This window comes from Sphingomonas mali NBRC 15500, assembly GCF_001598415.1.
Taxonomy (GTDB): Bacteria; Pseudomonadota; Alphaproteobacteria; order Sphingomonadales; family Sphingomonadaceae; genus Sphingomonas; species Sphingomonas mali.
Window position 1 is genome coordinate 15,001 of sequence record NZ_BCYX01000023.1, and the last position, 52,480, is coordinate 67,480.

Genomic DNA, 52,480 nt, shown 5'->3' on the forward strand with positions numbered 1-52,480 from the left:
TGTCGGCCGCTCCTCCCCCCTCCTATGGGGCGGTCGGCGCTTGGCGCGGGATGGAGCAGCCCGGTAGCTCGTCAGGCTCATAACCTGAAGGTCGCTGGTTCAAATCCAGCTCCCGCAACCAAATTCAAAAAGCCCGCTTGTCGCAAGACCGGCGGGCTTTTTGCTGTTTCCGGGATTTGTGAACTGCCGCGATAGCGAGATTGCGGCAAACCCCTGTCGCCCAATGCGGGCCTAGAGACTTACCCAACTTCGCGCCGTCCGCGCGCGCTCCTTGCGGCCGACGCGAATTTCCCGTTTGCGTTCCTGGAGATCGATCGCTTCGCCTAAAGGGCGGTCCGGACCTTTTACCCAACCCCCCGCTCTGTAGACGTCATGTCGCGCAGAACTCTCGACGAGATCGAGGGCAAGATCGCCGCCTTCCAAGGCCACGACCAATGCTTGGTCGTTCTTGTGGCGGTTGCGCCGGTTTTCCAACGCCTTCCTCAGGGGGATAGATTTGCGCGCACCCTTTTGTCCGCTGGCGAAATAGGATTGCCGGCAATCCCTCTTCAGGCTCAGCGCCTTCTTCTCCTGTGGAGTACGGTTTCGCTTCAGGGTCATGCGCTGAGAATGCCGGATAATCGGGATATCCGCAATTGGACCTCTAACGGCTTGCCGTGCGACGAGTATACTGTCCGGAACTTGCGCCAGCCCGGCGGACGTTCCACCGTCGGCGCCGATCTCTTACACCGGATGCGCCGCAATCTCTTCGCCGATCGACGGCTTCATCGCCGCCCGCTTTCGGATCCATTCCCGGACCGGCTCCTCGTAGAACAGGAACAGCGCGATCGATCCAGCGATCAGGATCGGATATTGCAACGCGACCATCGCCTTGGACGATTTGAGCAGCGCCAGCACCGCGAAATGCACCGGTTGATGCATCAGGTACAAGGCATAGCTCGCGGCACCGAGCAGGACCAACCAACGTACGCTCAGGGCGCGGGCGAAGCGGGAATGCTGGTCGCCGGCGATCGCCATGATCAACAGCGCTGACATGGCGGTCGCGAACGCGGCGATGCGTGGCGAGGTGGCGACAGCCAGGCCTACAACCAACAGCAAGGCGATCGGCCAGGAGGGTATCCGCGCCCTGTGCCCCCGAAGATGCAATTCGGCGACGACTATGCCGATCAGGAATTCGGGCAAGCGGAGCAACGGCACCGGCGTCCACTTCATCCAGGCGAACAGTGCGAACTGATTGTCGATCAGCGCCGAACTGCCGGTGATCGCGGCGAACGCGAGCAAGGCGGCGATCAACGCCAATAAAGATCCGCTTCCCAATTTCTCGGCCAGACGCGAGATGATCGGAAAGCAGAGATAGAAGAAGAATTCGACCGAGAGCGTCCAGGTCGGCATGTTCCAGTCGTTCCAGCCGAGCGCGCCATTGGGGATCCACCAATGCAGCAGCAGGAATTGCGGCACATCCGCCCAGCCCTTGAGCGTCGCGAACGGGAGCATCGCCAGCACGGCGAGCAGATACACCGGATAGAGCCGGGCGAAGCGTGCGATCCCGAACCTCTTGAGCTGGTTCGATGTCGCGATCCTGCCGCGATAGGTCAGATGCAGGATGAATCCCGACAGCACGAAGAAGAAGGTCACGCCGAGATAGCCGTTCAACAACAATGTCTTGAGCGGCGTGGCGATGTGCGGGCTGGCGGCGGCGAACGCCGCGCCCGAATGATAAAGGACTACGGCGAAGGCGGCGAAGAAGCGGATGCTGGTAAGCGGTTTGATCAGGTCGACGTGGCCGGTAGCGTTCGACACTTTGCCCCCTCTGGAAATCCGACGAGGCATCGCGCGCGGCGCGGTCGATGGCAAGCGATATGCTGCCGTTCGCCCAGGCGGCGCCTTACGCGGCGCGGCCTTTCCGGACGGCCGTTCGCGCGCCGCCGATCAGCCGCGAGCCGACCAGTTCCTCCATGCTCGAATAGCCCATGCCGAGATGGTCGGGCCGCACCGCCATCGCCGCCATCAGCCCGATCGTGCCGGCCTTGAGCGCGGTGCGCACCACGCGGCCCCAGCGCAGCGCCGATTCCCAGCGGATCATTCTCAGGCTGTCCGCATCAACCTCCCGCGTGGCAATGAAATGCGCCTGCAGCGCGCCGATCGTGTGGCCCAGTCGCTCGAGCACACTCCGGTCGGGCACAGGCACGGCGCGCATCAAATGCTCGATGACCAACTTGGCTCCTGCCTCGGCGTCGTCGAACCCCTCGGCGGCATAGCTTTCCGCGAGCACCCGCATCGCATTGCTGCTCATCGTCTTGGCATAAAGCTGCGACGCGCCGCCGCCATGTTTGCGGTAGAGCAGCAGCGGATCGTCGATCCGCGCGATCCCTCCCTGACGCGCCAAGCGGTGATAGAGGTCGAAATCCTCGGCGTAGAGATAATCGGGCCGGGTGAACTCGCCATCGGGCGAAACGCGGTCGCGGCGCAGCATGACGGTCGACCAGACCAACGGATTTTCGATCCAAAGCAGCCATTCGACCAGCCGCGGCGTCGTCACCGGCGACTTGATGCTCGACGTGACCGCGCCGTTCTCGAGGATCGCCGCGCTCGCCGCGACCAGGGCGATGTCGGGATGTGCGTCGAGAAAGGCGACCTGTCGTTCGAATCGGCCGGGCAGGCAGATATCGTCCTGGTCGAGCCCGGCAACATAGCGCCCGCGCGCCTCGGCGAAGGCGCGGTTGCGGCTGCGCACCGGGCCGGCATTCTGCTCGGCCGCGATCACGCGAAGCCGTGGATCGGAGCAGCCGCGCAACAGGTCGAGCGTCCCGTCGGTCGAGCAGTCGTCAACCACGATCACCTCGAAATCGGTGAAGCTCTGTGCCCATAGGCTGTCGAGCGTCTCCCCGATCAGCGTCGCTCCGTTATAGGCGGCCATCACCACGCTGACCGTCGGATTGGCGCGCGGGCCGCTCATGCCACGGCCCTTTGCCGCTCACCCAGCACCTGATCGACGATCATCTGGCCGACATCGTTCTGCCATTGCCACAGGCCATTGGCCTGACCGCGGAAGCTCGCCTCGCCACCCATCCGGCCCCAGGGCACGAACCCTGCCGCGAGCCCGATGCCGAACGCGCCGGGGATCGGCTGGTCATGGGCGTCGAGGATGCGGCAATAGCGGTCGACCATCGGCCGTCCGGCATGCGCGGCGAGCGCGACCGGCGTCCCGTCGGCTTCGAGCAAGGACAAGGCGCGCGGGCGATAGCCCAATGCGGCGATTACCAAATCGGCATTCTCGACGATCGTCCGCGCCTCAACATCGTCGTCCGCGATCCGATGGACCGCGACGCGGGGATCCGGCGCGCGGCCGTCGACCTGCAGCATGCGCAGCACGAGCTCGCGGGCCTCCAGGCGAAAACCGCCGAGGCGATAGACGAAGCCAGATACCGGACAGATGTCATCAGGCCCGAAATCGGTGAAATTGTCCGCCCGCGCGGCGGCTTCGCTATGGTAGAACGGCCGCAGCGGCCGGCGATGGAGCAGAGTGATGCCGCCCGCGCCGAACGCGATCCCGGGACGGCTGCGCAACAGCAATGCGACGCTGGCGAGCGCGCTGGTCGAGCCGCCGATAACCGCCACTTTCGGATTGCGTTTGCTGCCCAGCAAATCGGCCGCGCGATCAAGCCCGCCCAGAGCGAGCAATTCATCGGACTGGATCAGCCGACCATCGGCAAGGCGGTGCAAAGGGGCGCCCGCTACCTCGCACGCCACCAGTGCGTCGAGGGGTTGGTGCCCGCCGGTCGCGATCACGATATTGTGCGATCGCCGCTCGCTCTCGCTGCCGTCGGCCAGCCGCCGCAGCCGCGTCGTCCAGCCGCCCTGCGGCGAGCGCCGCGCTTCGATCACGTCATGCCCGGTCGCGACGGTCCCGCCATTGGCCGCGACGATCGCGCCGAGCCGGTCGCCGGTCACCCGCAGCAACGGACCGGCATCGCTCAACGGTACCCCAAGCGCATCCGCGAACCTGGCGACCTGCTGCGCCGCGGGATGGTCGATCAGCGCGGCGATCTCCGGGTGCGGATTGTTCCTGACCGCCGACAGAAAGGTCTCCGCGGTCGAATCCGACGAAATCGCATAGTGCCCGAGCCGCCCGCCGCCGAGCGCATCGTCGCGTTCGACGACGGTCAGGCCCGCCCGAGCGAGTGCAACGAGGCGATCCTGTTTGGATGCCGCGGTGAGCAGTGCGGTCCCGGCAGGGCCGCCGCCCACGATCAGCATCGCGTCGGCGTCACGCGCGCTCGCGGGTGTGCCCTGCGCGCGGATCGCTGCATTGGCGCGCGCCGCGATGTGGCGCGCATCGGCCACGGTCATGCGATCGGAGATGGGGAGCGAGACGATGCGATCGGCGACGCGATCGGCGACCGGCGTCGAACCGACGACGGCATGATCGCGAATCCACGATTGCTGCCCGAGATGCGGGCTGAAATAGGAGCCGCAGCCGATACCGTCCGCCGCCAGCGCGGCGACGAAGCGGTCGCGATCGATCCGGTCGGGGAGCAGCGCGGGCATGAATTGGAGAGCGCGGCGCGCGCCCTCGACCGCCTGCAAGGCCATGCCGTCGAGCGTTTCGCGATAGCCCGCTTCGACGTCTGCGCGGCGTGCGGCCACCTCGTCCAATTGGGCAAGTTTCAGCCGTGCCATTGCCGCGACCAATTCGGACATCTTGGCATTCATTCCCGGCATGGCCGCCGAGCGGCTGCCGGCGAAACCGAAATTGGCCATCGCCCGCAGTTCGTCGATCAGGGTGGGGTCGCCGCAATGGATCAACCCGCCCTCGGCGACCGCGAACGTCTTGGTCGCATGAAGCGAATAGACCACCGGGAACGGTGCGCCCGCGCCGAATCCCTGGCCGTCGGCATCGATCGTGCCGAGCGAGGCGGCCGCATCCACGACCACGCCGACCTGATGCCGCCGCATCAACCAGGCGTAGCGGTCGAGATCGATCGCATTGCCGAATGTCGCATAGGGCACCACGACCGCGATCTGTCCGGCATGTTTCTGGAGCAGGCGCTCCTCCGCTGCAGGACACATTGACCAGTCGTCGGGGTCGATATCGGCGAGCAACGGAGTCAGTCCGCACCATTCGGCAGCCTGGGCGGTCGCAGCGAAGGTGAAGGCGGGCATCAAAGCGAGCTTGCCCGCGCCGCGCTCGCGCCCCGCCGCCTGGCGGATTGCGAGCATCAGCCCCAGGGTCGCGTTGGCCACGCCGAGACACGCGCCCTGGCCGCCGAATAGGCGATCGGTCGCTTCCGCCTCGAATGCGCGAAGTTCCGGCCCGTTGTTCGAATAAATGCCCGATTGCTCGACGCGCATCAGCACGTCGAGATGCTCGCTGAGGCGCGGCGGACAGGGGTCGACCAACGGATAGCGGAGTTGAACCATCGCCGCCGGCTTAGCGGTGGGGACCTAAAAACAGGTTACGCTTGGCGGTGGAGCGTTGCGTGGCTAACCTTCTCAAGCGAACACTAAGGAGACGCTGGCATGGCGGTCGAATTCCTCCTCAACGGCAAGCAGATGTCGTTCGACGGCGATCCCGACACGCCGTTGCTCTGGGTGATCCGCGACCATGCCGGGCTGACCGGCACCAAATATGGCTGCGGCATTGCGCAATGCGGCGCCTGCACCGTCCATCTCGACGGCAAGAACCGGCGGTCCTGCGTCACGCCGATCGATACCGTGGCGGGCAAAACCGTGACGACGATCGAAGGCGTTTCGGGTCCCATCGCCGAGGCAGTGCAAAAGGCCTGGGTCGCGATCGACGTGCCGCAATGCGGATTCTGCCAATCGGGCCAGGTGATGAGCGCTATCGGCCTGCTCGCGCAAAAGCCCAGGCCGACCGACGCCGATATTGACGCCGGCATGGCGGGCAATATCTGCCGCTGCGCGACCTATGTCCGTATCCGCCAAGCGATCAAGGACGCGGCCGCCGGCGCGAAGGTTTCGGCATGACCGCGATCGAAACCGACCGCCGCAAATTCCTTGCCGGGTCCGGTCTGGTGCTCGGGCTGATGCTACCGATGCGCGGGGCCAGAGCGATGGCGCCCGCCGGGCCTAGCTTCGCTCCCAACGCCTTCGTGCGAGTGCTGCCCGACAACACGGTGAGCGTGGTGATCAAGCATGTCGAGTTCGGCCAGGGGCCGGCGACCGGGCTGACGACGATCGTCGCCGACGAGATGGACGCCGACTGGGCGCAGATGCGGATCGAGTTCGCGCCGGCCAACGACCCGCTCTACAAGAATCTCGCCTTCGGCACGATGGGCACCGGCGGCTCGACCGCGATGGCCAACAGCTGGATGCAGATGCGCAATGCCGGCGCCGCCGCGCGGGCGATGCTGGTCGCGGCCGCCGCCAAGACCTGGAACGTGCCGGCCGGTGAGATCAAGGTCGCCAAGGGCGTTGTCAGCCACGGCGCGAAGAAAGCGAGCTTCGGCGATCTCGCCGCTGCCGCCGCGACGATGCCGGTGCCCGACAAGCCCGTGCTCAAGACGCCCGAGCAATGGACGCTGATCGGCACTGACGTTCCCAAGATCGACAGCCTGATCAAGTCGACCGGCGCGGCGCAATTCACGATGGACATCAAGCGCCCGAACATGGTCGTTTCGGTGATCCAGCACCCGCCTGCGTTCGGCGGCAAGGTTAAGGCGGTCGACGACAAGACCGCGCTGGCGGTGCCCGGTGTGGTCGCGGTCAAGACGATCCCGCAAGGCGTGGTCGTCTATGCCAAGGACACTTATGCAGCGATGAAGGGCCGTAATGCGCTCAACGTCGACTGGGATCTGAGCCAGGCCGAGACGCGTTCGACCGAGGCGATACTGCGCGACTATATGGCGCAGGCCGCCAATCCCGGGACGCAATGCGAAGCCAATGGCGACACCGCCAAGGCGCTTGCGGGCGCCGCGAAGACGATCGAGGCGACGTACATCTTCCCGTACCTGGCACACGCGCCGATGGAGCCGATGGACGCGGTGATCGAGCCCAAAGCGGGCGGCGCCGATTTCTGGTGCGGCAGCCAGTTTCAGGTCGGCGACACGCGCGCGGTGGCCGGCGTGCTCGGCGTGCCGTTCGAGGGCATGACGCTCCACGAACAATATGCCGGCGGCAGCTTCGGACGGCGTGCGACTCCCGACATGGGCCATGCGGTCGAATCCGCTCAGGCGGTCAAGGCGCTTGGGGGCACGCAGGCGGTCAAGCATATGTGGACGCGCGAGAACGACATCACCGGCGGTCGCTATCGCCCGCTGATGGTCCACGAGGTGCGCGGCGGGATCGATGCCAAGGGCGCGATCGTCGCGCTCGACACGATCACCACTGGCCAGTCGTTCATGATCGGCACGCCGTTCTTCGACGCCAAGGAAGCGTTCGACGATTCCATGGTCGAAGGGCTGACCAAGTCGGCATACGGTTTCCCCAATCTCCGCGTTGGCGTGAACGTGATGAAGAACGGGGTGCCGACCCTGTGGTGGCGTTCGGTCGGCAACACGCACACGGCTTATGTGATGGAAACCTTCCTCGACCGGCTGATCGAGCTGGGGAGGCAGGACCCGATCCAGGCGCGCCTCGCGCTGATGAAGGAAGAGCGCGCCAAGACCGTGCTCAAGCGCGTCGCCGAACTCGCCGGCGGGCTGACCGCCAAATCAGGTCGGGCGCGCGGCGTCGCCTTCCACAAAAGCTTCGGATCGTACGTCGCCCAGATCGCCGAAGTCTCGGCCGGCGCGGACGGCCTGCCCAAGGTCCACAAGATCTGGGCGGCGATCGATTGCGGCGTGCCGATCAATCCCAACGTCATGCGGGCGCAGGTCGAAGGCGGAATCGGCTACGGCCTGGGCCACGCGCTCTATGCCGAAATCACGCTGGGCGAGGGCGGAATGGTGCAGCAGTCGAACTTCGATACCTATCGATCCCTGCGGATTGGCGAGATGCCCGATGTCGAAGTGGCGATCATTAAGTCGACCGCGGACCCGACCGGGATCGGCGAGCCTGGTCTTCCGCCCGCCGCGCCCGCGGTCGCCAATGCCTGGCGCCGGCTGACTGGCAAGGTGGTCGAACGCCTGCCTTTCGCGCATCCTTCCAATCTCGCCACCTTGGGAGGCAAGGCATGATCCGGCATATGATCTCGCTCCCTCGGTTCGGCGTTATCGCGCTGATCGCCTCGGTGATCATCCTGCCGCTGTCGATCGCGCGTGGCGGCGAAGCATCGGGGCTGAAGCCCGCCAGCGCGTTCGCCGGCATTGCCGATCGCAACGCGCGCTCGGCCGCGATCTTTACCGAGATGGGCAAGGTGCTGATGTCGCCGCGCTGCCTCAATTGCCATCCGCGCACCGACAGCCCTACCCAGGGCGACGCGATGCTGCTCCATTCGCCGCCGGTGACGCGCGGGCCCGATGGGTTCGGCGCCGCGGGGATGGAATGCGCGACCTGCCACGGCCCGCGCAACGCCGCGTTCGGCAATGGCGGCGGGTCGGTGCCGGGCAACCCCAAATGGCATTTGGCGCCGCGCAGCATGGCCTGGCAGGGGCTGACGCTCGGCCAGATCTGCACCGTGATCAAGGATCGGACCAAGAATGGCGGGCTCAGCCTGGAACAGTTGATCGACCATAATGGCAAGGATGAGCTGGTCGGCTGGGGCTGGAATCCAGGGGCAGGGCGTGTCCCCGCGCCAGGGACGCAGGCGGAGTTCGGGGAATTGACCAAAGCTTGGGTCGAAACGGGCGCCGCTTGCCCCAAATAACAACGTCATGCCGGCCTTGTGCCGGCATCCACCGGGCAACAACACCTCAGCTCGGTTGTGGAAGAGTGGACCCCGGCACAAGGCCGGGGTGACGGCGGCTCATGCTGCACCTCAACCCGCAGCAAAATGGCCGCTTGACCTGACCGGCAACCAGACTCAGGATGCCGCCATGACAAGCACGGACCCGGCCGCGTTCTTTCGCGAGATGCTGGGCGAATGGGAGAAGATGGCCAACAAGGTCGGGGGCGACTTCGCCCGATCCGACGAATTCACCCGTGCGATGCACGGTGCCACCGCCGCGACGATGAGCACGCAGGAAGCGATCAGCGCGATGATGACCCGCGCGCTCGCCGCCGCCAACATGCCGAGCCGTACCGAGATCGAGGATCTGTCGGGGCGGCTGGGGCGGATCGAGGACCAGCTTGCTCGGATCGAGGCCGCGCTGGGTGGCAAGCCCGAACGTCCTGCTCGGCCCAAGCCCAGTCGGACACGGAAGCCGCCGGAGAAGAAGGGCTGAGCACGCTGCCCGCCCGTATTCCTGCGAACGCAGGTATCCAGGGTTACGGGCGAACCGCTTGCGGCTCTCGGCGTCCGATGGCGCACGAGCGCGACTGAGTGGCTACCGCCGCCTTCGACGTCCTGGACGGCGCCGCGCGCGAGTTCGAACGCGCGATGCAGCGCAATCTCAAAGGCCTCGAATATTTCCAGACGGGTGGCCCGACGCTCGGCGCGACGCCCAAGGACGTGCTGATCGAGCGCGGCACGATGCGGCTCTATCATTATCACCCGCGCGCCGACGACGTGTACCGGGTGCCGCTGCTGCTCGTCATGGCGACGACCAATCGCGGCTATATCTTCGACATGGTGCCGGGGCAGAGCCTGGTCGAATATCTGCTCGACGCCGGGTTCGACGTCTTCATGCTCGACTGGGACGCGCCGCGCGCCGATGAGCGCAACCTCAGCCTCGAAAGCTATGTGCTCGATTTCCTCCCCGCCGCGGTCGCGCGGGTGAAGGAGGAGAGCGGCGAGGACGATGTCACCGTCGTCGCTTATTGTTTCGGCGGCGTGCTGTCGCTGCTGTGGGCAGCACTCCATCCCGACGATGGTCTGGCCAACCTCGTCACCTTCACCACGCCGGTCGATTTCTCCAGGATGGAAATGTTCCAGAGCTGGGCCGATCGCCGCTTCTTCGACGTCGATCGACTGGTCGACACGTTCGGCAATTGCCCCGGCGATTATCTCTACACCGCGTTCGACATGCTGCGCCCGGGCCAGCGCGCCGCGGGCAATATCCGGCTCTACGACAATCTGTGGAACGACGATTTCGTGAAGGCCTATCGCATGTTCGATCGCTGGTCGGCCGACATCCTGCCGCTGGCGGGCGAGTATTTCCGCCAGACCACCAAGAAGCTGATGTGGGGTAACGAGTTGATCGAGGGCACGCTCGAGGTCGGCGGGCGCCGCGTCGATCTCGGCAACATCAATGTGCCGTTCCTCCATGTCGCCGCCGAGCACGACCATATCGTCCCGACCGCCGCGTCGGCGCCGTTGGTCGGAATGGTCGGATCGAAGGACAAGAACGAGATCGTGCTCAAGGGCGGGCATGTCAGCCTGGTCGCCGGCGGCAATGCGATCAAGCGGCTATGGCCCAATCTGGTGGAGTGGCTGGGAGTACGATCGATATGAGCCATGCCATCCGCCGCTTCCGGCCCCAGGATGCCGAGGCGATGATCGCCTTTGCGCGGGGCCTGCCCGAACACGATCTGCTGTTCCTCAGTCGCGACGTGCGCGAACCGCGCGTCGTCGCCGCCTGGCTCAAGGCGATCGAGGAAGGCGAGATCGACAGCCTGATCGCCGAGGACGGCGGGCAGATCGTGGCGACCGCCGCTCTGGTCCGCGATCCGCTGAGCTGGAGCGCGCATGTCGGCGAAGTGCGCCTGCTGGTCGCGCCCGGGCGGCGCGGCGCGGGGCTGGGCAGCGACCTGCTCCAGGGCGTGTTCATGATCGCCAAGGAGCGTGGGCTCAGCAAGCTGGTCGCCCGGATGACGGTCGATCAGACAGGGTCGATCGCGCTGTTCGAAGGCGTGGGATTCCGCGCCGAAGCGATGCTCAAGGATCAGGTCCGCGGGACCGATGGCCGCAGCCACGATGTCGCGATCCTGAGTTACGACGCTGCAAGGGTGGCGGCGCTCCATGCCGCGACGGGGATCGAATGAGGGGGCGGCGCGTAGGTGCCGGATGAAAAACAACATGTCACACACCGAAACCCAGACCAAGGCGCCCTCGGCGCTGCTTGCGCTAACCGAATTGCCCCGCGCGCTCGTCGAGCTCGGCGCGCTGCCCTGGGCCGCCCCGCTGCTCGCGACCGCCCCGCGTGGCGATGGCCATCCGGTGCTGGTGCTGCCGGGATTCGTCACCAGCGATCGCTCGACCACCATCCTTCGCGGCTTCCTCAATGGGCAGGGCTATGACGCGCATGCCTGGGAACTCGGCCGCAACCTCGGACCCAAGGCGATCGGGCATCAGGGCGAGAAGCTGATCGCGCGCATCCTCGAAGTGCATCAGGCGACTGGCAAGAAGGTCAGCCTGGTCGGCTGGAGCCTGGGCGGCGTGATGGCGCGCCTCGTCGCCAAGCGCATTCCGCACGCGGTGCGCCAGGTCATCACCCTGGGCTCGCCCTTTTCGGGCAGCCCCAAGGCATCGAATGTCTGGCGCGCTTATGAAGTGCTGACCGGTCAGAAGGTCGACGACGATCATACCCGGGGGCAATTGAGCGAGGTTTCCGCCCCGCCGCCGGTCCCGTCGACCGCGATCTATTCGCGCGCCGATGGCGTGGTGGCGTGGCAGAATTGCTGCGAGGAAGTCGGGCCCACCAGCGACAATATCGAAGTCTATGGCAGCCATTGCGGCCTGGGGATCAACGCCAGCGTGCTCTACGCGGTGGCGGATCGCCTGGCCCAGGCGGAGGATGACTGGCATCCGTTCGAGCGCACGGGGTTACGGGCGCTGGTCTATCCGTCGGCCGGGCACGCGTAACAGCAAGGCGAGGAGAAAAGCCCCTCCCCTTCAGGGGAGGGGTTGGGGTGGGGGAGTAACTCGTCCCGGCCAGCGCCCAGGCAATGAATTCGCCGTATCGAGAAGCTGCCAAGCGACGCCGTCGATGTTCGAAACAACATCGGCATTTCCGAACCGAATGATTGTAAATCCCAGAGCCTTCAGCCGTGAATCGCGAGAAGCATCGCTCCGATCGTCATGGGTGTCACCGTCGACTTCGATGCACAGGCCAATCGACGGGCAGAAGAAATCGACAATCGCTTGAGCTTCGAACACGACGTGCTGTCGGCGAAACTTGAAGCCGCTGAGTTGCCCGTTGGACAGGGATCGCCACAGCCGCTTTTCGGGCTCGGTCGGGTTGCAGCGCATTTCGTGAGCGCGCTTTAGAAGTTCAGCTTCGGTGGCCATCGGGTCCCCCACCCCAACCCCTCCCCTGAAGGGGAGGGGCTTCTTACATCGCCGCCCTATTTCTTCTCTTGCCCCACTGCGTCCCTTCCGAACCGCATGATCAGTTCCCCGATCTCGCGCGCATGCGCCAAGGCCCGGGCGCCCTGTTGCTTGAGATACTCGCCCTGAATCTTCGCCACTTCCGCCGGGTTCTTCGCGCTCGCCGCCGCGCGCATCGCGGCGAAGGCCTGGTGCGTGTTCTCCTCGGCGTGCTCGATCATCTTCATGCTGATCGCCGAGCCCTGCTTGGCGATCTTTTCGCCTGACGCCTTCAGTTTCTCGCCCGATTTCTTGAGGTTGTCGCGCGCGCCCTCGACCCGGTCGGCGGCGGCCTTGGCGCTTCCCGCGACCTTGTCGGTGGCGTCCTTGGCGGCGTTCGCCGCGCGGTCGGTTGCCTTCTTGGTCGCCGCGGCGGCCTTGTCCGTCGCTTCCTTGGCGCGTTTTGCGCTTTTGTCGATCGCGTCCTTGACCTTCTTCGCCATCATTTCACTCCCTTGGCACGAGGTGTCCGCCTGGCGGCGGGTTTGGCAGTCGTCTTGGGCTTGGCCGCGCGCGGTTTCGCCGCGGCGTGGGGTTTGGGTGCGGGCTGTTCTCATTGGCGGGCTTGGCGGTCGGTTGCGTGGCCGCCGCTTTCAGCGCCTCGAACGAGTCCCGCAGCGCCTGGGCGTAATTATCCGGATCTGGCAGCATGTCGCGATCGGCGGTGAACGATATCGCGATCGTGTCGCCGTACGAATAGACCGGGTTGATCAGCCCCATAGAGTCGAACACCGGCGCGGTGCCGTACATCGCCAGCATCTTGGCGCCGCAGAAATAGAGCGGCACGCGCGGACCGGGAATGTTGGTGACGACGCAATTGAACGCCGGCGCGTGCATGTTCGCCGCGCCGACCCGCGTGTAGAGCCGCGCCCCGAGCCCGGCGAGGCCCGAGGGGATCAGCTTGGAATAATCGGCCAAGGCCCGCGCGCCGACCGCATTGGTCATCGCCTTTGAATTGACCGCCTCGCCATGGACGAAGCGCAGCCGTTCGAGCGGATCGGCGATCTGGGTGCCCAAGCCCACCACCATAGCCGAGACGAGATTACCCAGCGCCGCCTTCTCGCCTTCCTGCCGCACCGAGATCGGCGCCATCGCGGTCAGCGTCTCCTTGGGCAATTCTCCCTTGTCGAGCAGGTAGCTGCGCAGCGCCCCGCCGACCACGGTCAGGATGACGTCGTTGACCGTGGCGCCGGGCACGACGTCCTTGACCGCGCGCACCTCGGCCAGCTTGAACGGCACCGCGTCCCACACGCGATGTGCGCTTACCTTGCCGTTGAACCGCGTCTTCGGCGCGCTCCGCGTATTCTTGAGGCTGACGTCGCCTTTGCCCGCCTGGACCGCCAGCTTGGCCATGCCCGGAAGCGAGCGGCCGATCGTCTCGGCGATGCGCATCGGCTGGAGCAGGTTGTTGAAATAGCTGCGGGTCAGCAGGTCGGCGACCCGCGGCATGTTCTCGGGTTGCCAGGTATCGGGCTTGTCGGATTCCGCCATTGACGGATCAAGATCATGCACGGCGGCCGACATTTCGACGCCCGACATGCCGTCGATTGCGGCGTGATGAACCTTGGAGACCAGCGCGAAGCAGCCGGGCGGCAGACCCGGGATGTTGTCGAGCCCCTCGACCACGGTGAATTCCCACAAGGGTTTCGATAGATCGAGCGGCCTCGCATGGAGCCGTGCGACCTGGATGCAGAGCTGGCGCCAGTCGCCGGGCTTGGGCAGCGCGATGTGGCGGACATGGAATTCGAGGTCGAACTCGGGATCCTCGATCCAATAGGGATGGTCGACGTCGAACGGCACGCGGACCAGCCGCTGGCGGAAACTGCGCGCGCCCTGCAGCCGGCTGGCAATGAAGCGGAGGATGTCCTTGAACCGTACGAACCCGCCGGGCGCGGTCGACGGATCGTAGATGCCGACGGATCCGATATGCATCGGCGTGTGCGGAGTCTCGAGATAGACGAACGACGCATCCTGCGCGCTCAATTGCTGCATCAGGCTCTCTCCTCCTGCGCCGGCGCGGGCCGGTCGGGGAGGGAGCGTATCATGAGGAGGAGCGGGGGGCGAATCGGCAAATTCCCTCTCCCTCTGGGAGAGGGAGGGAGGCGCGAAGCGCCGGAAGGGTGAGGGCAGAAGTGAGGTTGCTGCCCTCACCCTTCCCACTCGGCTACGCCGAGCGGGCCCCTTCCCTCTCCCAAGGGGAGAGGGAGTTTACGCCGCGACCTGCTCCAATTTCTCGCTCGCCTCCAGCCAGACCGCCTCAGCCGCCTCGATCTTCGCCTCGACCTCGGCACGCCGCTTCATCAGATCGGTCATCGTCAGCTTGGCGAGATCCGGCGCGGCGCTGGAAGGATCGAACATCGCGCGATCGATCACGCTGCGTTGCTCGGTCAGCCTCGCCAGCTCGGCCTCGGCCGCCTTGGCCGCCTTGCGCAGCTCCTGGCTCTGCTCGCGCGCCTCCGCGGCGGCACGTCGGGCGTCCTTGCGGCTGATCTTGGCCTCGGACGATCCTTCGCTCCCGGCGTCCTTGGCCAGCACGAAGGCGATATAATCGTCCAGGCTGCCGTCGAAATCCGACGCGGTGCCGTTGTCGACCAGCACCAGCCGGTCGGCGCTCATCTCGAGCATGTGGCGGTCGTGGCTGACGATCACCACCGCACCCGAATAGGCGTTGAGCGCCTGAACCAAAGCCTCGCGCGCATCGACGTCCAAGTGGTTGGTCGGTTCGTCGAGGATCAGCAGATGCGGCGCCTCGCGCGTGATCAGCGCCAGCGCCAGTCGCGCGCGCTCGCCGCCGGACAATTTGCCGACCATCGTCGTCGCCTTATCGCCCGAAAAGCCGAACCGGCCGAGCTGCCCGCGCACGGCGCCCGGCGTCGCACCCTTCATGACTCGCGTCATGTGCTGGAGCGGGGTGTCGCCGCTATCGAGTTCCTCGACCTGATACTGGGTGAAATACCCGACCTTCATCTTGCCGGTCGCGGTCATCGCGCCTTCCATCGGCGCGAGTTGCGCGGCGAGCAGGCGCGCGAGCGTGGTCTTGCCGTTGCCGTTGCGGCCGAGCAAGGCGATGCGGTCGTCGGGATCGAGCCGCAGGTTGAGCTTCTTGAGCACCGGCGTCTCGCCATAACCGACCGCCGCCATGTCGAGCGTGATCAGCGGCGGGCGCAATTCGCCGGGATTGGGGAAGTCGAAGCTGAGCGAGGGATCATCGACGATCTCGGCGATCGGCTGCATCCGCGCGAGCGCCTTGGCGCGGCTCTGCGCCTGCTTGGCGGTCGACGCGCGGGCGGAATTGCGCGCGATATAGTCCTGCAGCTTCTCGCGCTCGGCCTGCTGCTTGGCGCGCGCCGAGGCGGCCTGCGCCTGCCGCTCGGCCCGCTGGCGCTCGAACGCGTCATAGCCGCCCGGATAGAGCCAGGTCTTGCCGCGCTCGAGATGGAGGATGTGATCGACGACGTTGTTGAGGAAATCGCGCTCGTGGCTGACCAGCACGATCGTCGCCGGATAGGATTTGAGGAAATCCTCGAGCCACAGCACCGCTTCGAGATCGAGGTGGTTCGACGGCTCGTCGAGCAGCAGCAGATCGGGCTGCGAGAACAGCAGACTGGCGAGCGCGACGCGCATCCGCCAGCCGCCCGAGAAGCTGTCGAGCGGGCGATGCTGCGCTTCTTCGTCGAACCCGAGGCCGACCAGGATGCGCGCGGCCCGCGACGGCGCGGTATGCGCGTCGATCGCGTTCAGCCGCTCATGGATCTCGCCCAACCGGTCGGGGTCGTGGCTCGTTTCCGCCTCGTGCATCAGCGCGGCGCGCTCGATGTCGGCGGCGAGCACGGTTTCGAACGGGGTCGACTGCCCCGAAGGGGCGTCCTGCGCGATATAACCGAGCCGGCTGCCGCGCGGCATGTCGACCGACCCGGTATCGGGCTCGAGCATCCCGGCGATCACGCGCACGAGCGTCGTCTTGCCCGCGCCATTGCGGCCGATCAGGCCGACGCGGCTGCGCGGCGGCAGCTTGGCAGTCGCGCCGTCGATGATGGTCCGCCCGCCGAGGCGGACCGTGATGTCGGTCAGATTGAGCATGATCTGGGGGCCTGTAGTGGAGTATCGATGGAGAGGAAAGCGTGTGTCTCCTCATCCCGTCACCCCCGCGAAAGCGGGGGCCCATCTCCGGCGCCACCGCCAAGCGTGACGGGCGGGAGTTGGGTCCCCGCTTTCGCGGGGATGACGATTGGGGAGAGCGCAATCTTTAGCCACTGGTGGTGCGCCTGATACGGGGGCTAAGGGCACGGAATGACCGATCTCGCGATTCTCTACGAGCATCCCCTATGGTTCGCCCCACTGTTCGCGGCACTCGACCGTCGCGGTGTTTCCTACACGTCGTTCGGCCCCGACGGCCATTGGAACCCGGCCGACGCAGCGATTCCCGCGCCGGTGGTGCTCAACCGCATCGCAATGTCGAGCTTCCTGCGCGCCGACGAACACCCGATCTTCCACACCATGGCGCTGCTCGATCATTGGCGGCGCTCGGGCGCGCGCGTGGTCAATGGTGCCGACGTGATGGCGATCGACGCGTCCAAGGCGCGCCAGCTCGCGCTGATCGCCAGCCTGGGCTTGGGGATTCCCGAAACGCGTGTCGTCCACCGCGCTGCCGATATCGAGGCGGCCGCGGCCACCTTGGCGTTCCCGCTGGTGGTGAAGGCCAATATCGGTGGGTCGGGCGCCGGCATCATGCGCTTCGACAATATGGCCGAACTGCGCTGGGCAGTGGCCGAGAAGGAATTGCCGGGAAGCGTCGACGGCGTGCTGCTGGTCCAGGATTACGTCCCGGCGCGCGGCGGCACGATCACGCGGATCGAGACGCTGAACCGCAACTACCTATACGCGATCGAGATCGCCGGCGGCGGCGCGTTCGACCTCTGCCCGGCGGATGCCTGCGTCGCGGATTCGAACATCAGCATGAAGGCGGTCGAGCCGGAGCCCAAGCTGATCGCCGCGGTCGAAAAGATCGCCGACGCGATGAACCTCGACGTCGGTGGGATCGAGGTGATGATCGACGACCGCGACGGCACGCCGCGCTTCTACGACATCAACGCTTTGTCCAATTTCGTCGCCCAGCCGCTGAACGTGCTCGGCTGGGACCCACACGAAAAGCTGATCGACTGGCTCGACACCCTCATCGCGGAGGCCAAATCCTGATGCGCTACGGTTACTGGATGCCCGTGTTCGGCGGCTGGCTCAGGAATGTGCCCGACGAAGGGATGCAAGCGAGCTGGGACTATGTGAAGCGGCTGACGCAACGCTCCGAGCAATGGGGCTATGACCTGTCGCTGATTGCCGAGCTCAACCTCAACGACATCAAGGGCGTCGAACAGCCCGCGCTCGATGCCTGGTCGACCGCGGCGGCGCTGGCGGCGGTGACCGACAGGATCGAGCTGATGGTCGCGGTTCGCCCAAACTTTCACCACCCGGCGCTGTTCGCGAAAGCGGCGGCGAATATCGACCGTATCTCGAACGGCCGCCTCGCGCTCAACGTCGTCTCGTCCTGGTGGGCGGACGAGGCGCGGCAATATGGCCTGCAATTCGACCAGCATGACGACCGCTACGCGCGGACCGAGGAATGGCTGAAAGTGGTCGATGGCCTCTGGACCGAGGAGCGCTTCAGCTTCGACGGCCAATTCTACAAGACCGAGGACGCGATCTGTTCGCCCAAGCCGGCCAAGCGGCCGACCGTCTATGCCGGCGGCGAGAGCGAAAAGGCCAAGACGATGATCGCGGCGCAATGCGACGCGTACGTCATGCATGGCGATCCGGCCGAGGCGATCGCGCCCAAGATCGCCGACATGGCGGCGCGGCGCGAGGCGGCGGGTGGCGCGCCGATGCACTACGGCATGGCCGCCTATGCCATCGTCCGCGACAGCGAGGCCGAGGCCAAGCGCGAGCTCGACCGCATCACCACGGTCAGCGACCTGCCTGCGGGCTATGCCAATTTCGACCAATGGCTGTCGGGCACCCAGCTCGAACGCGAGCTCAAGATCCAGGAATATTCGGTGTCCAACCGCGGCCTGCGCCCCAATCTGGTCGGTACGCCCGAACAGCTCAAGGAACGGATCGCGGAGTATGAGGCCGCGGGTCTCGACCTGCTATTGCTTCAGATGAGCCCGCAGGCAGAGGAAATGGAGCGCTTCGCGGTGCAGGTGATGGGCACCGCCTGACGTGCATCGCCGAACCGCCGCTGTGTTTGGAGTTCGATCCATTTGATCTGAATCCCTCCCCGGCGAAGGCCGGGGCCCAGGTTCGACGAGGTGGAGATGGTGCCCGACTGCCGTGGGTGTATCGCGACTGGGCCCCGGCCTTCGCCGGGGAGGTGCAGGTTCAACTCCGCTCGCTCAGACCCTATTGCGCCGCGCGCCGTCTGATCGCGGTCGGCGGGCGGCGATAGACCTGTTGGAACGCGGCGTTGAACGATCGCACGCTGCCGAACCCAGAGGCGAGTGCGATCTCGGTCATGCCGAGGTCGGTGCCGTCGATCAGCCGTTTGGCGCGCTGAATCCTCGCCGTGCGCGCCGCCGCGAGCGGCGTCGTGTCGAGATAGCGCCGGAACAGCCGCGACAAATGGCGTCCGCCGATGCCCAGCCGCTCGGCCAGTGCCTCGACGCCGGCCTGATCGAGCGCCCCCTGTTCGATCAGCCGGAGCGCGCGATCGACCGTGGCGCGCGCGCCGCGCCAGGCCGGCGAATGCTGCGCGGTTTCCGGTCGGCAGCGCAGGCATGGCCGGAAACCGGAGGCCTCCGCCGCGGCGGCGCTGGGGAAATATCGGACGTTGCCTGACTTGGGTTGGCGCACCGGACAGACCGGCCGGCAATAGATCCGGGTCGAGGTGACGGCGATGAAGATCGTGCCGTCGAATGCGGGATCGCGCGCATATCGCACGCGCTCGCAGAAATCGAAATCGAGTTCGGCTGGCAGATCGGCGGCCTGTGTCATCACCATTCAACTATAAATGGTCGCGCGGCCCCTGTCGCCCAATCCCGTTGACCGCGTCCGAATCCTGCCAGCCGGATTGCGGCGATGGGGATATCCGACGGCGATCTAACGATCGGAGAGAATGTCATGGCCTCGATTCACCACCAGACCTTCATCGCGGCGGATCCCGATGCGGTGTGGAGCGCCGCCCGCGACGTCGGCCGGCTGCACGACCGCCTAGTCCCGGGTTTCGTCACCGCCACCGAGATGCTGGCGGGCGAGGGCGCTCCCGTCCGCCGGGTCACCTTCGTCAACGGGCAGGTCTTCGACGAGACGATCGTCTCGATCGACGATGCCAGGCGTCGCCTCGTCTGGACGATCAAGGCGTTCGAGCATCACAACGGTGTCCTGACCGTCGCTGCTGCGACCGATGGAACGCATGTCACCTGGACCGCCGACCTCCTGCCCGACGCGCTGGCTGAACAAGTGTCGCCGGCGATGGCGCACGGATTGGCGATGATGAAGGCGCATTTCGAGGGAAGTCGCTGAGCGGTGAGATGCCAACCGACGCTCGATTCGCGGCCGGGTCGGCCCTGTGATATGATCGCTGTTACTCCACGCAAGATGGAGCGTCGGGCGCATCACGCATGGGGAGACATGCCATGGCCGCGGCTATCGACGACGCGAAGTTTCACGCCTTTGTCGGGAAGATGCTGGGCGATCTGGGCGGCGCGATGAGCGTGCCCACGGTCCGCCTGGGCCTTCGCCTGGGGTTGTTCGACGCTCTTGCCGACGCTCCGGCGACCGCAGCCGACCTGGCGCGCCGCGCGGGCGGGCTGCACGAGCGTTACGTCCGCGAATGGGCATTGGCGCAGGCCGCCAACGGCTATGTCGATTACGATCCGGCCAGCGAGCAATTCAGCCTGTCACCCGAACAGGCGATGGTGTTCCACCACCGCGACAGCCCGGTCTATCTCGCCGGCGCGTTCGAGCTGGTCGCCGCGATGATCGAGGCGGAACCCAAGGTCGAGGAATGCTTTCGCCACGGCAAGGGCGTGCGCTGGGGCGACCATGCCGGGTGCCTGTTCTGCGCGACGGGCGCCTTTTTCCGTCCGGGCTATGTCAACAACATCGTGCAGGCATGGCTTCCGGCGCTCGACGGAGTGGAAGCGAAGCTGCACGCCGGCGCACGGGTCGCCGATGTCGGGTGCGGTGTCGGGTTTTCGACGCTGTTGATGGCTGAGGCCTATCCCGAGAGCAGCTTCGTCGGATACGATTTCCACGAGCCGTCGATCGACGAGGCGCGGCGCCACGCCAGCGAACACGGGCTGGGTGATCGCGTGCGGTTCGAAGTGGCGACCGCGAAGCACATCGCCGAGCAGGGCTTCGACCTGATCACGATGTACGATTGCCTGCACGACATGGGCGACCCGCGGGGCTGTGCCCAGCATATGCGCGAAATTCTCACGCCGGGCGGCAGCTGGATGATCGTCGAGCCGATCGCCGGTGACGCGCCCGCGCAGAATATGAACCCCGTCGGCCGGCTCTATTACAATGCCTCGACGATGATCTGCGTGCCGACCTCGCTCGATCAGGAAGTCGGTGAGGGGCTGGGCGCGCAGGCCGGCGAGGCGAAGCTGACCGAGGTGATCAGGCAAGGCGGGTTCGAGTCGGTGCGACGCGCCGCCGAGGGGCCGTTCAACATGGTGCTCGAGGCGCGGTAAGGTTGGAGGCTCGGTCGGACTGCCGGTCCGCGATCAGCCGCCCGCCATCGCCTCGGCGGCGCTTTCCGGATTTCGCGTGCCGCGAGGCGCGATGGCGATCAGGAAGGCGATGGCTGTCCCGATGCAGAGCTGGAAGGGAAAGGCGAGGTGGCACAATGCCGCCGGCAGCCCGATCGTGGCCGCGATTCCCGGCTGGAGCAGCAGGACGGTGACGAAACCGGCAATCAGCGACGCGATCACCGATGCGCTGTTCCCGCGCGGTGTCAGCACCGCGGCGAAATAGACGCCGAGCAGCCCGGCATAAGCGAACACCATCACCTGCAGCGCGAATTCGAGCAGGCCGAGCTTGGCATAATGCTGCCAATAGAAAGACAGCACCGCCACGCCGAGCATCGCCACGCCGATCACGCCCATCCCGGCGCGACCCGCCTGTACGTAATGATATTCCTCGGCTGCGCTTCGCCGCTCGCGCCAGGGGCGGTAGAAATCCTGGATCAGCACCGACGACATGGCGTTGAGCGCGGAATTGGTCGTGGCGACGGCGGCCGCGACGATCCCTGCCGTGACCAGCCCGCGTAGCCCCGACGGCAATTGCGTCAGGATATAGTGCATGAAGATGCTGATCTTCTCGCCGTCGAAGGCTTGGCCGGCGATCGCAGTGGCGCCGCCCATTAGCTCGGCGCGATCGTAGAAGACGTGAAGCAGCAGCCCGATGGTGATGAAGATCGCCACCACCGGCACCGTCGCGAATACCGACCAATAGAGGCTGCGCGCGCCGGTCTTCGCATCGCGGCAGGCCAGCAGCCGCTGCGTCGTGTCCTGATCGAGGCCCGACGAGGCAACGTAGAGAAGCGCGATTCCGGTGACGATCGCCAGCAGCGAGAAGGGCTTGGACAGGTCGGACGAAAAGTCGAACAGGCGGAGCTTGTCGACGTTCCCCGGCGCGCGCGCCAGGCCCTGGATGATCTCCGCATTGGTCGCCGGAATCGACAGGCGCAGGAACACCAGCACCGCGATCGCCGAGCCCAGGAAGATCACGAACTGGAACAGATCGATCCACAATACCGAGCGCAATCCGCCGACGAAGGTCGACAGAAAGCTGGCGACGACTAGCACGGTCGCCGCGATCACGATGCCCTGTGCGCTGACCGTCGAGGTCATCACCATCGCGACGGCGATCGCCGCGAGATAGAGACGCGCACCATTGGCCAGCACGCGCCCGACCAGGAACATCGCACCCGTACAGCGCGTCGCCAGCATGCCGTAGCGCAGGGTCAGCAGCTCATAGACGGTGGTGACCCGCGCGGCATAGAAACGCGGGATCAGCACCCGCGCCACGAAGATCGCGCCGATCAGGCCGCCGAGATTGGTGCCGAGATAGGTGAAGTCGCCATGATAGCCGAAATCGGGCCCGCCCAGGAACGTCGCAGCGGACTGGGTCGCCGACAGGACGGAGATCGCGGCGAGCCAGGCCGGCACAGTGCCGCCGGCGAGAAAATACTCCTTCGCGGTGCCGGTATGCCGTGGCGTGAACCACCAGCCGCCGACCACCAGCAGCGCCAGGTAGAAGAGGATCACGACCCAATCGAGCAGGCCGAATGGCAGCGACGCGGCCATCTCAGTAGAGCAAATAGCGCGCGCGGCGCGTCTTGAAACGGTTGAGGTCGGCCTGCCAGCTCGCGGCGATCGTGCGCGGATCCTTGCCGGACTTGATCTGGTCGAACACTGCGCGATTGCGTAGCAGGCGATCGACGCGGTCGATCTCGAACGCCGTGCCGTACAGCCTCCACAAGGCAGCGACGATCTCCACGCCCAGCGCCGGCGCGTCGACGCCAGTGCGATCTTGGAGAAGGATTTCGACTCCTTCGACGCGCTGCCCGGCGAACGGATAGAGTTTGTCGGTCGCCGCCACATAACTCACCGGCAGGAAGCTCACGCCCGCAATCGCGCGTGCGTTGAGATAGCCGGCAAGCTCGGTGCCCTTGATCCATGGCGCGCCGAAGCGGAGGAACGGAGCGTCGCCCGGTCCCTTGATATTGACGTTGGTCCCTTCGAGCAGCGCGGTGCCGGCATAAGCGGTCGCCTGGCTCACGCTGCGCAGATTGGGAGAGGGGTTGATCCACAAGAGCCCGGTGTCGTCATACCAGTCGCCGCGCTTCCACCCGGTCATGCGGATGACGGTCAGCCGCGTGCCGATCCGCTCTTCGCCGTTGAACATCCGCGCCAGCTCGCCGAGCGTCATGCCCGGACGCATCGGCTCGGGAAAGGGCGTGGTGTAATCCTCGATTCCGGGTGTCGAGACCGGCCCCTGCACCGCAATCCCGTTGATCGGGTTGGGCCGATCGAGCACGATCAACTCGATGTTGTTGGCGGCCGCCGCCTGGAGGAAATATTTGGTCAGCGTCTGGAACGTCCAGTAACGCACGCCGACATCCTGGAGGTCGATCACCACCGCATCGAGCCCGGCAAGCTGCTGCGCGTTGGGATGCCGCTCCGCATCGGTCTTGCCGTACAGGCTGACGATCGGCAGCCCGCTCGTTTTGTCGATCCTGTCGTCGATATTGGTGTCGTCGGTTGCGGCATCGATGCCGTGTTCGCCGCTGAACAGCCGCACGACCTCGAGCCCCGGCACCGTGGCGCGCGCGCCGTCGCGCAGCACGTCGATCGTCCGGCGACCCTGGCCATCCCGGCTCACCGGGTTGGCGAGCACACCGAGCCGCAAATGCCCGCCATGGCGTGCGGCGATTTCACGCAAAGGCGCGAACCGCTGGTCCTCGAGCACATCGATCCCGGTGCGGACGCGCGCGGCGGCGGGCGTCGCCGCGACCAGCGCGATCAGCAGGAGGACGACTCCGCGGATCATTTCTTCGGGGCGGCCCCGTCCAGCACCGACAGCACCGCTGTATGGATCGCCGGCCGCGCCTGACCGATCAACGCATTGTTGCGGGTCGGATTGACCCGGTTGGTCAGCAGGATGATGAACGCGTCGCGATCGGGGTCGATATAGATCGACGTGCCGGTGAAGCCGGTATGGATGATGGCATGCGGCGAGGCGAGCGGGCCGGCAAAGCCACCGGGCGTCGGCATGTCCCAACCCAAGGCGCGCGAGCTGCCGGGCGGCAGGTTCTGCGGGGTTTCGAACAAGGCGATCGTGCTCGCCTTGATCAGCCGCCTGCCGCGATAGCTGCCGTGGTTGAGATAGAGTTGCGCGAGCGCCGACAGGTCGCGGGCGGTCGAGAACAGCCCGGCATGCCCGGCCACCCCGCCCATCATGTAGGAATTCTCGTCATGGACCACGCCCCGCACCAGCATATGGCGGAACGTGTCGTCCTGCTCGGTCGGTGCGATGCGCGGGAGGAGCGTGCGCGACGGGCGGAAGCCGGTGTCCTTCATGCCGAGCGGCCCGAAGACTTCGCGCGCGAGAAAGCGATCGAGCGGCTGACCGGACAGGCGCCGCACGATCTCCCCGAGCAGGATGATGTTGGTGTCGCGATAGGCGTACACGGTCCCCGGCGGCGTGAGTGTGGGCGTGGCGTAGATCAGGCGCAGGAGATCCTGCCGATCCTTGGCGTTCCGCCACAGCCCGTCCGCCGACTGCAGGCCCGAACTATGGCTGAGCAGGTTGCGCACGGTGATGCGGTCGTGCCCGGGCGTGCCGCCGAATTCGGGGAGATACCGCACCACCGGTGCGTCGAGGTCGAGCTTATGACGGTCGTAGAGGATCTCGGCCGCCGTGGTCGTGCCGGTCACCTTGGTGAGCGAGGCGAGATCGAAGATCGCGTCGACCGGCATCGGCGGCGCATTGGCCGACGAGTCGATCCGCCCGAACGCCTTGAGCGCCAACAGCCGGCCATGCTGTCCCACCGCGAGCACTGCGCCGGGAAAAGCCTTTTTCGCGACCCATGCGTCGACCTCGGCGAAGGCAGGCGCGAAGCGCGTGTCCTGCGCGGCGGTCGCGACGACGAGCTGCCGCCCGACGCGCGTCGATGGGGCGGTTGCGAGGCTGGATTGACCCTGCACCGCAAGCAGTCCCGCCGCCACGACCAGCCATGCGCGAAGCGTCGCGCTGCGGTTCCAGCCTCTCATTCGTTCACTGTCCCACGTGCCAGCAGAAGCGCGCCCGACACCGGATCGCCGAGCGGCTCGACCAGGCGCTCGGCGGTGCGGACGCGGAGCCAGGGACGCAGCCGCGCCGACAATCCGCCGACCAGCGCCAGACGGGGTGCGCCGCGCGCGAAGATCGTCGCGATGAAGCGTTCGACATGGAGCACCGCGTCCTCGACGATCGACAGCGCGATTTCGTCGCCCGCTTCGGCATAATTCATCACCAGCGGGGCGAAGGCCGCATAGTCGGCTGGCGCCGCCTGATCCATCCAGGCGATCGCGCGCAAAGTGTCGTGCCTGAATTTTCCGGCGATTTCCTTGGACAGCGGGGTCCGCTTGGTGCGCCCGTCCATCGCGCGGAGCGCGTGGCGCACGGCGCTCAATCCGAGCGCGGCCCCACTGCCTTCGTCCGAGATCGGAAAGCCATAGCCGCCCACGGTGAACCGCTCGCCCTTGACCTGGGCGAAGCCGATCGACCCGGTGCCGAGCACCAGGATCGCGCCGTCTGCGCCGTTATGCGCGCCGAGATTGGCGATCGCGGCGTCGCTGTCGAGCGAGATGCTGGCGAACGGGAAATCGAGCGCGGCGAGCGCCTTCGACATGCCGGGACGGCGAATGCCGGCAATGCCCATGCCGGCGGCGACCTCGTTCCAGCGCCGTTCGGGGATGCCCGCGGCCTCGAGCGCCTCGCCGGTGACGCTGAGCAGCCGGTCGTAGAGCGGATAGAGTCCCATGCGCGTGTTCGCCGGACCACCTTCGGCACTGCCGAGCACTTGGCCAGCGGCATCGGTCACGCGGACGCGGCAATGGCTGCCGCCGGCATCGACGCCGAGGAAGATCTCAGCCACGCGGCCGCTTCCCGAAAAGGGTAGGAACCTCGCTACTTGCCGCTCGAACTGGACGTGTCCTTGGCATGTGCATGGCATTGCGGAAGGGCAAGGCGGTGTCGAGCCTCAATCTGGCGGGAGTGTCGCCTCGGTTATAGGTGCTGTCACGCTGGTTATAGTGGCTACGCTTTGCGCGCCCGGCCAGTCCCGGTAGTCAGGGCCGCTATTCCCATCTTCTATTTGCCGTTGAGGGCCCGATGCCGACCGAAACCGTTGATCCCCGCTTCGCCGATGTCGATCGCTGGCCGACCCTATCGGTGGTGGAAACGATGCTCGAGGGACAACTCGCCGCGATCGCCGCGCTCAAGGGCCAGACCGGCGCGATCGCGGCCGCGGCCGAAGCGGCTGCTGCCCGCATGCACAAAGGCGGGCGGCTGGTCTATGCCGGCGCCGGGACCTCGGGGCGACTTGCGGTGCAGGACGGTGTCGAACTCACCCCGACCTACAATTGGCCGTCGGACCGGCTCGTTTTCCTCGTCGCCGGCGGCACCGGCGCGTTGATGCGCAGCGTCGAGGGCGCCGAAGACAATGTCGAGGTGGCGCGAGACGAAGTCGCGGCGGCGGAGGTCGGCCCCGACGACGTGCTGATCGCGGTCGCGGCGAGTGGCCGCACGCCTTATGCCGTCGCGGCGCTCGAGGCGGCACGGGCACGCGGCGCCTTGACCATCGCCATCGCCAACAATCCCGGCACGCCGCTGCTGGCCGCCGCCGATCACCCGATCGTCGCCGATACAGGCGCCGAGATCGTCGCGGGATCCACCCGGATGAAGGCGGGCACCGCGCAAAAGGCCGCGCTCAACATGCTGTCGACCGCGATCATGCTGCGCTGCGGGCTCGTCCATCGCGGGCTGATGGTGAACATGCGGATTTCGAACGAAAAGCTCTTCCACCGCGCGCGGCGAATGGTGGCGACTCTGGCCGGTATCGACGAAGCCCGGGCCGCGGACGCCCTCGATCTCGCGGACAAGGATCTCAGGCGGGCAGTGCTGATCGCTCGCGGCCTCAGCCCGCGGGATGCCGCCGACCGCCTTGCAAGCGCTGGCGGTGATCTGGGCAGCGTGCTCGCAAGCTTGGGGCAATCCGAGGCCGAGTGACGTCCGCCACATATATAGTTGAATGCGATCAAGCTGAATCGTCACCCCGGCCTTGTGCCGGGGTCCAACTCTTCACAACGGACTCCAGCCGTTGTTGCACGTTGGATGCCGGAACAAGTCCGGCATGACGGCTAAAGCGTTAGGTTAGTCGCCCTTCGACTCCAGCCCCAGCAACAAGGTCGGGATGAGTTCCGACACGGTCGGATGCACCGGCACCGCCCAGCGCAACGTGTCGAACGGCTCGTCCGCCGACATAGCGTCGACGATGCCATGGATCGCCTCGTCGCCGCCGGTGCCCAGGATTGCCGCCCCCAGGATGCGGCGCGTCGCGCGGTCGGCGATGACCTTCATCATGCCTTTGGTCTCGCCCTTTTCGACCGCGCGGCCGACGCGCGTCATCGGGCGTGTCGAAACCAGCACGTCATTGCCTTTGGCGCGGGCTTCGGTCTCGGTCATGCCGGCGCGGCCGAGCGGCGGGTCGATGTACAGCGCATAGCCGGGAACGCGCTGGCTGAGCTTGCGGTCGCCGCCGTCGAGCAGGTTGGCTGCGACGATCTCGAAATCGTTATAGGCAGTGTGAGTGAAGGCGCCGCGCCCGTTGCAGTCGCCCAGCGCCCAGATGCCCGGGACATTGGTCGCGAGCCGGTCGTCGACGGTAATATAGCCGCGCTGGTCGACCGCGACGCCAGCCGCCTCGAGCCCGAGGTCGTCGGTATTCGGCCGCCGCCCGACGGCGAGCAGCACATGGCTGCCGACGACGTCGGGCTCGCCGCTGGCGCAATCGACCGATACCGCGACGCCGTCCGGATGCGGGCGAAACCCGATGCAATTGGCCCCGGTCCGAACGGCGATGCCCTCATCCTCCAGGATCGCCTGGATCGCGGCGGATATCTCCGGATCCTCGCGCGGCACCACGCGGTCGGCGCGCTCGACGACGGTGACGGTCGCGCCGAACCGGGCGTGCATCTGCGCGAATTCGAGGCCGATATAGCTGCCCCCGACCACGACCAGATGGCGGGGAATCGCGTCGAGTGCGACCATGTCGGTATTGTCGAGATAGGGAACCTCGCCGACGCCGGGCATGTCGGGCACGGACGCGCGCCCGCCGACATTGAGGAAGATGCGCGGTGCGCTGATCTCCACCCCGTCGACCGCGATGCTGGTCGGGCCGGTGAATCGGGCATGGCCGCGCAGCAGCGTCAGTTGCTTCATGCCGGCCAGCCAAGTCTCGTTGTTGGTGCGGGCGTTGATCGTCACCTGATGCGCGCGCGCCGCCACTGCCGCCATGTCGATGCCGACATCGCCTATGATGATCCCCAGGTCGCGGCGGCGCGCGAGATGCGCGGCATAGGCGCTCGCCACCAGCGTCTTGGTCGGCATGCAGCCGGTGTTGACGCAAGTGCCGCCGATCAGCTTGCGCTCGATCAGCGCGACCCGCATCCCGGCATCGGTCAGCCGTCCGGCTAATGGCGGTCCCGCCTGGCCGGCGCCGACGATGATGGCATCGTAGCTGGTCATCGCCACACCCTAAACGCGGGGGACGGCGTCGCACAGCTACACCAAAGCATCGGCCGACTCCTTCTTGTCTTGATCGATCGCCATCGCCATCGTGAACGCTAACCGCCATGGCCGGAACACGCCATTGCGGATTCGTCCAACCATGCCGAGGAGCAGCAGATGGCCACGACTTGCGATCATCTCGACACGATCGAAACGGTGACCCCGGCGACCCTGGGCTGCGCGGAATGCCTCAAGAACGGCAGCTGGTGGGTGCATTTGCGGCTGTGCCGGACCTGCGGCCATGTCGGCTGTTGCGACGATTCGCCGTTCCGGCACGCGACCGCGCATTTCCACGCCACGGGACATCCGATCATCGAGGGCTATGATCCGCCGGAGGGTTGGGGCTGGTGCTATGTCGACGAGGTGATGGTGGATTTCGGCGGCGCCACCACGCAACAGCGCGGCCCGATCCCGCGCTTCATCGATGACGAGGGCCGGCTGATATCGTCGGCGATCCGCGGGTTGAAGCCGCAGATCGAGGAATGAAGGCTGTGCCGATGACCAACGGGGGCGAGTGATGGAAACGATCGGCCGCGACTTGCGCGAAATGCAGCGGACGCCGCTCGCGCCATCGCATGTGTCGGCGCTCCGCGCGGCGGGGCAAATAGTGGACTATCCGGCGGGCACGATATTGTGCCGCCCGGGCGAGCCGATCGATCGCTTCGTCTATGTCGAGGCGGGCGAGATCGAGGTAGTCAACGCCTTCACCGGCGAGCGCCTGGTCCCTTCCACGCTCGGCCCCACCCAGTTCATGAGCGAGATCGCGCTGCTCAGCGGCGGCAATTGGTCGATGCCGATGCGCGCGGTCGTCGATACCAGGGTGATCGAGGTGCCGCGTGCCGACATGCTGCGCCTGATGTCGCAGATCCCGGAAATGTCGGACATCGTCATCACCGTCCTGTCGGCCCGCCGCCGCCGCCAGCTCGAGGCGCGCGACGCATCCTTGGTGCTGATCGGCGAGGATGCCAGCCGCGAGGTCCGGCGCGTGGCGGAATTCGTCAGCCGCAATCGCTTGCCCTTCACCTCATGGCCGCTGGGATCGCCCGAAGCCGCGGACGTCGCACAAAGCAGCGGGATTTCGGCGGACCAGCCGGCGGTGATCTTCGGCCGCGATACCGTGGTGACCGATCCCACGCCCGGCAAGGTCGCGCGACTGCTCGGCGTCAATCATGATTTCGCCGACGATCAGGAATTCGACGTGCTGATCGTCGGCGGCGGTCCTGCCGGCGTCGCCGCCGGTGTCTATGCCGGGGCCGAGGGGCTCAATGCGCTGGTGATCGAGGATACCGCGATCGGCGGCCAGGCCGGGACGTCGAGCCGGATCGAGAATTACATGGGATTCCCGACCGGCATTTCGGGCGCCGACCTTGTTTGGCGCGGTGAGATCCAGGCGATGAAGTTCGGCACGAAGTTCGCGATGCCGCGCCGCGTCGCGAAACTCGAAACGCTCGAGGGCGGCCGGTTCTGCGCCACGTTCGACAATGGCCGCCGCGTCAGCGCGGGTGCCGTGGTCGTCGCCACCGGCGTGCAATATCGCCGCCTGCCGATCGACCGGCTCGCCGAGTTCGAAGGCGCCGGCGTCTATTATGCCGCGACCGAGATGGAGGCGCGCTATTGCCGCGAAGCCGAGACTTTCGTCATCGGCGGCGGCAATTCCGCCGGCCAGGCCGCGATGTTCCTGTGCCGCACGGCAGCGCATGTCCGGCTGCTGGTGCGCGGCTCGTCGCTCGCCGCCTCGATGTCGAGCTATCTCTCCAGCCGGCTCGAGGCGGACCCGGCGATCACCATCGAATATGGCGTCGAAGTCGCCGGCCTGCATGGCGACGAGAAGCTCGAGGCGGTGACGATCCGCAACGCCCAGGACGGGACGCACCGCCAGGCACCGGCCTGCGCCTTGTTCGTGATGGTCGGCGCCGCGCCGAATACCGGCTGGCTGTCCGGCCTGGTCGATCTCGACGATAAGGGATTCGTGCTGACCGGCGACGCGGTCGGCGGAGCGTCGCCTTATGCCACCTCGCGCCCCGGCATCTTCGCGGTGGGCGATGTCCGCGCCGGGTCGGTCAAGCGGGTCGCGTCATCGGTCGGCGAGGGGTCGGTGGTGATTTCCAAGGTCTGGGAGTTCCTGAATCGCTAGCGGCTAGGCCGCCGCGCTATGTTCATCGCGAGCGGTATTCCAAACTTCTCGCGCGGCATCCGCATTCATCGCCGCAATGGCCAGTCCGACGATCAAATCGGGCCAGGCAGAACGCCACAGGAATGCGGTCGCCAACCCCGCCGCTATCATTGCGATGTTAGCCAGCGCGTCGTTGCGAGCGGACAGGAACGCAGCTTGCGTCAGGCTTCCGCCATGATGGCGGTGCTTTGCCAGCAGGAACGCGCAAAGCAGGTTGATCGCCAGCGCGCCGGTCGCCGTAGCCGAAAGCCCGAACGGCGACGGCGCGACCGGCGCGGTGAACTTTTCCCATGCTGTCCACACTGTCGCGATGCCGGGCACCAGCAGGATTGCCGCAAGCGCCATTCCGAGGCGGGCACGGTTCTTCGCTGTCCAGCCCAGGGCGGCAAAGATCAGGATGTTGACTGACGCGTCTTCGAGAAAATCGACGCTATCGGCGAACAGCGACACCGAACCGATATGCAAGGCGACCGCGAATTCGACGCCGAAAAAGGCAAGATTGAGCGTCGCGACCCAAAGAACGGCGCGCCGCAAAACATGGTTCGGATGGTCGTTTCTCATCGCCAGGCGGTAGCAACGCCGGCAAGCGATAGAAAGCAACTGGGGTCGGCGTCGTCGCTATCCGGAGATACTCGATAGCCGTGATGGGCGGTCCCGGAAGTGTATCGGAAACCGCGATTATCCGGAACATTACGCATCGTTGCGCGCGCGCGGATCCTGCATGTGGATTGCGGAGGTGTGTTCCATGCCGCGCACTATCGATGGCGAACGCAAACGGACTAACGTTTCCAGGCCGCGGCCCAACCCCTGCGGATCCGACCATCGTTTTTGGGACGCCGGCGCTCGATTTCGGCTTCCTCGTCAGAAGCCTCTCGCCGGTTCGCCTGTGGCGCCAATGGTAGGGAGTCAGCAGAAATCCGTCGACACCGGCTCCAGCGAGCGCTGGCTCTACTTCGCTACTGCCGTATGTTTCATAGCGATGATCGCCACGTTCGGTATGTTGATCTGGCAGATCGCAAGAGCGTTCAAATAACGTCCGACAGGCGCGGCGGGTATGGCGTGCGCGCGCAAGCGGTGACTGCGTTTCGATCGTCTCGCGGATCGCCGGTTCGGGCAATCACGATTGCTCCCCACCCGCCGGAGCAGTTGCCGAGCCGTCCAACGGCATCCCCAATCACGCCGCGGCGGTGGATTGCGTGCCCGCCAGACCGGTGCGCGCCAGGAGTTGCCGAAGCTCGTCTTCGTCGAGCGTCTCGCGATCAACCAACAATTGGGCGCCAGCTTCCAGCGTACCGCGACGCTCCTCCAGGACGTGCGTGGCCTTCTCGAACGCGGCCTGCAGGATCGACCGGACCTCCTTGTCGATCAGCGCCGCTGTCGCTTCGCTATGCTCGCGCGTCTGCGCGACATTGGGCTCGTTCAGCCGGTCGAGATAGGGTCGGCTCTGGTCATCATAGACGACGTGCCCGATCTTGTCGGACATGCCGTAGCGCAGCACCATGGCGCGCGCCGTATCGGTTGCCTTGGCCAGATCGTCGGCTGCACCGGTCGAGAGATCTCCGCCGCAAACCAGCTCGGCGGCGCGTCCGCCGAGCAATACCGCCATGCGATCGGCCAGTTCGCCGCGACTGAGGATGAAGCGGTCCTCCGTGGGCCGCTGCATCGTGTAGCCAAGCGAGCCGATACCGTGCGGGATGATCGACACTTTATGGACGGGGTCCGCCCCCGGCAGGCTCAGCGCCACCAGGGCATGGCCCATCTCGTGGCGCGCAATGGTCAGGCGCTCCTTGGGGTTCATCAACCTGCCGTGCTGCTCGAGGCCGGCGACGATGCGCTCGACACCTGCGGTGAAGTCCTCCATCGCCACCGCTTCGGCATCGCGCCGGGTGGCGTGGAGTGCCGCCTCGTTGACCAGATTGGCCAGGTCCGCCCCGGTGAACCCCGGCGTCAGCCCGGCGACCTTGTCCGGATCGACGTCGCTCGCGATCTTTGCCGTGCGCAGATGCACTTTCAATATCTGCGCGCGGCCGGTCCGGTCGGGGCGATCCACCAGGACATGCCGGTCGAAGCGTCCCGCCCGCAGCAGGGCCGGATCGAGGATTTCGGGCCGATTGGTCGCGGCGAGGATGACGACGCCGCTGCGGGTATCGAATCCGTCCATTTCCGCCAGGAGCTGATCGAGCGTCTGCTCCTTCTCGTCATGGCCGCCCAGCACCGACAGCCCCCGGGCAGAGCCCAGAGCATCCAGTTCGTCGATGAAGATGATGCAGGGCGCATGGTTGTGCGCCTGTTCGAAAAGATCGCGGACGCGCGCGGCACCCACGCCGACGAACATCTCGACGAATTCGGCTCCCGAGATCGAGAAGAAGGGCACACCCGCTTCACCCGCGACCGCTTTGGCGAGCAGCGTCTTGCCCGTGCCGGGCGGTCCCACGAGCAAGACGCCCTTCGGCATATGGGCGCCAAGTCGACCGTAGCTGACCGGATCCCTCAGGAAGGCGACCACTTCGCGAAGCTCGGCCTTGGCTTCATCGACGCCGGCGACGTCGTCGAAGGTAACCCCGGTATCGGATTCGACGTAGAGTTTCACCCTGCTCTTGCCGATGGCCAGAAGCCCGCCCGCCCCCTGCCGCGCCGCGCCGCGCAGCATGAACCACCAGATGCCGACCCAGAAGACGATCGGCACCACCCAGGACAATAGCGTCGCCAGCCAGCCGCCGCCGGGACTGGCGCTGAAGCGAACGTGGTAGCGGTCGAGCTCTGCCGCCAACCCGGGCTCGACGCGTGTGGTCGCGAACGACCGATGACCCTCGGCATCCGGCGCGGTGTATTTGCCCTGGATGGACGTGTCCGACAAAACGACTTCGGCGACGCGGCCACCGCGCAGGTCTTGCAGGAACTCGCTATAGGGGATCGTCTTGCTGGCTTGGCCGGTCCACAGCAACTGAGACAGGATGAGGCCGAAAAAAGCGGCGATCATCCAATACCAGAGGCGGGGCTGTCTGTTTGCCGGGGGCTCTTGCCCTGGCTTCATTGCCGAACGATTGACGGCGCCGTCCGACGCCTGTTCCAATCCGAAAAGGCGAGACAACAGGTTTCCCCGCGGCGGCTGCGATCGTTCGGGCCCACTCATGGGCCGGTTCTACGAAATGTGGCACCACTCTCCCCATACGTGTTGTCCCGCAGGAATCCTGTGGAGGCCCGGCGCCATTCCCTGCCGAAACAGGTCGGGAACACTACGTATTGGACACATGGTCGCTGTCGTTCACCTGAAGCCGATGCCCTACGGCCCGAAGCCGAATATCCGTGGATACTGCCCGGTCCAAACGCCTGGCGTATCGGCCTTGCCGAGACCAAAGGGGGAAAAGGAGGCGATATGCTGGTACCTCATGGAGCCTATGTTCTCGCGCTTGATGGCGGCCATATGCGGCTCTTTCGCAATCAGGGAAGCAATCACGCGATCCGGCTGGAAACGGTCAAGGAGCGCAAGCTGCACAATCCGCGAACCCATGTGATCGACGATGACCAACCCGGTCGGTCGTTCCAGAGCGTCGGTGGCGCGCGCAGCGCCTATCCGGCAGCCGATACGCATCAGCGTCGCGAGGATGAATTCTGTGAAGCCGCGCTCGGCGAAACCCTGGCGGAAACGGGGGATGCGCCGGCGCTGATCCTGATCGCTCCGCCACGCGTGATGGGGGTAGTGCGCAAGCAGATGGAACGCGAGCGACGGCTTCCGCCGACGCAGGAAATCGTCAAGGATCTGACGAAGGTCGAGCCGAAGGCGCTGGAGGAGTGGTTGCGCGCGCATCATTGAGCGGCCCGGGTAAAGCCCGCTGTCCCCTATCGGCGGCGCCTCAGCGGTCCGGGCGGCCGGCCACCAGCCCTGCGTCCGAATAGACGTTGTTGGCATTCCACAGCATCCAGCCATTGGCACCGAACTCGCGCGCCGCGCGGATCTGTTCGGTCACCTCGTCAGCGTCGAACGCGCGAGTTGCAAGTGCGTCATCGCAAGCCGGTCACCGCGTCAGCGCCATAAAGAGCTACATGAGCGAGCGTCAGAATCTGGCGCCGATGGTCATCGCGCCGCCCGCCATCTTGCGGGAAGACTTCCTTCGCGACGCGCGCCGCCATTTCCACAACGTCCGCGGCGGAGGGCGCACGCGCCTCGCCGATGCACGAGATGAGGGCGGGCGGGAACAGCGGCAATGTGGGCTCCAGATCGGCGTGGTGACGGCGCTCCTGCAACAAGTGCTGCCGGCAGTCCGGGCCTTTCACCAACGGCGCGGCGCAGTCCAATCCGTAGAGTCCCGTATAAATCCATCCTCCGGCGTTTTCCGGCTGCCGGAGACAAGTCTTTAGTCGCGCGACCAAGCAAGCGGAGGTCGAGCGGACGAAGACTACGGGAATCTGCGAATAGGGCGGCAGCAGATGACCTATCACAACAGCGACGACCGGCCATGGGAGGCCCAGGATGGACGACGCTTTGGATATGACACCGCAAGGTCAACCTATCGACTTGCCTCGGCGCAACGAAATCCATGATCTACGCAATCTGTTCGGGATCGTTTTATCCGCCAAGCATCTGTTGGAGCGTGATCCCGGACAGGCCGCGCGTGCGGCTTGCCTGGAAGCGCTGGAAGCGGCGGCATTGCGGGGCGACCAGCTCACGACCGATCTATTGGCTACAGGCGGACGTGACCGGGAGCTGCAGGCGACGGATCCCGGAGACCGGCTCGCGGGCCTGGCGACCGTGACGGGCGCGTTGGCAGCGCCGCGGATCGAGTTCGATCTGGAGATCGGCTACCCTAATGCACTCGCGCGCATCGACGCGGCTGAATTCGATGCCTCGATCATCGAATTGATTGCCAATGCCCGCGCGGCGAACGCGCGCACGGTCCTGATACGCTCTCGCAAGGTCGCGTCGCGTCTCTGGATATTGGTCTGCGACGATGGCAACGGCATGACTCCGCAGGAACTCGACCTGGCCCGACAAGGTATCGACCCGGGTTTCGCGCCCGGGACCGGTATGGCTCGTGTCCACCGCTTCGTGTGCGCATCGCACGGACACATGCGCGTTCGAAGTCGCCCATTGAGCGGAACCTCTGTCGCGATCATCCTGCCGACATTGCTCAAAGTCGCCGGCTACGAACCGCGACATCAGTTTCGGCGCACGCACCCTCTGCACGATGAGAAAGTCCGCGAAGAGGTCTGGCCGCGAGTACCGGCCTGACGAGCCGACCGAAGAGCTGCGCCCACCGTCTCGGATCGACCCAGCGCCAGCTGCGTGTTCCTTTCACCACGGAGCGATCGAATGAAATTGATGGAGGCAATTCATGGACGCCGTGCGGTGCGCAGCTACACGGCCGAACCGGTGGCCCCGGCGCGTCTGCGCGCCTTGATCGATGCCGCGATACAGGCGCCAAGCGCGATGAACCGTCAGCCCTGGTCCTTTTGCGTGATCAGCGATCAGTCGCTGCTGCAGCGCATCTCCGACGCGTCCAAAGCGCACATGCTCGACACAATTATACCGGATACTGCCGCCGGCGATTTGAGCGAGTTCAGACATGCTCTCGGCGATCCGGGCTTCCACATCTTTTATCACGCCCCGGCGCTGATCGTGATTTCGGCGACCGAAGAGGGGCCCTGGAGCCGGATCGACTGCGCGCTGGCAGCCGAGAACATGATGCTCGCAGCGTGCGATGCAGGCCTTGGAAGCTGCTGGATCGGCTTCGCGCAGGCATGGTTGGGCACGCCGGACGGCAAAAGAACGCTGGATCTGCCTGAGGCACACGTCCCCATAGCGCCCATCATCGTCGGTCATCCCGAGGCAGTGCCGTCGGCAGTACCCCGCAACGAACCGGACATTCGCTGGATCGGCGAGCCAGGCACTCGCGGAACTTCGCCGTCCTGATCCTGGCAATCGATTCGCCCGTCCAGGGTAACGGGCGCCGACTGGAAGCCGCGAAGCTCTGCGGTGTTTCCGCGCAATGGATGGCAAAGGATGACCAGCGATATACCCCAGGCCGAGCAGCGCATGCGGATCCCGCGCACCGTCTGGGTCGTCGGGTTCGTCAGCTTGCTGATGGACGTGTCGTCCGAGATTATCCACGCACTGCTCCCGGTGTTCCTGACCGTCACCCTCGGTGCGCCCGTCGCGATCGTCGGCGCCATTGACGGGATCGCCGAGGCGACAGCGTCGGGAGCCAGAATCGTCTCGGGATATCTCTCGGACCGGGTCGGCAGACGCAAGCCGCTCATCCTGGTCGGCTACGGCCTCGCCGCGCTGACCAAGCCGATGTTCGCGCTGGCCACCGCCCCTGCGCTGGTTCTCGGCGCCCGCTTCGCCGACCGCATCGGGAAGGGATTGCGCGAGTCACCGCGCGACGCGCTCGTCGCCGACGTCACGCCAGCGGAAGTGCGTGGCAGCGCCTTTGGGCTGCGCCAGGCACTCGATACCGTCGGAGCAGCCGGCGGACCGCTGATCGCGATCGGGCTGATGTTCGCGCTGGCGAACGATATCCGTTCGGTCTTCTGGTTCGCCACGATCCCTGCCGCGCTGGCGGTGCTCCTCGCCGCCATTGGCATCCGGGAAAGCGCGCAAGCCGCGGAGGATCCTGCCGCGCAGCCTCGCCCGCGGGTCCGGCTTGGCGATTTGCGGCGACTGGGCACGCCCTTTTGGCGGACGACCGCCGTCGGCATGATCTCTACGCTCGCGCGGTTCAGCGATGCCTTTCTGATCTTGAAGGCGCATGCCGAGGGGTTGCCGCTCGCGCTTGCGCCACTCGTGCTGGTCGCGATGAACCTCGTATATGCCCTCGGAGCCTATCCGGCGGGCCGACTCGCGGATCGCGTGCCGGCGCGGTTGATCCTGGTCCTGGGGATGACGTGTCTGCTCGCGGCGGATCTGGTCCTTGCCTTGCTGCCGGGACTGGGCGGCGCCTTTGTCGGGATCGCGCTTTGGGGCGGCCATCTCGCATGGACCCAGGGGCTGTTCGCCAAGCTGATTGCCGATGATGCTCCACCCATGTTGCGCGGCTCGGCTTATGGACTGTTCAACCTCGCATCCGGCGGCGCGTTGTTGTTCGCCAGCCTGATCGCCGGCATCCTCTGGGATCATGCGGGGAGCGGAATAACGTTTCTGACGAGCGCCGGTTTCGCGCTGGCTGCGCTCGTCCTGATCGTCATACTGCCACTCGGAACCGCTCAGGCCTCGCGGACATCCTAACAATGCGGCCACGCCGAATTCAAACCGAATGGCCAGAATTCCGCCTCGAGACGCTGGCAGACGTTCCCTGCACCCCGCCGATAGCCGCTATGCGTATTCATCCCAATTATGTCGCGACGGCTTTGGTGCGATTTTCCGTCGAATCGCACACTCTTGGAATGGGTTTCCGTCGTGACTGAGCCGATCGGACATTACATCGTTCTGGCTAATCCAAGCTATCGAAGCTTCTGCCACGAAGTTGCTCGTGCGTATAAAGAGGTTGTTCAAGCGAACCACCAGACCGCGACGATTTTCGACCTCAACGCGGCATTGTTCGACCCGGTTTTGCAGGATCGTGAGCGCTTTGATCACGGATCACATCGTTGGCCTTGGGTGGAGGCTGAATTACAGCGGCTGAGCAGTTGCGGCGCTCTCATATTGGTCTACCCGATCTGGTTCGGCGGCCCCCCTGCAATTCTCAAGGGATATGTCGACAGGGTGCTCGGCGCCCAATGCGCGCTGACCGATTTTCAATCGGGCACCGGGCAACCTGCTGTGCGCGGCCGCTATCTGCTCTCGATTTCGACCTCTGGCGCCACGGCGGAATGGCTTTCGGAGCGAGGTCAGCAACATGCGCTTCGCGAGGGTTTCGACACTTATATCGAACGCGGTTTCGGGCTCCGCGACGGAGGCCATATCAACCTCGATGGCATCGTGCACAACATGAGCAGCGACCACGCAGCAAAGGCACTCGCCCGCGTACGCGAGGCCGCCGAGTCGATGTGCTCGAGACTCGCTGCGGCGAGCTGATAGCGGCCTGGGCTAGGCCGAACACCAGTACCGCTCGACACGGACGGTTTTCACCCAATCCACCCGCGAACGCGATCCTCAGAACCTCGGAAGGACGCGCGCCTTCAGCTTGGTCACGATATTCCGGCGATGCGCTTCGACGGTGCGTGGCGAGATTCCGGGATCAGTCGCTCATTCCAACCCGTCCAGATCGGCGCGCACCAGCGTGAAATGAAAGGAGGCTCCGCCTTCGGGACCGCTCTCCATCCAGATGCGCCCGCCATTCGCTTCGACGATCGTGCGGCAGATCGACAGACCCAGGCCCAGGCCGCCGCTCTTGGTACTGTTGAACGCCCGGAACAGGTTATCGGCGATGTCCGGCGCCACCCCCGGCCCGGTATCGGCCACCGTCACTCTCAGGAAGCCGTCCTCCGCCGGAATGCTCGACACGGTCAGCAGGCGGGTCGGGCAACGCGCCATGGCCTCGATCGCGTTGCGCATCAGGTTGATCAGCACCTGCTGAATCTGGATCTTGTCGACCAGCACGTCGCGGGCGTCCGGGTCGAGCTGGAATCGCGCTTCCACGCCTTTCTCGCGCGCACCGATGAGCGCCAGTTTCGACGCGCCGTCGACGAGGTCGTGCAGGTCCTCGACGCTCTTCTCGGCATCGCCACGGGCGACGAATTCCCTCAGGCGGCGAACGATGCCACCCGCGCGCAAGGCCTCATCATAGGCCTCCGCAAGGCCTTCATCGATCATCGCGCGATCACCTGGGCTATTGTCGGCAAGGAGATTGCGCACGCCGCTGACGAAGTTGGCGACGGCGGTGATCGGTTGGTTGAGCTCGTGGGCGAGCGTCGACGCCATCGTGCCCATCGCGCTGATCCGTGCGGCATGGACGAGGTCCGAGCGCAATTCGTCCATGCGTTGCTCCGCGGCCTGCTTCTGCGTCAGGTCGCGGACGAAGCCGGTGAAAACCCTGTCACCGTCGGAGACCGCCTCGCCCACCGCGAGTTCCATCGGAAAGACCGTGCCGTCCCGCTTGAGCCCGGTCACCACGCGCCCGGTTCCGATGATCCGCCGCTCGCCAGTCTCGAGATAGCGGCGAAGATAGGAATCATGGAGATCGCGGTCCGGCGAGGGCATCAGGCAGGACACGTTCGATCCGACGACCTCGGCCTCCGTATAGCCGAACAGTCGTTCGGCCGCCTTGCTGAAGGACAGCATCTTGCCCGCCTCGTCGATCACGACCATCGCATCGGGCACCGTTGCGAGAATCGAGCGGAAATGCGAAGCGCTCGCGCCGAGCTTGCGTTCCGTCGCCCGCTCTTCGGTCACGTCACGAATCACCTTGCCGAAACCCTTGAGCTTCCCGTTCCTGTCGTAAAGCGCGGTCATTGTGACGTGCGCCAGGAACTCGGATCCGTTCTTGCGTAAGCGCCACTCTTCTTCCTCGAACCGGCCCTCGCGCCGCGCCCGTTCGAGGTCGTGAAGGGGCTTACCTCGGGCCACGGCCGCCTGCGGATAAAACAGTGCGCAGTGCTGCCCGACGACTTCGCTTTCGCTCCACCCCTTGAGGCGTTCGGCGCCCTTGTTCCAGATCGTCACGTTGCCCTGCGGATCGAGCATGTAGATTGCATATCCGGCGGCCCCGTCGATCAGCAGGTTGAGTTCTTCCGCCAGATCGTCCGCGCGTCGCGCGCGCCGTTCGGCCCTCTGCTCGCTCTCCTCCGATCGCCTGCGCAAGGAAGTGACGTATCCGGCGATCCAGATGACGATACCGGCGGCAATGACGAAGGCGAACAAATCCGCCGACCACCACCCGCCGAGCGACCAGCCGAAGATGCGGATGGCTGCCATCGCCAGGACGGCTGCCAGGATCGCCGGCCCGCGACCGGCGAACACCGCCGCGAAAAGGATCGCTACGATGAAGAAAAGCAGATAGCCACGGCCGCTCAGCCATGGTTCGAAGGAAAATCGAACGAGTGCGGCAATGCAGACGGCAATGACGGCCAGAACATAGCCAGCCCAAGTCCGGTCGATTCCGAGAAGAAACCGCCGTAAATTCACGCGCCCTCCCTAACGTACGCTGTTCGCGTCGCCGATATGTCGTGGCGCAAGTTGGCCAGCCAAGGAATAGCACTTATCAAGGATCGCAGAAAGCCGTCGGCCTTACGCCGGAGCCAGCTCGGCGTCGTGGCCCGCCGGCCGATCGCCGAGGAATTCGATGAGGTCGGTCGTCCGGAACGGCTTGGGAAGCACGGCGTCGAAGCCCATCTTGAGCGCCAGGTCGCGCAATCGTTGCGTATCGAACGCGGTCATCAGCAGGGCGCGGCCGCTCCAACCCTTTTCGCGTAGCAAGCGCAGCGCTTCCACGCCATTGCATCGCGGAAGCACATAGTCGGTGATCAGGAGCGGCGCGCTGAGTGCCGCCGGGAACTCGATGGCCGCTTCCGCTCGCGAGAAGGCAAGAACCTCATAATCCCGTCCTGTGAGCAGGAGTTGCAAGGAGCGGCGCAATGCGTCGTCATCCTCGATGAGGATCAGCTGGCGCAGGCGGGCAGGGCGAGCGGCCGTCATCAGCAGACTCCGCAGCCACAGGAAGGCTCTGACGGAGCATGCGGCAAGGTGTTCGCAAAGACGCACATCCGGTCGCTCCGCAGGTCATCGCGCGTCCGATGGCGCCGCGATCGATGATCGCGGGCGTGGGGGCGGGTGGCGACAGCTCCGCGGAATGCTCCTCTTCTATGCGCACGCATGGACATGACCGGCGGATAATGCTGCCCCGGCCGAGCCACTATCCGCATTGATACGCATGTCTCGCTGTGGCAGCTAACCGACCAGCTAGCGAAGTGACGCCAGGACCTCGTCGATCGGCAGCGCCGCGACGGCGACCGCCGTGTCCGCCACGCCATAAGGGAGCAGGAGCGTCCGCCCGATCGCGAGCGCACCGCAACTATACAGGACGTTGGGGACGTAACCGTCGCGTTGTTGTGGGCTCGGCCGCAACAACGGTGCGACCGACCGAGCCAGCAGTTTCGCCGGGTTCCGCTTGTCGAGCAAACAGGCGCCCAGGCAATATGTCCGGATCGACCCCACGCCGTGGATGATGCAGAGCCAGCCCTCATCGATCTCGATCGGCGGGCTGCACACGCCGATCTGTACGAACTCCCACGGCCATCGAGGCTCGAGCAGGACCTGTCCGCTGCTCCAGCAGGAGAGCCGATCCGACTTGAGTAGCCAGATATTTTCGTGATCGTGCCGGCCAAGCATGGCGAATTGGCCATCGATGCGGCGGGGGAAGAGCGCCATTCCCTTGGTGGCACTGAGCGGCCCTGCCAGCGGATCGAGATCGAATTCGACGAAGTCGGACGTCCGCAGCAATTCCTGGCGGACCGTCTCACCGCTGAACGCCGTGTAGGTGCCGATATAGGCGGTGCTCCCATCCTCCTCGACAAACCTGACCAGGCGCAAATCTTCGACCCCATGGCGCTGCTGATAGGTCACCGGAAAGATCACCACCTCCGACGGATCGTCGCAGCCCCGGTAGGACAAATGTGCACTGTCGTTCGCCTTGGTCGCGGGATTCTCGCGAAACTCGATTGCAGGTGAGACCGCCCAGCGACTGGGCGCCTCAGGTCGCACCTGCCCGCTGCCGTCGACCACCCCGCTACGAAACACGATCGAGGAAATGTGACCCTCGCCCACCGCCCTGAGCGAGAATAGCAGGCGGGTCTGGCCCTCGGCCAAGCCTTGTTGATCGGGGTGCAGCGTCACGCTCGGGTTGAAGAGCGCGGCGGCCTCGAACGAATATTCTTCGGTAAAATAGGCGCCACACAGCAATCGTTGGGCCGGACTGACCGGCCTGTCGCCCAAATGAGGCTTGGCAATCTCGTCGAAGCGCCGTCCCAGTACGGTCTCGACATCGCGATGTCGGCTGCCAAGACTCTCCAGCACCTGGTCAAGCTCGCGGTCGAGCAGAGCCGGAGACAAGGCCAGAACCCGATCGAGAATATGTTCGATCCTGGGTTTGCGAACGTCAGTCCCCCCGTTTTCGGCGGGGATGAAGGGCCGCAGCACGACCCGGTGCGGCTCGGGCGCAAACAGGGTAACGTCGGCGGGGCGCGTTCGGGCCTCCTCGACTTTCCCCGACATCTGTGGCGGCAGGCCCGCGGAATCCATAGGCTCCCCCTTTTCCAATGCGGGATTCTCGCCGCGTTATCGGGGATACGGACCTGCGTTCGTATAAGGGATTCACCGACGTCCCGCGGCTTGGGAATTGGCCGCCCATCCGCAAAGCTCCTGATTCAACGCTCATGAAAGCCCGCTAGACTTGGCGTTGGAGGCGGCTTGTCCGCTGGATCATGAGGAGTCGGGAACGATGTCGGACAGCCAGCCATGTTTCGAACACGAGACCGAGGCCACCAACGACGCGCAACTGCTTCGCGACCTGCGCGCCGAACTCGCGCGCGAGGAAGCAGCGCCTCCAGCGGCCATTCACACGGCCGTCCAACATGCCGTTGCCATAGTCTCCGGCTCGGTTCCCGGCGACAGCATCAAGGCAGCCGTGTTGGCTGCGGCACGTCGGGTGGCGGGCATTCAGTATGTCCACGACGACATCCGCGTCGAGCCCGACGGCAACGAATCCGACGAGCAAATCCTCGCCTGCGTCAAGATCATGCTTGGTCTCGACGCCGCCGTTGCGCCCGATCGCCTGGTCGCCACGGTCGCGAATGGCTGCGTGACAATCGGCGGCCATGTCGAATGGCCGGCGCAGGCGCATGCCGCGGTCGCGGCCGTGCGGCGCGTCCGTGGTGTCAGGCAAGTGGTCAGCACGATCCGCGTGGACGGTCTTCCCTCGCTGGCCACTATGCGGGCGCGGCTCGTCCTCGTCTTTCGCGAAGCCGGAGAGAAGACCGCGGGCGGGATCGACCTCGCCGTGTCGGACACCTCCGTCCAATTGTCCGGCACGGTCCGATCGCATCATGACCGCGAACTGGCCGAGACGACCATTCGCGGACTAATCGGGGTTGCTGCGGTCGAGAATCACCTCATCATCGGTTGAGCGACGCGGCGGATCTATTCGCCGACCCTGTTCTGAGTCGGGGCGCTGACCATCCCGGCTATGCCTGCGTCTCGCCGTTCGTGACCAAGCTGCTGCGCCGCAGGCTCAACGGGAAATACGAGCGCGGCGCCGCCAACAATGTCCACTTGGTCGAGGGCGTGTCGGGCCTGCAGACGGTCAAGACGGCCGCAATGGCCGGAGCGCGGGGAACACTAGCTGCCGGCAACAGCGCCTCCAACCAGCGCGTCATCAATCCTGGCAATACCGGCAGCCAGGCACTCCAGCGGATCTCCAAGCAGGCGCAAGAAAGCCGCTTGATGCGGCGCAGGAAGAAAATTCTGCCGATCGCCCACCGCATGCATGCGATGGATCACCGAAAAAAGCCTGATTACTAGCTTCGCACGATGCACGGCGACCTATCAAATGAGCCGCTAACTCATTGATTTAATTGGTCGGGGCGACAGGATTCGAACCTGCGACCCCCACACCCCCAGTGTGATGCGCTACCAGGCTGCGCTACGCCCCGACCAGAGCGAACCCGCGCCTTAAGGTGCGGGCCGGAGCGGGCGCCTCTAAGCGCTTGCCGCGTGTGATGCAAGCACTCCGGCGCCGGGTCGCGGGACGTTGGCGATGTGTTGCACCGCGCCCCGCATGGTGATAGCGCGCGGCGCTTACGGTGGCGCCCCTGACGGGCGCGTCAGCCATGCCCATTTTTCAGGATGCTCATGTTCATTCCTTCTGCTTATGCTCAGGTCGCCGGCGGCGCCGCTTCCGGTTCCGACGGTATCGCCATCGCGATGCAGTTCTTCCCCTTCATCCTGCTGTTCGTCGGCTTCTATTTCCTGATGATCCGCCCGCAGCAGCGGCGCGCGAAGGAACTGCGCAACGCGATCGACGCGCTCAAGAAGAATGATCAGGTGATCACCTCGGGCGGCATCCTGGGCAAGGTCAGCAAGACCACCGATAGCTATGTCGAGCTGGAAATCGCGCCCAACGTGAAGGTTCAGGTCGCGCGCGGTGCGATCACCGAGATCCTGTCGCCGACCACGGCCAAGCCGGCGAACGACTGATGCTCGATTTCCCGCGCTGGAAAGTCCTCTCGATCTTCGGGTTCCTCGCGGTGCTGATGGCGCTCGCGATCCCGAGCTTCTTTCCCGAGGACATGACCAAAGGCTGGCCGGTCCATCCGCGCATCAACTTGGGTCTCGATCTTGCCGGCGGCAGCTATCTGCTGCTCGAAGCGGATACCAGCCAGTTGGTGACCGACCGCGTCAATCTGATGAGCGACAGCGTCGCGACCGCGATGCGCAAGGCGCCGCGGATCGATATCGGCGACATCACCACTGACGGCGGCAAGGTCAGCTTCATGCTGCGCAACGTCGCTCAGCTGGAGGATGCCCGCCAGCGCTTGTCGCAAATGACCACCGGCGCGCAGATGACGGGGCAGCGCGACTGGGACATCCAGGTGGTCGATTCGACGCGCTTCGTGATCACCCCGACCAAGGCCGGGGTCGACGAGGCGATCGACAGCGCGATGAGCGGCGCGACAGAGGTCGTCCGCCGCCGCATCGACTCGCTCGGCACGCGCGAGCCGACCATCATCCGCCAGGGCGCGACGCGCATCGTCGTCCAGGTGCCGGGCCTGCAGGATCCGACCGCGCTCAAGGCGCTGCTCGGCAAGACCGCCAAGCTCGAATTCAAGCTGGTCGACACGACGGCCGACACCGCCAAGCTCGCGGTTGGCCAGTCGCCGATCGGCGACCAGATCCTGCCTTATCCCAGCGCCGCCGGTCGCGGCTTCCCCTATGTCGGCTATCCGGCGAACAAGGTGCCGGTCATCGCGGTGCGGCGTGCGGCGATCATCACCGGTCAGGATCTGACCGATGCGCGCGTCCAGAACGATCCCCAGACCAACGCGCCGGTGGTGGCGTTCCAGTTCAACACCGAAGGCGGCAAACGCTTCGCCAAAACGACGCAGGAGAACGTCAACAAGCCGTTCGCGATCATCCTGGACGGCTCGGTGATTTCGGCGCCCAATATCGAGGGCCCGATCCTCGGCGGCAGCGGCGTCATCCAGGGCGGCTTCACTTTCCAGAGCGCGAACGATCTCGCCATCCAGCTCAAGTCGGGCGCGCTGCCCGTTGCGCTGAAGGTGATCGAGGAGCGCACGGTCGGCCCGGAACTCGGCAAGGATTCGATCGACGCCGGGATCAAGGCGTCGATCATCGCCGTGATCCTGGTCGTCGTGTTCATGCTGGTGACCTATGGCCGGTTCGGGCTCTATGCCAATTACGCGGTGGTCATCAACGTGCTGGTCATCATGGGCGTGCTCGCGGTGCTCAACGGCACGCTGACCTTGCCCGGTATCGCCGGCTTCGTGCTGACGATCGGTACCGCGGTCGACGCCAACGTGCTGATCAACGAACGCATCCGTGAAGAAAGACGTCGCGGACGAAGCGTCATCCAGTCGGTCGAGCTGGGGTATAAGGAAGCCAGCCGCACCATTTTCGAGGCGAACATGACCCACGCCATTTCGGGCGTCGTCATGCTGCTGCTGGGATCGGGCCCGGTGAAGGGCTTCGCGGTCGTGCTGCTGATCGGCATCGCGACCTCGGTGTTCACCGCGGTGACCTTCACTCGCATGCTCGTCGTCATGTGGCTGCGGAAGCATCGTCCGCAGACCATCAACATTTAAGGGGCCGCTCAAAATGCGCCTGCTCAAGATCGTCCCCGACGATACCAATATCGATTTCGTCCGCCTGCGCTATTGGGCGTTCGGGCTGACCACATTGCTGACCATCGCGGCGGTTGCCCTGGTGTTCATCCACCGCCTCAACATGGGTGTCGACTTCGTCGGCGGCATCATGATCGAAGAGAAGTTCATGGTCGCACCGAGCGTGGACAAGGTGCGCAAGGTGGTTGACGACCTGAAGGTCGGCGAGGCGTCGCTGCAACAGGTCGGCAGCCCGACCACGCTGTCGATCCGCCTGCCACGCCCGGAAAGCAACGATCCGGCGGCGACCAACCAGGTCGTCGAGAAGGTGAAGGCGGCGCTGTCGCAGAATTTCGCCGGCGCGCAATTCTCCAAACAGGACGCGGTGTCGGGCAAGGTATCGGGCGAGCTCGTCTGGAACGGCATCCTGGCGGTGGTCGTCGCGGTGCTGTTGATCGGCCTGTTCGCGATCTTCCGATTCGAATGGCAATTCGGCGTCTCGACCGTGGTCGCGATCATGCACGACGTGCTGATGACCCTGGGGTTCTTCGCGCTGACCCAGCTCGAATTCGACCTCAACATCGTCGCCGCGGTGCTGACCATCATCGGCTATTCGATCAACGACAAGATCGTCATCGACGATCGCATCCGTGAGAATATGCGCCGCTATCGCAAGATGGAGATGCGCGAGATCATCAACCTGTCGGTCAACGAGACGCTGCCGCGCACGGTGATGACCTCGCTGACCATCCTGCTCGCGCTGTTCGCGCTGCTGATCTTCGGCGGACACGTGCTGCGTGGCTTCACCGCGGCAATGATCCTCGGCGTGGTCGTCGGTACCTATTCGTCGATCTACGTGTCGTCCTCGCTGCTGATCACGCTCGGCCTGCGCGCCGAGCCGACGCCGGACAAGCCGGGCAAGCCCAATGCGGCGACCGGGGCGGAGCGCGTCGGACCGGGCAACAACTGATGCGGATGGACCGTGCCCGTACCGACGGGCCGGTCGTCTCCGGCCTGAGCGCGGCTGGCTTTCGCGTCGACGACAATGTCTATCACGCCCTGGCGATCACGCCGGAGCGGGCCGATGGCTGGACTCCGCCACCGCTCGCGGCGCTCGATCAGGGCGATCTCGACCTGGTGCTGGCACTCGATCCTCGTCCCGAATTCCTGTTGCTCGGAACCGGCCCGACACTGGTGCGGCCGCCCGTGACGCTGGTTCGCGCGCTCGAGGCGCGGGGTATCGGGATCGAGGCGATGGATAGCCGCGCGGCGGCGCGCGCCTGGGGCATGTTGCGCGGCGAGGGACGCTGGGTCGTCGGCGCCTTCTATCCGGTGGCTTGATCCTGCCGTGCGCTCGGCTAGGCTCGGTGCGGGCATGGGAGCCAGGGGAGACATAGCATGAAGAGGTTGCTGTTCGTCGGCACGTTGTTGATGGCGGTCGTCGCACCTGCAATGGCGCAGACCGCGCCGCCTGCGACACCGGCAGTTGTACCGCTGCCCGTGGCGCCTGCCGCTCCTCCGGCGCCCCCGCCCGTGATTATCCCGGCACCCGATTACAACACCGATGCCGGCTGGCTGTGCCTGCCCGGCCGCCAGGACGCCTGCGCGGTCGACCAGAACGTCACCGTCATCACCGGCGACGGCAAGCGCAAGGTCGTCAAGTTCAAGGCTGACCCGGCGCCCAAATATGATTGTTTCTATGTCTATCCGACCGTGTCGCTCGACCCGACGCCGAACAGCGACCTCAATATCGGGCCGGAGGAAAGGCAGGTCGCGGCATCGCAGGCCGCGCGCTTCACCGCCAAGTGCCGGGTCTATGCGCCGCTCTATCGCCAGGTCACGCTGACCGCGCTGCGCGATATCATGGCCGGAAAGGCGAGCGCCGCCGACCGCAAGCTCGCCTATCTGGACGTCGAGGCGGCGTGGCGCGCCTATCGCGACAAATATCAGGCCGGCCGCGGCGTCGTATTGATCGGCCACAGCCAGGGGGCAGGCATTCTCAAGCAATTGCTCGCCGAGGTGATCGAGAATGACCCCAGTCAGCGCCGCTTGCTGATCGCCGCCTATCTGCTCGGCACCAACGTCGCCGTGCCGGCCGGCGGCGATGTTGGGGGTGATTTCAAGCGGACCAAATTGTGCAAGGCGATGGATCAATATGGCTGCGTCGTCAGCTACGTGACGTTCCGCGCCGATTCGCCCCCGCCGGAGAATAGCCGCTTCGGCAAGGTGCCGCAGCCGGGCATGGTCGCGGCTTGCGTCAACCCGGCAGCATTGGGCGGCGGCAAGGCGGTGACCGATGCGATCCTGGGCACCAAGGGCGCGGGGCTCGCCAGCGCACCGATGGGGCCGTGGACCAGCGACAATGCGCCGGTGACCACCCCGTTTGTCTCGGTTCCCGGACTGATCTCCGCCGAATGCGTCTCGAACAACGGGTTCAATTATCTGGCGGTGACCGTGAACGCCAATCCCCAGGATCCGCGGACCGATACGATCGTCGGCGATGTCGTCGTCAATGGCGCGACGCTCAAGGATTGGGGGCTCCACCTGATCGACATGCCGGTCGAGATGGGCAATCTGGTCAGCCTCAGCGAATATCAGGCGGCGGCGTGGCGCGGCACGCCGATGGATCTGCCTAAGAAGAAGTGACCAGCGTCTTCAGGTGATCGTACAGGCCGGCGGTGTTCGCTTCCCAGGTGAAGCGTTCGGCGCCGGCCCTGACCGTCATCGGCGGCGTGTGGTCGGACAGCACCGCGGCAATGCCCGACGCGAACCCGGCCGGCGTGCGCCCGACGATCCGGCCATAAGCGCGTTCGGTCACGACTTCGGGCGCGCCGCCGACATCGGGGATGACCAATGGGACGCCGCAGGCGAGTGCTTCCACCCAGGCATTGGCCAGGCCCTCATTCTCCGATGCCAGCGCCATGACGTCGGCGGCGGTGAGCAAGGCCGCCATCTCGCCATGCGGCACCGCACCGAGCAGCCGCACGCGGTCGGTCAGCCCCAGCGCCGCGATCTTGGTTTCCAGCGCGCCGCGATAAGCGCCTTCGCCGGCGATCAGCAGATGGACGTTGGGGAGCGCCGCGATCGCCTCGATCACGATGTCGTGGCCCTTGCGCTCGATCAGCGCGCCGGTCGACACCACCAACGGCCCGCGGACACCCAAAGCCGCCTTGGCCTCGCCGCGGTCGCGCGGGGCGAACTGGCCGAGATCGACGCCGGTGCGATGGACGCGGATGGATTCCGCCGGCATGCCCATCGCGACCATATCGCGCTTCATCGCCTCGGACACGGCGAGCAGACCGTCAGCATGTTTGCCCGCGGAGCGGACCTGGCCGGCGGTCGCCGCGGCGGTGCCCCAATGATGGACGTCGCTGCCCCGTGCCTTGATCGAGACCGGCACGCCGAATCGCCGCCCGAGCGCGACGGCGGCGGGCCCGTCGGGAAAGAAGAATGAGGCGTCGATCACGTCGAACGCGAACTCGTGCCGCAGGTTGGTCAGGAAGGGACTCAGCGCGCGAGTCAGGAAATGGACGTGGAGGCGGCCGGCGGTACCGGGCATCGCGAGGAAGCGCGGACGGTAGACGTCGACCCCTTTCCATTGCTCGCCGAGCGGAAGCGCGCCCAACTGGGCATGGCGCCCGCGCAGCGCGAGCGGAAAGGGCGGCAGCCCGATCGGCGCCACCACGCGCAACTCGACATCGGGGTGCGCGGCGAGCCCGAGCGTCTGGCGCTCGACGAACACCCCGAAATTGCGCCGGGTAGCGTCGGGAAACAGGGTCGAAAGCGTAAGGACGCGCAGCATCCGCCTTTCCTATACCCCATATGGTTAATGAGCGCTGGAGCTTGTCACGTTCAGATGCGCTTTGTGCCCGGATAGGCGAACAGCAGGTCGCTACCCGCCGCCGCCGAGACATGCGCGGTGCCGCTGACCGTCACGCATTCGCCGGCACGCCAGGCGACGCCATCGGTCACGCCTTCACCCTTGAGCGGAGTGAGCCAGCCGGTGACGCCATCGGGCAGGGTGACGGTCCGATCGCCGCCGGCCCAGCGTTCGAGCACGAATTTCGGCCCCTCGCACAGAATCGTGCGGCCCTCTTCGACTTCGCCGACGATCGGCTTGGGTACGAACGGATTGGGGTGGGCGACCTTCAACCCGGCGTCGAGATGGAGTTCGCGGTCGCTGCCATAATCGTAGAGGCGATAGGTCAGGTCGACATTCTGCTGGACCTCGACCAATGTAATGCCGCCGCCGATCGCGTGAACGGTGCCGGCCGGCGAATAGAGGAAATCGCCGGCCTTGACCGGCTTCCAGTCGAGCATGTCGACGATCGATCCGTCGAGTGCGCCCTGGCGCAGCTTCTCGCGCGTGGTCGGCTCCTTGGTGCCGAGCGCGATCGTCGCACCCGGTTCGGCGTCGAGAATCACCCAGCATTCGTCCTTGCCGCGCGGATAGCCCGCGGCACGCGCCGCTTCGTCATCGGGATGGTCCTGCACCGACAGCCGCTCGCTGGTGAACAGATATTTGATCAGCAGATCGGGGGTGCCCGCATCGGGAGTCTGGAACCACACCTCCCCAACCGGGTCGCCGCCGGGCGCCGGGTCGCTGAAGCCGGGCCATAAACTGTGCCGCCCCCACGGCTTTTCGACGCGTTTGGTGGCAAGCAAGGTGGCGGTCATCGGTCAAAGCCCTCCCGGGTAACGGTTTCAGGACGCGAACGCATGGACCCGGCGACCGATCCCGCGCGCTCCAATGGCAACGCGACGAGCGGCGTAAAAGGATTGTTTGCGCCCCGCGCGTGCTGCGCTAAGACCACGCGCCATGCGTATTGCCAAGTCCCGTCCCGTCGCGTTCGCGCTCATCGCTCTCCTTGCCTTGCCGATGGCGGGCTGCGCCGGCCGTGGCGGCGGCCTGAAGAAGGGCGACGTTCCCTATATCGCGCGCGATGTCGGCACGCTCTACACGCTCGCCAAGACTCGGCTCGATCAGGGCCGCTACAAGGAAGCGGCAGTGTTGTTCGACGAAGTCGAGCGCCAGCATCCTTATTCGATCTGGGCACGCCGCGCGCAGCTGATGAGCGCGTTCAGCTATTATATGGACACCGACTATACCCAGTCGATCCAGTCGGCGCAGCGCTTCCTGGCGGTCCATCCCGGCAACCGCGACGCGCCTTATGCTTATTACCTGGTGGCGCTCGGCTATTACGAGCAGATCGCCGACGTCACGCGCGACCAGAAGATCACCCAGCAGGCGCTCGACGCGCTGGGCGAGCTGGTTCGCCGCTATCCCAACACCAAATATGCCGCCGATGCCCGGCTCAAGATCGACCTGGTCCGCGATCACCTCGCGGGCAAGGAGATGGAAATCGGCCGTTTCTACGAAACGCGCGGGCAGTGGCTGGCGGCGACGCTCCGCTTCCGCGCCGTGGTCGACGGCTATCAGACCACGACTCACGTGCCAGAAGCGCTGATGCGCCTGACCGAAACCTATCTCGCGCTCGGCGTGCCCGAAGAAGCGCAGAAATCGGCCGCCGTGCTCGGCGCCAATTATCCCGGCACCGACTGGTACAAGCGCGCCTATAAATTGATGGAAGACCATCCCTACAAGCCGACGGCGCCGTTGGCGGCGGGCGAATTGCCGATCCCGGTCGGCTTCAAGGATGCCCAGCCGATCGCACCGGGCACGCCGGGCGTTGCCGCCAAGGACGAAGGCCGCGGCTCGACCGGCACCAGCAATACTGGCGGCGCGGGCAACGGCCCGATCCCGAAGTAAGATTAGCTCTTCCTCGCTTTAAGCCCTCTCCCGCAAGCGGGAGAGGGTTGGGTGAGGGTCTTCTTCCTTCTTCCAAGCGTATGCTGAAAACAGAAGAAGAAAGAAGACCCTCACCCTCCCACCGCCT

Annotated in this window: 51 protein-coding genes, 2 tRNA genes and 1 pseudogene; 28 read left to right on the forward strand and 26 right to left on the reverse strand. The window is 65.6% G+C overall.

Going from position 1 to position 52,480, the window contains the following annotated elements; translation table 11 throughout:
* Positions 1–44: 44 nt before the first annotated feature.
* Positions 45–121 (forward strand) — tRNA-Met (locus SMA01S_RS15980).
* A gap of 110 nt (positions 122–231) precedes the next feature.
* Here the strand turns inward: SMA01S_RS15980 and SMA01S_RS15985 are convergent.
* From SMA01S_RS15985 to SMA01S_RS16000, 4 genes are all read right to left on the reverse strand, one after another.
* On the reverse strand, positions 232–600 hold the full coding sequence (locus tag SMA01S_RS15985; protein WP_066824543.1) for a hypothetical protein: 369 nt from the start codon (positions 598–600) through the stop codon (positions 232–234).
* A gap of 123 nt (positions 601–723) precedes the next feature.
* On the reverse strand, positions 724–1,800 hold the full coding sequence (locus SMA01S_RS15990) for an acyltransferase family protein (RefSeq protein WP_066824545.1): 1,077 nt from the start codon (positions 1,798–1,800) through the stop codon (positions 724–726).
* 85 nt (positions 1,801–1,885) lie between these two features.
* The gene (locus tag SMA01S_RS15995; protein ID WP_066824548.1) at positions 1,886–2,956 is read right to left on the reverse strand and encodes a glycosyltransferase family 2 protein; all 1,071 of its coding nucleotides are present in this window, start codon (positions 2,954–2,956) and stop codon (positions 1,886–1,888) included.
* Positions 2,953–5,421: a DegT/DnrJ/EryC1/StrS family aminotransferase gene (locus tag SMA01S_RS16000; RefSeq protein WP_066824551.1), complete on the reverse strand. Its 2,469-nt coding sequence runs from the start codon at positions 5,419–5,421 to the stop codon at positions 2,953–2,955. Before SMA01S_RS16000 ends, SMA01S_RS15995 begins: the two co-directional genes overlap by 4 nt.
* A gap of 99 nt (positions 5,422–5,520) precedes the next feature.
* Between SMA01S_RS16000 and SMA01S_RS16005 the strand changes: the two genes are divergently transcribed.
* The 7 genes from SMA01S_RS16005 to SMA01S_RS16035 all read left to right on the forward strand — a co-directional run bounded on the left by SMA01S_RS16005 (position 5,521) and on the right by SMA01S_RS16035 (position 11,803).
* On the forward strand, positions 5,521–5,988 hold the full coding sequence (locus SMA01S_RS16005) for a (2Fe-2S)-binding protein (protein WP_066824554.1): 468 nt from the start codon (positions 5,521–5,523) through the stop codon (positions 5,986–5,988).
* Positions 5,985–8,138, forward strand: coding sequence for a xanthine dehydrogenase family protein molybdopterin-binding subunit (locus tag SMA01S_RS16010; protein WP_066824558.1), 2,154 nt, complete (start codon positions 5,985–5,987; stop codon positions 8,136–8,138). The genes SMA01S_RS16005 and SMA01S_RS16010 overlap by 4 nt, the downstream gene beginning before the upstream one ends.
* The gene (locus SMA01S_RS16015) at positions 8,135–8,767 is read left to right on the forward strand and encodes an Isoquinoline 1-oxidoreductase subunit (RefSeq protein ID WP_218016909.1); all 633 of its coding nucleotides are present in this window, start codon (positions 8,135–8,137) and stop codon (positions 8,765–8,767) included. Before SMA01S_RS16010 ends, SMA01S_RS16015 begins: the two co-directional genes overlap by 4 nt.
* A gap of 169 nt (positions 8,768–8,936) precedes the next feature.
* Positions 8,937–9,284 (forward strand): poly(R)-hydroxyalkanoic acid synthase subunit PhaE, encoded by a 348-nt coding sequence (locus tag SMA01S_RS16020; protein WP_066824561.1) that lies wholly within the window; start codon positions 8,937–8,939, stop codon positions 9,282–9,284.
* 98 nt (positions 9,285–9,382) lie between these two features.
* On the forward strand, positions 9,383–10,453 hold the full coding sequence (locus SMA01S_RS16025; protein WP_066824564.1) for an alpha/beta fold hydrolase: 1,071 nt from the start codon (positions 9,383–9,385) through the stop codon (positions 10,451–10,453).
* Complete coding sequence (locus tag SMA01S_RS16030; protein WP_066824567.1) at positions 10,450–10,983, forward strand: GNAT family N-acetyltransferase; 534 nt, start codon at positions 10,450–10,452, stop codon at positions 10,981–10,983. Before SMA01S_RS16025 ends, SMA01S_RS16030 begins: the two co-directional genes overlap by 4 nt.
* Before the next feature lie 34 nt (positions 10,984–11,017).
* A complete protein-coding gene (locus SMA01S_RS16035; protein WP_066824654.1) occupies positions 11,018–11,803 on the forward strand; it encodes an esterase/lipase family protein in 786 nt (261 codons plus the stop codon).
* Between the two features lie 30 nt (positions 11,804–11,833).
* Here the strand turns inward: SMA01S_RS16035 and SMA01S_RS24245 are convergent, their stop codons facing one another.
* From SMA01S_RS24245 to SMA01S_RS16055, 4 genes are all read right to left on the reverse strand, one after another.
* Positions 11,834–12,229 carry an endonuclease domain-containing protein gene (locus SMA01S_RS24245; RefSeq protein ID WP_174543159.1) on the reverse strand — a complete coding sequence of 132 codons (396 nt, stop codon included), beginning with the start codon at positions 12,227–12,229 and terminating at the stop codon, positions 11,834–11,836.
* Between the two features lie 56 nt (positions 12,230–12,285).
* Positions 12,286–12,750 (reverse strand): phasin family protein, encoded by a 465-nt coding sequence (locus tag SMA01S_RS24960; protein ID WP_084250370.1) that lies wholly within the window; start codon positions 12,748–12,750, stop codon positions 12,286–12,288.
* Between the two features lie 4 nt (positions 12,751–12,754).
* Positions 12,755–14,299 carry a WS/DGAT/MGAT family O-acyltransferase gene (locus SMA01S_RS16050; RefSeq protein ID WP_084250361.1) on the reverse strand — a complete coding sequence of 515 codons (1,545 nt, stop codon included), beginning with the start codon at positions 14,297–14,299 and terminating at the stop codon, positions 12,755–12,757.
* Positions 14,300–14,515: 216 nt separating this feature from the next.
* Positions 14,516–16,387 carry an ABC-F family ATP-binding cassette domain-containing protein gene (locus SMA01S_RS16055; protein ID WP_066824575.1) on the reverse strand — a complete coding sequence of 624 codons (1,872 nt, stop codon included), beginning with the start codon at positions 16,385–16,387 and terminating at the stop codon, positions 14,516–14,518.
* 210 nt (positions 16,388–16,597) lie between these two features.
* On the opposite strand from SMA01S_RS16055, the gene SMA01S_RS16060 reads away from it, so the two are divergent.
* Both SMA01S_RS16060 and SMA01S_RS16065 read left to right on the forward strand, forming a co-directional pair.
* Complete coding sequence (locus SMA01S_RS16060) at positions 16,598–17,503, forward strand: ATP-grasp domain-containing protein (protein ID WP_066824577.1); 906 nt, start codon at positions 16,598–16,600, stop codon at positions 17,501–17,503.
* Positions 17,503–18,519, forward strand: coding sequence for an LLM class flavin-dependent oxidoreductase (locus SMA01S_RS16065; protein WP_066824579.1), 1,017 nt, complete (start codon positions 17,503–17,505; stop codon positions 18,517–18,519). The genes SMA01S_RS16060 and SMA01S_RS16065 overlap by 1 nt, the downstream gene beginning before the upstream one ends.
* Positions 18,520–18,700: 181 nt before the next feature.
* On the opposite strand, the gene SMA01S_RS16070 is transcribed toward SMA01S_RS16065, so the two are convergent.
* Positions 18,701–19,291, reverse strand: coding sequence for a bifunctional transcriptional activator/DNA repair enzyme AdaA (locus tag SMA01S_RS16070; protein WP_157093988.1), 591 nt, complete (start codon positions 19,289–19,291; stop codon positions 18,701–18,703).
* Between the two features lie 126 nt (positions 19,292–19,417).
* Here SMA01S_RS16070 and SMA01S_RS16075 point away from each other — a divergent pair, with 126 nt between their 5' ends.
* Both SMA01S_RS16075 and SMA01S_RS16080 read left to right on the forward strand, forming a co-directional pair.
* Positions 19,418–19,819 (forward strand): SRPBCC family protein, encoded by a 402-nt coding sequence (locus tag SMA01S_RS16075; protein WP_084250371.1) that lies wholly within the window; start codon positions 19,418–19,420, stop codon positions 19,817–19,819.
* A gap of 113 nt (positions 19,820–19,932) precedes the next feature.
* A complete protein-coding gene (locus SMA01S_RS16080) occupies positions 19,933–20,994 on the forward strand; it encodes a class I SAM-dependent methyltransferase (protein WP_066824584.1) in 1,062 nt (353 codons plus the stop codon).
* Between the two features lie 33 nt (positions 20,995–21,027).
* On the opposite strand, the gene SMA01S_RS16085 is transcribed toward SMA01S_RS16080, so the two are convergent.
* From SMA01S_RS16085 to SMA01S_RS16100, 4 genes are read right to left on the reverse strand one after another with little or no spacing between them, the layout of a single operon-like run.
* A complete protein-coding gene (locus SMA01S_RS16085; RefSeq protein ID WP_066824586.1) occupies positions 21,028–22,611 on the reverse strand; it encodes a sodium:solute symporter in 1,584 nt (527 codons plus the stop codon).
* A 1-nt stretch (position 22,612) separates the two neighbouring features.
* Positions 22,613–23,857, reverse strand: a complete 1,245-nt coding sequence (locus SMA01S_RS16090; protein ID WP_066824589.1) for an exo-beta-N-acetylmuramidase NamZ family protein — start codon at positions 23,855–23,857, stop codon at positions 22,613–22,615.
* Positions 23,854–25,080, reverse strand: a complete 1,227-nt coding sequence (locus SMA01S_RS16095; RefSeq protein ID WP_084250362.1) for a serine hydrolase domain-containing protein — start codon at positions 25,078–25,080, stop codon at positions 23,854–23,856. Before SMA01S_RS16095 ends, SMA01S_RS16090 begins: the two co-directional genes overlap by 4 nt.
* Positions 25,077–25,946, reverse strand: a complete 870-nt coding sequence (locus tag SMA01S_RS16100) for a glucosamine kinase nucleotide-binding domain-containing protein (protein WP_066824591.1) — start codon at positions 25,944–25,946, stop codon at positions 25,077–25,079. The genes SMA01S_RS16095 and SMA01S_RS16100 overlap by 4 nt, the downstream gene beginning before the upstream one ends.
* Before the next feature lie 236 nt (positions 25,947–26,182).
* Here SMA01S_RS16100 and SMA01S_RS16105 point away from each other — a divergent pair, with 236 nt between their 5' ends.
* On the forward strand, positions 26,183–27,079 hold the full coding sequence (locus tag SMA01S_RS16105; RefSeq protein WP_066824593.1) for an N-acetylmuramic acid 6-phosphate etherase: 897 nt from the start codon (positions 26,183–26,185) through the stop codon (positions 27,077–27,079).
* 144 nt (positions 27,080–27,223) lie between these two features.
* Here the strand turns inward: SMA01S_RS16105 and SMA01S_RS16110 are convergent, their stop codons facing one another.
* Together SMA01S_RS16110 and SMA01S_RS24625 are read right to left on the reverse strand one after the other, a co-directional pair.
* The gene (locus tag SMA01S_RS16110; protein ID WP_174543160.1) at positions 27,224–28,597 is read right to left on the reverse strand and encodes an FAD-containing oxidoreductase; all 1,374 of its coding nucleotides are present in this window, start codon (positions 28,595–28,597) and stop codon (positions 27,224–27,226) included.
* 36 nt (positions 28,598–28,633) lie between these two features.
* The gene (locus SMA01S_RS24625; protein WP_157093982.1) at positions 28,634–28,777 is read right to left on the reverse strand and encodes a hypothetical protein; all 144 of its coding nucleotides are present in this window, start codon (positions 28,775–28,777) and stop codon (positions 28,634–28,636) included.
* On the opposite strand from SMA01S_RS24625, the gene SMA01S_RS16115 reads away from it, so the two are divergent.
* Together SMA01S_RS16115 and SMA01S_RS16120 are read left to right on the forward strand one after the other, a co-directional pair.
* Complete coding sequence (locus tag SMA01S_RS16115) at positions 28,757–29,125, forward strand: UBP-type zinc finger domain-containing protein (protein WP_066824603.1); 369 nt, start codon at positions 28,757–28,759, stop codon at positions 29,123–29,125. The two genes, SMA01S_RS24625 and SMA01S_RS16115, sit on opposite strands and share 21 nt — an antisense overlap.
* Positions 29,126–29,156: 31 nt before the next feature.
* A complete protein-coding gene (locus SMA01S_RS16120) occupies positions 29,157–30,773 on the forward strand; it encodes an FAD-dependent oxidoreductase (RefSeq protein WP_066824604.1) in 1,617 nt (538 codons plus the stop codon).
* A gap of 3 nt (positions 30,774–30,776) precedes the next feature.
* On the opposite strand, the gene SMA01S_RS16125 is transcribed toward SMA01S_RS16120, so the two are convergent.
* Both SMA01S_RS16125 and ftsH read right to left on the reverse strand, forming a co-directional pair.
* The gene (locus tag SMA01S_RS16125; protein ID WP_066824606.1) at positions 30,777–31,373 is read right to left on the reverse strand and encodes a cation efflux transmembrane domain-containing protein; all 597 of its coding nucleotides are present in this window, start codon (positions 31,371–31,373) and stop codon (positions 30,777–30,779) included.
* Between the two features lie 613 nt (positions 31,374–31,986).
* Positions 31,987–33,792, reverse strand: coding sequence for an ATP-dependent zinc metalloprotease FtsH (gene ftsH / locus SMA01S_RS16130; protein WP_084250364.1), 1,806 nt, complete (start codon positions 33,790–33,792; stop codon positions 31,987–31,989).
* Between the two features lie 213 nt (positions 33,793–34,005).
* Here ftsH and SMA01S_RS16135 point away from each other — a divergent pair, with 213 nt between their 5' ends.
* The gene (locus tag SMA01S_RS16135) at positions 34,006–34,626 is read left to right on the forward strand and encodes a baeRF12 domain-containing protein (protein WP_169804254.1); all 621 of its coding nucleotides are present in this window, start codon (positions 34,006–34,008) and stop codon (positions 34,624–34,626) included.
* Between the two features lie 40 nt (positions 34,627–34,666).
* Here the strand turns inward: SMA01S_RS16135 and SMA01S_RS24630 are convergent.
* Both SMA01S_RS24630 and SMA01S_RS16140 read right to left on the reverse strand, forming a co-directional pair.
* Positions 34,667–34,792: pseudogene (locus tag SMA01S_RS24630) on the reverse strand (putative glycoside hydrolase); the annotation flags it as partial.
* A gap of 22 nt (positions 34,793–34,814) precedes the next feature.
* Positions 34,815–35,108, reverse strand: coding sequence for a hypothetical protein (locus SMA01S_RS16140; protein WP_066824612.1), 294 nt, complete (start codon positions 35,106–35,108; stop codon positions 34,815–34,817).
* A gap of 175 nt (positions 35,109–35,283) precedes the next feature.
* Here SMA01S_RS16140 and SMA01S_RS16145 point away from each other — a divergent pair, with 175 nt between their 5' ends.
* From SMA01S_RS16145 to SMA01S_RS16160, 4 genes are all read left to right on the forward strand, one after another.
* Entirely contained in the window at positions 35,284–36,042 is a 759-nt protein-coding gene (locus SMA01S_RS16145; protein ID WP_066824615.1) for an ATP-binding protein, read from the forward strand.
* Positions 36,043–36,123: 81 nt separating this feature from the next.
* A complete protein-coding gene (locus SMA01S_RS16150) occupies positions 36,124–36,723 on the forward strand; it encodes a nitroreductase family protein (protein ID WP_066824619.1) in 600 nt (199 codons plus the stop codon).
* Positions 36,724–36,813: 90 nt separating this feature from the next.
* Positions 36,814–38,037: an MFS transporter gene (locus SMA01S_RS16155; protein ID WP_066824621.1), complete on the forward strand. Its 1,224-nt coding sequence runs from the start codon at positions 36,814–36,816 to the stop codon at positions 38,035–38,037.
* A gap of 171 nt (positions 38,038–38,208) precedes the next feature.
* Positions 38,209–38,826 (forward strand): NAD(P)H-dependent oxidoreductase, encoded by a 618-nt coding sequence (locus tag SMA01S_RS16160; protein WP_169804255.1) that lies wholly within the window; start codon positions 38,209–38,211, stop codon positions 38,824–38,826.
* 78 nt (positions 38,827–38,904) lie between these two features.
* Here SMA01S_RS16160 and SMA01S_RS25335 read toward each other — a convergent pair whose 3' ends face one another.
* The 4 genes from SMA01S_RS25335 to SMA01S_RS16175 form a co-directional block, all read right to left on the reverse strand.
* Positions 38,905–38,982, reverse strand: a complete 78-nt coding sequence (locus tag SMA01S_RS25335; protein ID WP_084250372.1) for a LuxR C-terminal-related transcriptional regulator — start codon at positions 38,980–38,982, stop codon at positions 38,905–38,907.
* A 15-nt stretch (positions 38,983–38,997) separates the two neighbouring features.
* Positions 38,998–40,875, reverse strand: coding sequence for a PAS domain S-box protein (locus tag SMA01S_RS16165; RefSeq protein WP_066824624.1), 1,878 nt, complete (start codon positions 40,873–40,875; stop codon positions 38,998–39,000).
* 102 nt (positions 40,876–40,977) lie between these two features.
* On the reverse strand, positions 40,978–41,451 hold the full coding sequence (locus SMA01S_RS16170) for a response regulator (RefSeq protein ID WP_218016910.1): 474 nt from the start codon (positions 41,449–41,451) through the stop codon (positions 40,978–40,980).
* A gap of 198 nt (positions 41,452–41,649) precedes the next feature.
* Positions 41,650–42,987: a glycoside hydrolase family 130 protein gene (locus SMA01S_RS16175; RefSeq protein WP_245649308.1), complete on the reverse strand. Its 1,338-nt coding sequence runs from the start codon at positions 42,985–42,987 to the stop codon at positions 41,650–41,652.
* Positions 42,988–43,186: 199 nt separating this feature from the next.
* Here SMA01S_RS16175 and SMA01S_RS16180 point away from each other — a divergent pair, with 199 nt between their 5' ends.
* Positions 43,187–43,870 (forward strand): BON domain-containing protein, encoded by a 684-nt coding sequence (locus SMA01S_RS16180; RefSeq protein WP_066824629.1) that lies wholly within the window; start codon positions 43,187–43,189, stop codon positions 43,868–43,870.
* A gap of 80 nt (positions 43,871–43,950) precedes the next feature.
* A complete protein-coding gene (locus SMA01S_RS16185; protein WP_157093985.1) occupies positions 43,951–44,265 on the forward strand; it encodes a 6TM ABC transporter family protein in 315 nt (104 codons plus the stop codon).
* Positions 44,266–44,319: 54 nt separating this feature from the next.
* On the opposite strand, the gene SMA01S_RS16190 is transcribed toward SMA01S_RS16185, so the two are convergent.
* Positions 44,320–44,396 (reverse strand) — tRNA-Pro (locus SMA01S_RS16190).
* 199 nt (positions 44,397–44,595) lie between these two features.
* Here SMA01S_RS16190 and yajC point away from each other — a divergent pair.
* From yajC to SMA01S_RS16215, 5 genes are read left to right on the forward strand one after another with little or no spacing between them, the layout of a single operon-like run.
* Positions 44,596–44,940, forward strand: a complete 345-nt coding sequence (gene yajC / locus SMA01S_RS16195; RefSeq protein WP_066824669.1) for a preprotein translocase subunit YajC — start codon at positions 44,596–44,598, stop codon at positions 44,938–44,940.
* A complete protein-coding gene (secD, locus tag SMA01S_RS16200; protein WP_066824635.1) occupies positions 44,940–46,565 on the forward strand; it encodes a protein translocase subunit SecD in 1,626 nt (541 codons plus the stop codon). Before yajC ends, secD begins: the two co-directional genes overlap by 1 nt.
* A 13-nt stretch (positions 46,566–46,578) precedes the next feature.
* On the forward strand, positions 46,579–47,553 hold the full coding sequence (secF, locus tag SMA01S_RS16205; RefSeq protein WP_066824638.1) for a protein translocase subunit SecF: 975 nt from the start codon (positions 46,579–46,581) through the stop codon (positions 47,551–47,553).
* On the forward strand, positions 47,553–47,924 hold the full coding sequence (locus tag SMA01S_RS16210; RefSeq protein WP_066824640.1) for an Mth938-like domain-containing protein: 372 nt from the start codon (positions 47,553–47,555) through the stop codon (positions 47,922–47,924). Before secF ends, SMA01S_RS16210 begins: the two co-directional genes overlap by 1 nt.
* A 57-nt stretch (positions 47,925–47,981) precedes the next feature.
* Positions 47,982–49,229 (forward strand): DUF3089 domain-containing protein, encoded by a 1,248-nt coding sequence (locus SMA01S_RS16215; RefSeq protein WP_084250367.1) that lies wholly within the window; start codon positions 47,982–47,984, stop codon positions 49,227–49,229.
* On the opposite strand, the gene SMA01S_RS16220 is transcribed toward SMA01S_RS16215, so the two are convergent.
* The gene (locus SMA01S_RS16220) at positions 49,216–50,385 is read right to left on the reverse strand and encodes a glycosyltransferase (protein ID WP_066824642.1); all 1,170 of its coding nucleotides are present in this window, start codon (positions 50,383–50,385) and stop codon (positions 49,216–49,218) included. The two genes, SMA01S_RS16215 and SMA01S_RS16220, sit on opposite strands and share 14 nt — an antisense overlap.
* Before the next feature lie 50 nt (positions 50,386–50,435).
* Positions 50,436–51,260 carry a class I mannose-6-phosphate isomerase gene (locus tag SMA01S_RS16225; protein WP_066824647.1) on the reverse strand — a complete coding sequence of 275 codons (825 nt, stop codon included), beginning with the start codon at positions 51,258–51,260 and terminating at the stop codon, positions 50,436–50,438.
* A gap of 142 nt (positions 51,261–51,402) precedes the next feature.
* Between SMA01S_RS16225 and SMA01S_RS16230 the strand changes: the two genes are divergently transcribed.
* On the forward strand, positions 51,403–52,353 hold the full coding sequence (locus SMA01S_RS16230) for an outer membrane protein assembly factor BamD (protein ID WP_066824648.1): 951 nt from the start codon (positions 51,403–51,405) through the stop codon (positions 52,351–52,353).
* The last annotated feature ends 127 nt before the right edge of the window (positions 52,354–52,480 follow it).

Bases quoted from the DNA above. Each gene is read 5' to 3' on its own strand.
- SMA01S_RS15985 (WP_066824543.1), bottom strand. From the start codon at position 600: ATGACCCTGAAGCGAAACCGTACTCCACAGGAGAAGAAGGCGCTGAGC.
- SMA01S_RS15995 (WP_066824548.1), bottom strand. From the start codon at position 2,956: ATGAGCGGCCCGCGCGCCAATCCGACGGTCAGCGTGGTGATGGCCGCC.
- SMA01S_RS16000 (WP_066824551.1), bottom strand. From the start codon at position 5,421: ATGGTTCAACTCCGCTATCCGTTGGTCGACCCCTGTCCGCCGCGCCTC.
- SMA01S_RS16005 (WP_066824554.1), top strand. From the start codon at position 5,521: ATGGCGGTCGAATTCCTCCTCAACGGCAAGCAGATGTCGTTCGACGGC.
- SMA01S_RS16010 (WP_066824558.1), top strand. From the start codon at position 5,985: ATGACCGCGATCGAAACCGACCGCCGCAAATTCCTTGCCGGGTCCGGT.
- SMA01S_RS16015 (WP_218016909.1), top strand. From the start codon at position 8,135: ATGATCCGGCATATGATCTCGCTCCCTCGGTTCGGCGTTATCGCGCTG.
- SMA01S_RS16020 (WP_066824561.1), top strand. From the start codon at position 8,937: ATGACAAGCACGGACCCGGCCGCGTTCTTTCGCGAGATGCTGGGCGAA.
- SMA01S_RS16030 (WP_066824567.1), top strand. From the start codon at position 10,450: ATGAGCCATGCCATCCGCCGCTTCCGGCCCCAGGATGCCGAGGCGATG.
- SMA01S_RS16035 (WP_066824654.1), top strand. From the start codon at position 11,018: ATGTCACACACCGAAACCCAGACCAAGGCGCCCTCGGCGCTGCTTGCG.
- SMA01S_RS24245 (WP_174543159.1), bottom strand. From the start codon at position 12,229: ATGGCCACCGAAGCTGAACTTCTAAAGCGCGCTCACGAAATGCGCTGC.
- SMA01S_RS24960 (WP_084250370.1), bottom strand. From the start codon at position 12,750: ATGGCGAAGAAGGTCAAGGACGCGATCGACAAAAGCGCAAAACGCGCC.
- SMA01S_RS16050 (WP_084250361.1), bottom strand. From the start codon at position 14,299: ATGCAGCAATTGAGCGCGCAGGATGCGTCGTTCGTCTATCTCGAGACT.
- SMA01S_RS16055 (WP_066824575.1), bottom strand. From the start codon at position 16,387: ATGCTCAATCTGACCGACATCACGGTCCGCCTCGGCGGGCGGACCATC.
- SMA01S_RS16060 (WP_066824577.1), top strand. From the start codon at position 16,598: ATGACCGATCTCGCGATTCTCTACGAGCATCCCCTATGGTTCGCCCCA.
- SMA01S_RS16065 (WP_066824579.1), top strand. From the start codon at position 17,503: ATGCGCTACGGTTACTGGATGCCCGTGTTCGGCGGCTGGCTCAGGAAT.
- SMA01S_RS16070 (WP_157093988.1), bottom strand. From the start codon at position 19,291: ATGACACAGGCCGCCGATCTGCCAGCCGAACTCGATTTCGATTTCTGC.
- SMA01S_RS16075 (WP_084250371.1), top strand. From the start codon at position 19,418: ATGGCCTCGATTCACCACCAGACCTTCATCGCGGCGGATCCCGATGCG.
- SMA01S_RS16080 (WP_066824584.1), top strand. From the start codon at position 19,933: ATGGCCGCGGCTATCGACGACGCGAAGTTTCACGCCTTTGTCGGGAAG.
- SMA01S_RS16085 (WP_066824586.1), bottom strand. From the start codon at position 22,611: ATGGCCGCGTCGCTGCCATTCGGCCTGCTCGATTGGGTCGTGATCCTC.
- SMA01S_RS16090 (WP_066824589.1), bottom strand. From the start codon at position 23,857: ATGATCCGCGGAGTCGTCCTCCTGCTGATCGCGCTGGTCGCGGCGACG.
- SMA01S_RS16095 (WP_084250362.1), bottom strand. From the start codon at position 25,080: ATGAGAGGCTGGAACCGCAGCGCGACGCTTCGCGCATGGCTGGTCGTG.
- SMA01S_RS16105 (WP_066824593.1), top strand. From the start codon at position 26,183: ATGCCGACCGAAACCGTTGATCCCCGCTTCGCCGATGTCGATCGCTGG.
- SMA01S_RS16110 (WP_174543160.1), bottom strand. From the start codon at position 28,597: ATGACCAGCTACGATGCCATCATCGTCGGCGCCGGCCAGGCGGGACCG.
- SMA01S_RS16115 (WP_066824603.1), top strand. From the start codon at position 28,757: ATGGCCACGACTTGCGATCATCTCGACACGATCGAAACGGTGACCCCG.
- SMA01S_RS24625 (WP_157093982.1), bottom strand. From the start codon at position 28,777: ATGATCGCAAGTCGTGGCCATCTGCTGCTCCTCGGCATGGTTGGACGA.
- SMA01S_RS16120 (WP_066824604.1), top strand. From the start codon at position 29,157: ATGGAAACGATCGGCCGCGACTTGCGCGAAATGCAGCGGACGCCGCTC.
- SMA01S_RS16125 (WP_066824606.1), bottom strand. From the start codon at position 31,373: ATGAGAAACGACCATCCGAACCATGTTTTGCGGCGCGCCGTTCTTTGG.
- ftsH (WP_084250364.1), bottom strand. From the start codon at position 33,792: ATGATCGCCGCTTTTTTCGGCCTCATCCTGTCTCAGTTGCTGTGGACC.
- SMA01S_RS16145 (WP_066824615.1), top strand. From the start codon at position 35,284: ATGGACGACGCTTTGGATATGACACCGCAAGGTCAACCTATCGACTTG.
- SMA01S_RS16150 (WP_066824619.1), top strand. From the start codon at position 36,124: ATGAAATTGATGGAGGCAATTCATGGACGCCGTGCGGTGCGCAGCTAC.
- SMA01S_RS16155 (WP_066824621.1), top strand. From the start codon at position 36,814: ATGACCAGCGATATACCCCAGGCCGAGCAGCGCATGCGGATCCCGCGC.
- SMA01S_RS16175 (WP_245649308.1), bottom strand. From the start codon at position 42,987: ATGGATTCCGCGGGCCTGCCGCCACAGATGTCGGGGAAAGTCGAGGAG.
- SMA01S_RS16180 (WP_066824629.1), top strand. From the start codon at position 43,187: ATGTCGGACAGCCAGCCATGTTTCGAACACGAGACCGAGGCCACCAAC.
- yajC (WP_066824669.1), top strand. From the start codon at position 44,596: ATGTTCATTCCTTCTGCTTATGCTCAGGTCGCCGGCGGCGCCGCTTCC.
- secD (WP_066824635.1), top strand. From the start codon at position 44,940: ATGCTCGATTTCCCGCGCTGGAAAGTCCTCTCGATCTTCGGGTTCCTC.
- secF (WP_066824638.1), top strand. From the start codon at position 46,579: ATGCGCCTGCTCAAGATCGTCCCCGACGATACCAATATCGATTTCGTC.
- SMA01S_RS16210 (WP_066824640.1), top strand. From the start codon at position 47,553: ATGCGGATGGACCGTGCCCGTACCGACGGGCCGGTCGTCTCCGGCCTG.
- SMA01S_RS16215 (WP_084250367.1), top strand. From the start codon at position 47,982: ATGAAGAGGTTGCTGTTCGTCGGCACGTTGTTGATGGCGGTCGTCGCA.
- SMA01S_RS16220 (WP_066824642.1), bottom strand. From the start codon at position 50,385: ATGCTGCGCGTCCTTACGCTTTCGACCCTGTTTCCCGACGCTACCCGG.
- SMA01S_RS16225 (WP_066824647.1), bottom strand. From the start codon at position 51,260: ATGACCGCCACCTTGCTTGCCACCAAACGCGTCGAAAAGCCGTGGGGG.
- SMA01S_RS16230 (WP_066824648.1), top strand. From the start codon at position 51,403: ATGCGTATTGCCAAGTCCCGTCCCGTCGCGTTCGCGCTCATCGCTCTC.